Origin of the sequence: Providencia sp. (genome assembly GCF_040396775.1) — a bacterium.
Lineage (GTDB): Bacteria > Pseudomonadota > Gammaproteobacteria > Enterobacterales > Enterobacteriaceae > Providencia.
This window is the reverse complement of sequence record NZ_JBEBNT010000002.1, coordinates 346,030-403,700: the sequence shown is the minus strand read 5'-3', so window position 1 is coordinate 403,700 and position 57,671 is coordinate 346,030. Positions and strand designations below refer to the sequence as shown.

Here is a 57,671-nt window from a genome sequence, read left to right as displayed (position 1 = left end):
GCAAACCGATTTCAAACAAAAACATATATTGCTCGATAAATACCAAAAAAGTGGCATCGAGCGCAGCCGCCAACTGTTGACGCAGTGGTTAGTTCGCCATGAGAAAAAGCAGCTTATCAAACAGGCGGATTTTGTAGTGCTCAGCGATTTAATCTTATCGATGGCCATCGCAGAACCATTAAGGCAAATTTCTCTAGGGCTCTCCCCTGCGGGGTTAACACCCGTCCTCGAAGCAAGAACGGAACACGTCGTTGCCCTTTGCAAACACGTCTTGCATCCATAAAACTGGCGAATGATGTCAAGAAAACGCACTAAGTACATTCCGCGGAAGATAAATCTGCCCTATACTTTAATTAGATGATATTTACAAAATCAATCAAACAACAGTGTGTCACACACTAGGGGTTCCGTATGAAAATATCGATCATTGGTGCGACCGGTTTTGTAGGAAAAGCATTAGTTGCAGAAGCGCTGCGCCGCCATCACCAAGTGACCGCAATTTCCCGCCATAGCAACACCCTGCCACAACATGCTCATTTGATAACAGAATCTGGGGATATTACCGATGTGGCTTGGCTAACATCTCGCCTGAAAGGCCAAGATGTGGTGATCAGTGCATTTAACGGCGGCTGGCAAAATCCGAACTTGTACCAAGACACGGTCACAGGGAATAACGCTATTTTGCAAGCAGTACAAAAAGCCTCGGTAAAACGCTTTATTGTGGTCGGTGGCGCGGGTAGTCTAAAAATTGCCCCTAATATGGATTTAATTGATTCGCCAGATTTTCCAGCCGAAATTAAACCCGGCGCACAAGCCATGCGTGAGCTTAAAAACCAGCTGCAAACTATCGATACCCTTGACTGGACTTATGTGTCCCCCGCTGCCATGTTAGAACCTGGTGAACGCACAGAAACGTTCCGTTTGGGTGGCACTGAATTATTGATGAATGGCAATGTCCCTGCGAAAATTTCTGTGGAAGATTTTGCCGTTGCTATCCTTGATGAGGTCAATAATGCCCAATTTGTTCGCCAACAATTTACAGCAGCTTATTAATTACGCATAAAAAAGCCGGTAAATAATTTACCGGCAAAATAGATAACAGATTTGGTGCTTACAACTTTATTTCACTTTATTCACAACTTATTGCGCTTTGTGCTTAGCGGCATACACGTCACTATTGACCCAATTATGGTCTTTTTCCCATGTAAATAACCACTTACGTGTTGGCCCTGCCATCACATTCAAATAGTAGTTATCGTAGCCTGCCACCGTTGCCATTGGGTGATACCCTTTTGGCACCATCACCACATCTTTGTTATACACCGCCATACATTCGTCTAATTCACGGTCGTCAGTGTAAACACGCTGCATACAGAAACCTTGGGATGGGTTCAAACGGTGATAATAGGTTTCTTCTAAATAGGTTTCATTCGGTTCATTATCAGTATCATGTTTATGGCTTGGGTATGAACTGGTGCATCCTTCATCCGTAAACACTTCCACCACTAACAAACTGTCCGCAGCTTTATTGTCGGGTAAAATATTGTGGACATAACGTTTGTTATAACCATGACCACGTTGTTCTGCGCCAATATCATCAGGGCCAATTAAACGGGTTGGGTAAGTGCCTTTTCCTTTCGCACTGCACACGGCAAGCTCTAGAGCCGTTTCGGCTTTAACTTCTGCAAATTCTTGCGCCGTCACATACACCGCATACGGTTTTTTACGCTCAAATGGATCCATGCGATCGCCAATATTTTCAAACGTTTGATCAGGCGTTTTGATCGTCGCCTTACCTGCCACTAAGACTAAACACATTTCGTTTTCAGACGCAGGCAAGGAAATAGATTCACCTTGTTTCAGTTCATACACATCAAAGTGTACATATCCCCAGTTGGCAATCTGTGGCGTGATATGCTGAGTACGCTTATGTGCATCTGGAGCATGGTATTTCGACAGTAATTTTGACATAACTTTCCTCTAGCTTTTTTCAGGTTGTGACAGTTGTTCACAACCTATTGAATTAACTTTTTGCTCTTTTCAGCCATCAAATACGCGCTTGAGGCTAAAGTACCAATCCCTAGAAACGCACAAATCAATATCTAGGGATGGTAAACGAGACCAACAACGTCACAAACTAAAATATGACGAAGATTTAGATGAGGCCTGCGTCTTTTGCTAACTTGTGTAAATTGTTATAGCCCAAGGTTGCATACGTCAACGGATGCGCGATTGCCGGGTCTTGCTCCGCTTCTACCACTAACCAACCATTTTCATATTGGCTATTTTTCAATACCTTGAAAACTTCAGGGTAGTTAACACAGCCATCACCTGGTACAGTAAAGACCCCTGCTAGTACCGCATCCAAGAAACTCGTTTTACGGTTTTTCACATCGTTAAGCACATCGGCACGCACATCTTTGCAGTGCACATGGTTGATGCGTTTAGCCCAACGTTTCGCCACTTCTACGGGATCCGCCCCTGCAAATGTTAAGTGACCTGTATCAAGCAATAAACCGACTTCATCACCCGTATATTTCATGAGGTTATCCACATCTTCGGCTGATTCAATCACGGTCCCCATATGGTGATGGTAGGCAATTTTAACGCCTTGAGATAACGTATATTTCGCAAATTCAGTCAGCTTTTTACCGTATTCTTCCCATTTGTCCGCAGGGAACAGTGGTCGCATATGCACAGGCTTACTTTGATCCCCATGAATACAATGGGTCACCTCTGCAAACACCATCACTTTAGCGCCAAGGTCACGCAATAACGCTAAGTGGCCTTGCACAGCTTCAATTTCTTCTTCCACGCTGCGGGTTAATAGCTCACCTGAATACCAGCCAGAGACTAATTGTAAGTCGTGTTGTTTCAAGATTGGCCCTAAAATGTCAGCTTTACGGGGGAATTTATTCCCCAATTCAAAGCCTGCAAACCCTGCCTGACGGCCTTCGGTCAAACAAGTTTCCAGTGACGTTTCCGCCCCCAGAGTGGGTAAATCATCATTGGTCCATGTCAAAGGGTTAATACCAAGTTGGATTGCCATGATGAAGCTCCTGTGTAGGTAAGAGGGATATTATTTACGCTGACGCCATAGGGCAATCAGGTTTAAATAGTTTGCTTTTATTTTCTGCACCAGCTCGTCATCATTCAGCTCACCTTTCATCCATTCTAAAGAAGGTTTACCGAACAACGTACGACCCACTGCGAATCCTTTAACGATTGATTTGCCTGCGGCAGCATTAAAGCCTGCTTGTAGCTCGTCTTGCGGCGCATCTAAACCTAATAACACCACGCCACGGCAATACGGGTCGCGCTCTTGAATTAAGGCATCCACTGCATCCCAATTTTCGGCTTGCAAAGGTGGCAGCTTCCACCAATCGGGTTTAATGCCTAAGTTATAGAAGCGTTTGATGGCACGTAAATACAGCTCGTCAGTGCGTTCCATATCCGCAGGTAAAATCACTTCAAGCAATAATTCATGGCCTGATTGGCAACATGCGCTGTACACTTCTTGCACGGTTTTTTCTTGCTCTAGGCGCAGCGGGTGGTTGTCTTCTGGGTGGAAGAACACCAAACATTTCACGATATGCTCTTTCGGCCAGCTAATCAGTTGTGAACCAATGTTGCCGTGTTCTAAGCAAAGTGGTCTTGATGCGGGTAACTCGATTGGGCGACCAATCCACCAGCCACGCCCTGTTACGTCGTTGAGCACATCTTGCCCAAAAGTACTGTCACACAGCAACCCCGCTTTGCCTTGTAAATTCGCTTCTTGCGACACTTCAAGACTGGCGCGGAAAATCAGTTTTTTCAGATGCGGGATGCAGGAAATGTCTACGCCAGCAGTACGCGCCATATCTACAAATTGAATGCGGTGGTCAAATGCCATCACACAAAGTTCGTTCCATTGTGTGCTGCGTGCCGTCACACGGTGTAAGTGGTTTAATACTGGGTCAAGGTCTGGGCGCGGTACTGCCGCTGCACGCTCAAGGTAGTTATCCAACTCAACCTTCGTTGGCATTGCAGGCGCACAGCCGTGGCGTGAAACCACCAGCGCACCGCACGCATTGGCATAGGCACAGGCTTTTTCCCAACCATCGCCATTTAAATAGCCCCGCAACAGGCCAGACATAAACGCATCACCCGCGCCTAATACGTTAAGGACGTCAACTCTAACACCATGTACTGTAATGCCTTCGTCTAACGTCTCTGGGATCGCACCACTAAATACTGAACAGCCTAATGAGCCGCGTTTACACACTAATTCAGCATCCGTTAATTTGCGGATATTTTTCAGTGCTTGGATGGTGTCCGTTGTTCCCCCTGCAATGTGAAACTCTTCTTCGGTTCCCACAATCAGGTCAAACATCGCTAATACTTCTTGCAGTTGCTGCGTTACACTGTCTGAGGCAATAAAGCGCGTTTCGCCATCACCCAAAGAGGTTAACCCCCACAATACTGGCCGATAATCGATATCAATCGCGGTTTTCACATTATTACGTTTCGCATATTCCAGTGCTTTTAATACCGCAGCACGGGTTTTCGGGTTCGATAAATGCGTACCCGTGATCGCTAAGCAACGGGAAGAGGCAATATAGTCTTCCGTAAAATCATCGGGTGTAATGGCCATGTCGGCGCAATTATCACGGTAGAAAATCAGCGGAAAAGTATCTTGGTCTTTGATCCCTAAGATCACTAATGCGGTTAATCTGTCTTTGTCCGTGATCAGATGACTGGTATCGCACCCTACGCGTTGTAATTCCTCGCGTAAAAAGCGCCCCATATGCTCATCCCCCACACGAGCTAACATCGATGATTTCAAACCTTGTATTGCTGTACCGAATGCAACGTTACCTGATGAGCCGCCTAAATATTTGGCAAACGTGCTCATATCTTCTAAACGAGAACCTATCTGTTGTCCGTACAGGTCAACGGCAATACGGCCCATACAGATAACATCTAACTTCTTCTGCTTATCCATTAATCACCCCTTAACTACAACAGAATTAATTGATTTCTTTAACTTTGACCCAGCGCTGCTCTTCATAAGAGCGGGCGATGGCATCTAAAATACGCGACACTTTCCAACCTTCTTCAAAGTCTGGCCACATGCCTTTGCCTGTCGCAACACCATCAATTAAATCGCGTACTTCGACTGTTTTTTGATCGTTAAACCCAATGCCGTGACCTGCCCCACCGCAAAATGGCGCGTAATCTGGGTGTTCAGGCCCAACTAAAATTGTTTTGAACCCTTGGCGGTTTGATGGCTCATCATGGCGGTACAGTTTTAATTCTGCCATTCGCTCTTGGGTAAATGACAACGTGCCTTTGGTGCCCGTCACCACATAGGTCAGTCCCATTTTGCGGCCAGATGCGATGCGGGAAGTCTCGATAACTCCCATAGCGCCGCCTGCAAAACGCACCATGGCATGAGCTTGGTCTTCATTTTCTACCGCAACCATTACAGAAGAACCTGCCTTTTCAGGACGTTCTTTGATGACAATTTCCATATCGCCACACACCGTTTCAATATCGCCCACTAAATATTGCGCCATATTGATAATGTGAGCGCTAAGATCCCCGAGTGCACCCAGCCCTGCCTTTTCTTTAAAGCAGTGCCAATGAATAGGCGCCGTTGGATCTGCCATATAATCTTCATTATGCGTGCCGTAGAAATGGATCACATCGCCAATTTCGCCATTTTCGATGATCTCTTTCGCTAATTGCGCCGTTGGGTTTTTCATGTAGTTAAACCCAACCAAGGTTTTTACTCCGGCTTTTTCAGCCGCGGCAACCATCTCTTTTGCATCGTGGGAATTGAGGGCTAGTGGCTTTTCGCAATAAACATGTTTGCCATGTTTAATCGCTTCCATCGCCATCTCTTTGTGTAAAAAGTTAGGAGAACAAATATCCACAACATCAATATTTGGATCCGCTACAAGTTTGCGCCAATCATCCGTTGAACGATTAAAGCCCATTTCTTGTGCACGGGTTTGCGCAAGCTCTGGTGTCACTTCTGCAATCATTTCACGAACTAGCTTTCCTTTTAGTGGAAAAACCGTTGATGCTTGTGCATAAGCAATCGCATGAGCGCGCCCAATGTAGCCTGTTCCAATCATACCAATACGGATTTCTTTCATTTGTTCTCTCCCTCGCACATTCTGTATGGCGCAATGGCTATCCCAATGCTTTATTGAATACTTTTGATTTGATAATACTGTTATACGGAATATTTATTTCATTTTCAACAAAGTTAGAAACATTAATTTCATTATGTGATCTGGCATGGATTTTTCTGTAATTAGCTAATTTATAAAGAGTTAAGCTAAAGATAGATCATATAAAGCGAACTAATCAGATATAAAAAATGAAATAAAATTGAAATTAGTGAAATAAAATGGAATAAATGGGGGATTAGCCAAGAATGATGGAAAGCATACAATTGTATGCTTTCCAATTAAAACATTAACGATGAAGGATACTCAAAAATTCCTCTTTGCTTGAGGTAAGTGACAGCGCATTCGCAATAAATTCATCACTAAAAATCAACGCAATTTCTCTGAGCACATCAATATGCTCCCTTGATTTTGCGATAACGCCAATAGCGATGAACATCACATTTGTTCGGTCCCAAATTACCCCATCGGGAAATTGAAAAATCTCCACACCACTGTGCAAAATAATGTCATTCGCTGATTTGGGTAGGTGCGGTAAGGTAATTCCATTACCTAAAAAGGTCGAAATTTGCTGCTCTCGCTCAGTTAAAAAGTGGACGCAATCCCTATCGACATAGCCTTTTCGTTTAAATTCAGCGCCAACCATTTGCAATACTTCGGCTTTATTTCTCGCTTGGCAACCTAAATGCAGGCTTTGTGTGGTCAGTTGTTCAATCATATTCCACCCTCTTGTAAATTTATTAGGTGCATTCACAGTGTGAATGCACTGTAATTACATTGATGACAATTCTTCTTCCAGCTGTTCCAGAGATTTGTTTGATGTTTCAGGCAGTAATTTCACCACAAACACAATAGCGAGGTAGTTTATTACCGCGAAAATCAAGAATACTGGGCCTAATCCAAGTTCTGCCTGTAACACTGGGAACAAGTAACTAACAATCGCGTTCATGATCCACATAAAGAAAACGGAGATCCCCATAGATAACCCACGAATTTTCAGTGGGAATAGCTCGGCTAATACAACCCAGGTTAGGAAGCCCATTGTCCCTTGCATTACCCCGACAAACACCGCGCCTAATAACCAAATTAAGGTCGCTTTCACATCCCCCGTTAAGAAGTAATCCGTTGCGGCGATTAATAAGTGCAATGAGGCCATTAAGGCAAAACCACCCACAATCAAAGTTTTACGTTTGAAACGGTCAACTAAGAAAAGTACCCCGATAACCATACCACCGACAGAGAATACCCCGTTAAGTACGTTGAAAACTAACGATGTTTGCTCAGAAAAACCCGCTGTTTTTAGGATTTCGGTCCCGTAGTACATAATCACGTTCACACCCGTAGTTTGCTGCAATGCTGCCCACACCATACCAATGAGAACTAGCTTTAAAATCCACGGTGTATTGAGGATAAGCGCTAAATTTCGCTTGTTAGCATCCGGGTTTTTCTTCGCTTCTGCCGCTTCAACGTCTAACAGCGTCACGATGTCTTCGTACTCTTGTATTGCGCGTTTTTCAGGGCGAATTTGCTTTAAAATCTTCAGCGCTTCTTCGCGGCGATTTTTGCTCATTAACCAACGTGGGCTTTCAGGGGCTTTCCACATACCAAATAATAAGCACAATGCGGGAACAGCTTGAACGAGCAACATATAGCGCCAAACGTCGGGTAAATGCCCCCAAATAGAGCCGATAATGGCATTAATCGCAAATGCGGCTAGTTGCCCAATAACAATGGCAACCTCATTGAGCCCAGTGAGTTTTCCCCGCATCTCTGTCGGGGCAACTTCAGAGATAAAAGTCGGTGCCGTGACAGAAGCACCACCAACAGCGAAGCCAAGGATAAACCTTGCCACTAATAAGACTTCGATATTCGGCGCAGCCGCTGATAAAAATGCTCCGAATAAGAATAAAAAGGAGAGGTAAAGTAGGTAAGTTCGTCGACCTACATAGTCAGCGACACGTCCACCACAAACACTACCGAGGGCTGCGCCCACTAACAAAACGCTCATCACTAACCCTTCTGTGGTCGGTGTGAGCCCCATGTTTTCTTTTAGTGATGAAAATGCGCCATTGATAACACCAGTGTCATACCCGAAAAGTAATCCACCAAAAGTGGCAACCAGTGTAATTTGGTGCAACCTTTTTCGCTGTTGTTCGTTGAGATTCATTATTAATGACATATTATTACCTTATTATTTGTATCATTATGTCAGTCAAAAAATGCCTTTTCAGTATTTAAGTAAATGCCTTATGTAAGGAATTAAATAATGAAAATATTTTTTAACTCGCTGAATTGAATCACTATTGAATTAACTTTTAATATGCTTTTAAATTAACCCACGAGAGGAAAATAAAACTAAAACCAATAAATACAACAAGTTAATTAAATAGAGCAAAAATAAGATTGTAAAAGGCCTTCAATCTATATCGGAATATAAAAAGTCTGTAGAGTTTTTTATTAAATACAAAACTTATTTTCTATATTTAATTGATGTATGGATATCATTAAATACTTTTAGGTTTTGTCTGCGGACGAAATTATTTTTCGCCCGCAAATTTGTAATCGAATTTAAAACACGTTCAAAGAAACAAACTACAACTTAACTTCTTTACCTGATTTTAATGACTCAAGTGCTTTGTCCGCTAAATACAGCGCTAACTCACCATCGCTTCCTGTCGTTTCTGATTGTGCACGACCCGCTAAAATGTCCACAAAATGCTCCCATTCTGCTTTATAAGCTTCATGGTAACGTTGCAAGAAGAAATACTCTGGTTTTGCAGATAATGCCCCTGCTTCACTTAACAATGAAACGCTGTTTTCTTTAATGTTCCCTGCGGTTAACAAGCCTTTTTCACCATGTAATTCAATGCGCTGGTCATAACCGTAGCCAGAACGGCGACTATTGGAGATGGTCGCCATCGCACCCGATGGGAATTTCAAAATAATAAATGCGGTATCGATATCGCCCGCTTGACCAATGGCAGGGTCAACCACATTACTGCCTTGTGCGAAGACTGAGCATGGCTCCTCGCCTATCATAAAGCGCGCCATATCAAAGTCATGGATAGTCATGTCTCTGAACATACCGCCTGATACTTTGACATATTCTGCTGGTGGAGGTGACGGGTCACGAGATGTAATAATTAAAGATTCCGCTTTACCAATCGCGCCTTGTTGGAATAAATTTTTCAGGTGGCGAAATTGTGGGTCGTAACGGCGGTTAAAACCAATAAATAAAGGAACATTATGTTCTTTAACGCTTTTAATGCACTGTCTAACACGTTCAAGGTCAAGGTGAACGGGCTTTTCGCAGAAAATGACTTTTTTATGTTTAGCAGCAAGTTCGATTAAATCAGCGTGGGTATCTGTCGCAGAAGCAATCAAAACACCGTGAACATTCGGGTCTTGCATCGCTTCTTCTGTCGTTTGCACTTTTGCTTGGTATTTTTCAGCCAAGGCAACCGCGTTGGGTTGATAAGGGTCGATAACAGAATAAAGTGCGGTTTCTTTATGGCCGGCAATATTAACAGCATGAACCTGTCCGATACGTCCTGCGCCGAATAGTGCTATATTGAACATTCAAATGCTCCTTGATACTTTAAATCCACTATTTGGATAGTATGAAATATACCAAACAAAACGTTCATTTCAATTTATAATTTTTTGGAAATTATGTTTTTGGGCTCTAGGTAACAAATGTTACATTAAAGTGGATTTTTAGTGTTATTTAGATCACAAAATAATAATGCAACCTATCAGTATTTGACAATAAAGTCTGCGTCCCATATCCCTTTTTTAATTCATCATTCCTTTTATCAACTCACCAAAGTGATACTTCGGAACATACATTTCGATTTTTTATTTTTTAAACTATTAAAACCATAAAAAAACCCAGCAAAAGCTGGGCATAAATAGATAAAGCTAACGCAAATGTTAACCACGTAGAATATAAAATGAAACGCAATCCTTGCTAAATTTCCAGTAACGACCCTACCTGACGATGTAGACACGATGGGCATAGCGCCCAAGAGCCCTCCTCAGCGGTTAACTACCGCCGATGACCATTCAATGAGCAACTAAACATTCATTAATAAAGGCGAACGTTGTTCTCAACCATCTGTTTAATACTTTCTGCCGCGGCAACAATTTCTGGTTTCTCAGAGACTTGAGCCGTACCCGTACGCCACCAAGCCTCATAGCCATTTGTCATTGTTTTTGGCAATACCTTAATATCAATCAATACACATCCTGAATGCTCCTTGGCGCTCTCTAGGGCATCTAAAAGCTGCGCTTCATCGTGTACTCGATAACTTTTACACCCATAACTTTCCGCATTTTTCGCAAAGTCCACTTTCACTAATGGCCCATCCATTAAGCCCGTTTGTGGGTTTCGATGGCGGTTTTCTGTGCCAAAACTGCCCATACCTTGGCTCATCTGCAAGTTATTGATGCAACCAAACCCAGCATTATCAAACAATAAAACGGTGATTTTAATGTTCTCTTGGATAGCCGTTTGTAACTCGCTATGTAGCATCAGGTAAGAGCCATCGCCAACCATCGCATACACGGGTTGATTAGGCGCCGCTATTTTGGCACCCACTGCCGCGGCAATTTCATACCCCATGCAAGAATAGCCGTATTCTAAATGGTAGGTATCGCGCTGTTTTGGTAGCCAAATGCGCTGTAAGTCACCGGGTAATGAACCCGCTGCCCCCACAATGATGGCGTTATCTTCCATATGCTGCTGCATCAGCCCCAGTACACGAGTTTGCGTCAACTCAGTTCCTAGAGCTTTACGGTACTCCTCGAGCTTGCCATCAAGGTGCCCTGCAATTTCAGGAACAAAATCTAATGGCTGATACTGAATACTAAACAAACGGTCGAGTTCCTCTTTCCACTGCGCTTTCGCTTGTTTAATTTTATCACCCCACTGTCCTTGGTAACTGGTACTTTTCAGCTTGGCATCAAGTGCTTGCAACCCTTCTTTTGCATCTGCTACCACTTTTAATGCATCCAATTTGCTTGCATCAAACTCGGCGACATTGATGTTTAAGAATTTAACCTGAGGGTGACTAAACAACGATTTAGAGGCTGTCGTGAAATCAGTAAAACGGGTGCCGACACCAATAATAAGGTCAGCCTCTTTCGCCAGTAAATTTGCGGCTAATCCCCCAGTCGTGCCAATCCCTCCCACATTCAGTGGGTGGCTTGCAACAATAGCACTTTTCCCTGCTTGGGTTTCCCCAAACGGAATGTGATAATCTTCGGCAAACTGCACAAATGCATCATGTGCTTCGGAGTAACGCACTCCGCCGCCACAGACTAACAGTGGTTTTTTCTTACTTTGAATCAGGGCAACCGCCTCTTCGATACTCACCGTTGTTGCAGGGCGACGTTCGATGCGGTGAACGCGTTTTTCAAAGAAATAATCAGGGTAATCCCACGCTTCACCTTGCACATCTTGCGGCAAACAAATGGTTACAGCCCCTGTATCCGCAGGGTCAGTTAATACCCGCATGGCATTAACCATTGCCGCCATCAATTGTTCTGGACGCGAAATTCTATCCCAATAACGGGAAACAGGGCGGAAGCAATCATTGGTACTGATGGTACCATCACCGTATTGTTCGACTTGTTGTAAAACAGGGTCAGGTTGGCGCGTCGCAAACGTGTCACCTGGTAGCAATAATAATGGGATACGGTTTGCCGTGGCGGTCGCCGCAGCGGTGATCATATTCGCCGCACCGGGGCCCACTGAAGAGGTAACAGCAAAAATTTGCTTACGTTTCTTTTGCTTAGCAAAACCGGTCGCAATGTGCGCCATGCCTTGCTCATTACACCCTTGATAAACACGCAGGTGACCAGGCGCTTCTTCAAGCGCCTGCCCTAAACCGACAACGTTACCATGGCCAAAAATCGTAAATACTCCCTGAATAAACGGATACTGCTCACCATCGACATCAACATATTGTTTGTTAAGAAACTTTATCAATGCTTGAGCTGTGGTCATTTTCTGCTTATTCATCTGGGTCTCCATTTATTCCATGGTTGGCATTGTGAAACTACTTTCATGATGTTCTAAGCGCACACTGGCAGGCCAACGGCTTGTCACCGTTTTCATACGAGTATAGAAGCGAACACCATCATTTCCGTGCACATTTAATGGTCCAAAAATAGAACGTTTCCATCCACCAAAGCTATGGAATGCCATCGGAACAGGAATTGGAATATTGATACCCACCATTCCTGCTTGAACATTCTCTTGGAATTCACGTGCTGTCTCACCATCACGGGTAAATATCGCGGTTCCATTACCATATTCGTGCTGGTTAATCAGTTTCAAACCGGTTTCAAAATCGGGAACACGGACAACAGCAAGCACCGGTCCAAAAATCTCTTCTTTATAAATGTCCATTTCAGGCGTGACATTATCAAACAATGTTGGTCCTACAAAATAACCATTTTCAAAACCTGTCACTTTAAAATCACGACCATCAACTAGCAGGGTCGCACCTTGTTTTTCACCGCTGGTAATATAGTCACAAATTTTAGCTTTATGCTGCGCAGAGATAACCGGTCCCATGTCATTTTCTTTACCTTCAGTGATACCTGGACCAACTGTCATTTTAGCGATTTGCCCTTTCAGGTTCGCAATCAACGCATCTGCGGTTTCATCACCGACTGCTAACACCACAGATAGAGCCATACAGCGCTCACCCGCGGCGCCAAAACCTGCGCCCATAATGGCATTTGCAGCCTGCCCCATGTCAGCATCTGGCATTAAAATACAATGGTTTTTCGCACCGCCTAACGCTTGGCAACGCTTGCCATGGGCAGATGCTGTTGTGTAAATATATTCTGCAATCGGGGTTGAGCCGACAAAACTAACCGCTTGGACTTCAGGCGCGGTTAATAAGACATCAACAGACTCTTTATCCCCTTGTACAACGTTAAAAACGCCATCAGGTAAGCCCGCTTCTTTAAGCAGTTTTGCCAATGCCAATGCTAAAGATGGGTCTTTTTCAGACGGTTTTAAAACAAAGGTATTTCCCGTTGCAATCGCCACAGGGAACATCCACATGGGTACCATTGCTGGGAAGTTAAACGGCGTAATCCCTGCACACACCCCTAAAGGTTGCATTAATGAGTGGCTATCTACGCCCGTTGCCACATTGGCTGAGTGCTCACCTTTTTGCAGATGTGGAATACCACAAGCAAATTCAACAACTTCCAAGCCACGAGTCAGTTCACCCACAGCATCAGAGAAAACTTTACCGTGTTCTTTTGAAATCAAACGTGCTAAATCATCCATATTGTCTTCGAGCAATGCTTTGAATTTAAACAGGATGCGTGAACGTTTTAACGGTGATAATTTTGCCCATTTTGGGAATGCTTTGTGCGCAACTTCTATGGCTTTTTTTGTTTCATCAGCGTTGCTAAGCCCCACTTGTGCAATTTGCGCCCCTGTTGCAGGGTTAAATACTGGCGCAAATCGCCCACTTTGACTGGATACGATTTCACCACCAATGAAATTATGAATCTGTTCCATGCTGCCTCTCTTTAGCTGATAGAGTTACCTTGTGTTATTTAATGTATATGAAATATTCATTTCATTTTCAATCAAATTTGAAATAACATTCAATATATGTGATCCAGCCAAAGTTTTTATGAAATTTTTTATTCACTTTAGAGACGCTCGTTTCAAAAACCGCTTTAATCATTAATTCCCTCAAGAACAATCAAACTTATGAGGTTAAATGCAGCTGCCCTCGTGTATTCAATAAAAAAAATACATGAGATAACCCATTCAATTTGTTGAGTGAAATATCCATCAATAACAATAAACGATGAGAAAAGACAGGACCGTATGAACTGATTGTTTCAAAAAGATTCGACTAACGGCACAAAACAACTACAATTAGAGCCAAATCATGGAGGTTATATGTCAAGTGCAGCAAATTTAAATGAGTTTCAAGAGCAAGTTCGAGCTCGGTACGATGAGTTAAGTAAACGTCTACAACAAGTCGCAAGATATGTACTCGATAATACTAACAGTGTCGCCTTTGATACAGTTGCGGTTATCGCTAAAGAGGCCAATGTGCCTCCATCTACCTTGATCCGCTTCGCCAATGCATTCGATTTCAGTGGCTTCAATGAAATGAAACAACTGTTTCGCATGAATTTGGTTGAAGAAACTGCAAGCTATACAGATAGAGCAAGGCTCTTTCGTGAAATGGACAGCGAGCAGGAATTAAGTGATGACCCAGCGCAAATTTTAAAAGAGTTTGCGCATTCAAACGCACAAGCGCTGCAGCAAATGGCCGCGAGAACTCCCGCTGAAGATATGGAAAAAGCGGTTTCATTGTTAGCGGGTGCACAAAACGTTTACATTATTGGATTACGCCGTTCCTTTAGCGTTGCCACTTATCTCAGTTATGCACTCAGTCATTTAGAGTGCCGTCCAGTGCTAATTGATGGGCTTGGTGGAATGTTTAAAGAACAAATCAGCCGAATTAGCGAAAACGACGTCGTTATATCGATCAGTTTCACACCTTACGCCTCAGAAACTGTGATGGTAAGCGAAAAAGCAGCCCAAGCTGGAGCAAAGCAAATTGTTATCACTGATAGTCAAATCAGCCCGTTAGCTAGCTTTAGTGATGTCTGCTTCGTGATTAAAGAAGCCCAAGTTGATGCGTTTCGCTCTCAGTCAGCCACATTATGTTTAGCACAGTCACTCACTGTCGCCTTAGCCTACCGCCAAGGCAGCAAGCTTATTTAGTCAATAATGGCTCTTAATTCACACCTCCATGGATTAAGAGCTTTCTTTTACCCACCATATACCAACCTTGCTTACCCCTCCGCTCTTTTTATTCAACTCGACAACTCAAATGTGATTTTTCGACATTATTTTCTGTAAATTGTGAGTTACATCAGAAAATACAAATTCCAATTAAACATTCAAATGAAATTATTATTTCACCCTGTTATGTTGAGATTATGTAAATTTCTGATATAGACCGCGAATAGGGATAAAACATGGTAAACACACACTTTTTGTATTTACTGGGCCATCTTCGTTTACTTGAAGAACAACATTCAGTCATGTCCTTAGACCGTACTGGCGTTGGTTTAATCGGAACATACAACCAAAATTTGCCGTATATTCAAGCAGTCAAATTAAGTTCACACCACTGTGAGCTCAAAGCAGTTTGCGATATTGAACCGCCATTACCATCAATGACCTATTACATGTGTCAAAAGCGCAGAATCGAAGAGCTGATGAATAATGATGATGTTGGTTCCATTATTATGACATCCGTGTGCAGTGATGAGTTGCTAAAATTTACGATAGAACGTGCCATCGATGCAGGAAAAGACCTTTTACTCAATAATATCCCCAACTATGAAGAGCCTGAGCTAAGTGAATTATTTAAACGAGCAAAGTACAATGGCGTTTGTATCAATTACAAACCAGTACTTTCTTTTGCAGAGACATTTACTCAACTCAAAACATCTTTAGCAGTCAAAAATAAATCTGAGACTGGGTTATTACGGCTTTCTTCTCATCGAATGATCGAGCCCGAAAATAGACTTCCTTTCAATATATTACGCAGTGCATTAACACAAAAAGTTGAATTACTTTTATCGTTATTACCTGACTTCGCCCTAACCGAAGCATCAGTTCAGTACTCACACCCGTTCGTAAAAATGGAAAATGGTGATGTTCTCATCATTAACCTTCGCCATAAAGGCGGGTTACTTATTTCATTTGAGCTATTTTTTAATACCGGAAATATTACCGATAAAATTTCGCTTAAACAGTGTAATCACAGCTATGAAGTTGAAAGCAAATTTACCATTAATCAAGAAAATCAAAACATTAACGAGGAAAATTCCATCGTTAAACAACTTGACCAATTTATTCTAAAACTGCGCAACGAAGAAAAATCATTTCAAACAAATCACTGGCAACAAGTGAACAAACTTACTGATGAAATAATAAACCAGTTAACTAATAATGGTTTTATTTAGTGTGCATTCATTTTTGAAAGCCGGATGAAGTAAAAATCAATTTACTTTAGTGTTTCATAAGTTATTGAATTTATATAATGTATATTATAAGAATACATTGTAGAACAACTCGTCTCATGACCTATATTACAAATAAATCTAGTTAATTACCTTTATACTAACGGTTTAAAAGGTAATTAACTAATGTAGTGTGCTGCGCGCACCGCTGTTCGTGTTAACAACACCATATAAAAAAGTCGTTGGCTCTAAATTAAATAAATAAGCAAATTGAAATAATGAATCAACGTCAATACAACTATCACCTGTCTCAAAACGATTCATTTCATCTTCAGACACACCAATTAATGTTGCAGTTTGCTTAATTGTCATATTATGACTCTCGCGTTGCATTCGAATTTTTATGCCCAACATCTTAGCGATATTATCTTTACTCATAACTCCCCCAAATAGATATAAAACCAGAACAATTAATGGAAGCGTAAATTATCACTCCCTTTAAATGCATAAATTGACTTATGATAATAAAATTCCTGTTAAACACATCAAAAAATGATTATCAAATAGTATAAAAAGAGAAATAAAATAATTAACCACCTGAATATAAACAACTTATTAAGTTACATTGTTACATTAAAACATCGACAAAGATCGCAAATAAAATGAATAAAAAACTCATAAAAATTCTCTTTAAGAATAATCCAATAAAGACAACTTATTAATAATCGAATTTTATTACGATAAGATTTTAGCTTATTTTAACTATATTATAAAACATATAAGTGCTATTTATTGTTATTATTCTCGTGATGGTGTGACGATTTGTTGTCAATTGTATCAACTAATTTCCACAAGCCATAACCATTGAAATTACAAAGTTTTTGTCTTGGATTTCAAATTATTATCATAAAAAAATAGCACAGGTTCTATAAATAAACGTCTAAATCTTTTAACTAAATAAGAAACTGACCATTTTATTCAAAAGAGTAATAAATTCACTTTGTTATTAAATGAAATTACATAACAACGACTAGTCTAGCATCAATTAAAGACACTCTTTATTGGATGATATTTAGAAATCTCTCATTGAATCCAAAACCCTATCTATAATAGATAATAATTCTGGCCTGACATCTGATTGAGTCAAAATAACACAGGCTAAGTGTATACCACTAATTTTATCTTAAGGCCTGAACAGTAAAACTTACTTAACTTCACATCTTTTTAATTAAATTGTCAGTAAGCATGTTATCCTATTTAGAGCACTTATGATTACTTACCTAACATTACCCTCTACTATTGATAGTTTTGCATTCTGTTGGTCTTAAGTAAAAGCGAATTGAAGGGATTATCATGCTACAAGAAAGCGTTATCAGAGAAATTATTCTTTGGATTGAACAAAATTTGGAGTCTCGCCTATCCCTTGATACGGTGGCTGATAGGTCAGGATACACAAAATGGCACTTTCAACGCCTGTTTAAAAATCAAACAGGATTAGCGCTGGGTTCATATATTCGTGCAAGACGCTTATCCTGTTCAGCGGTAGCACTACGTTTAACTAATGACAGCATCATGGATATCTCTCTTCGTTATCGCTTTGATTCTCAACAAACATTTTGTCGAGCCTTTAAAAAGCAATTTAATCTTACCCCATCAGAATATCGCAAACGTGAAGGTTGGAAAGTGGATGGCTTTTGCCTCCCTCTTAGGGATAGCAAAGAATTACAAGTACAGGTTAAATTAACCCAATTACCTGCAACTAATTTATTGGGTATTCAACACCGCTACACCCAAGATATCAATGAATGGAACCTTAAAACAGAAGAACTTAGACGCCATTACTGGCAATTATTTCTTGATAAAAACCAATATGTTACCAAACATTTATATGCAGTTCATGGCGTTGATTTAAATTCCACTGAGGAAGGTCGTTTCTTATATACCACAGCTTTAGATGAAAAAGATGTCGATATCGTGCCTGCGCAAGCAAAAAATTTACAAGTTCCCGCAGGGAACTATTTAGAAATTAAATTTAGTGGCAGCCTTCAAGGCACTGATTACAACGATATTATTTATACTGCTTATGGCAAGGTATTGGCTGAAATGGATATTGTTAGAGGGGATGGCTCAGATGTTGAGCTCTATGTGCTGAAGTCTAAACCCACTTACGACGACTTTATCAATAATCCATATAGCTACATTCAAGAACTCAATTACTATATACCCGTTATAATTTAAAATGTTCTTAATAACCCGCTAATAAAAGCGGGTTATTTTTAGACACTAATTAAAACGTCACGTTCAGTTTAGCCCAGAACGTCCTGCCAGGCTCATTCACAGGTACGTTAGATGAATAACCAAACCCGCTGTTACCTGCTAAATTCAAATGCTCACTGTACGTTTTATCAAATAGATTATCGACCCCAGCACTTAATTTCACATTTTCATTCACTTTATATGCGGTATTGAGTGAGAAAATGGTAAACCCCGCACTTTTACTAAAGTCTTTCCCCACCACATTGCCGTCGTTGATGGCGACACGACTTTGGCGACTGACAACACGCACTAACCCTGTTGTTGTCCAATCCCCTTTTTCCCATGACAAGCCAAAACGGCTTTCAAGTGGTGGCATTTGTGGGAGTGCTTTACCGTCCGTTCTATTTTCCCCCCATGCATAGGCAAGGCTAGCATCGGCTTTCCACTCATCGCTAAGTTTTTGCGCCACCCCTAACTCTCCGCCCATGATCATGGCATTGACGTTTTCAACTTGGCTCATCCGCGGATTGCTGGCGCTATAGCGAAAAAGAATGAAATCATCAACGCGACCTACGTAAGCAGAAACCCACGCATTAGTATTTTCATGGCTGTACTTTGCCCCAATATCCAATTGGGTGGTTTTTTCTGTTTTTAGGCTGTTAAAAACATTGCTTGTACCATCTGGCCCCATTTTTGGTGAAAATAGCTCCCAGTAGTCAGGGAATCGTTCGGTATAGCCGACACCTGCATACAACATTACAGGGGTATTTTCGAGGGAATGCTCATAACGAGCGAAACCCGCTGGCATGACGGTATTACGACCTGAAGAGCCTATTTCCTTGTTATTCTCAACGATTACGCGATCCAAACGTGCTCCGCTAACGACTTTTCCTTGTGCTGAGGCTTGCCATGTTAATTCACTAAACACACCGTAATCTTGGAACTGTGCATCTTTCACCCAGCCCGCCGTATTCTTACTACGGTGCTTGTTGGTTTGCATATCTGCACCCGCTCGCAGCTCATAATCCGTCCATAACCATGTTCCCATCACACGACCGCCCATAGTTTCACGATCAACGCGCATTTTCATTGGCATGTTCATCATACTGTGGCCGCCATGCCCCATCCCCATATGGCCTCCCATTCCGCCACCTGATGGTGAGCGTAAAGAATAGTTATCCATAATATGGTCGGCGTAGTTGTAATAGGCATTAGCTTCTATTTTGTCGAGAACATCGCCGATATTGCTCTTTTCAAAGCGCAGTCCATAACTTTCACGTTTAAATTGGGAACCATCCATACCACGTCCCGCATAGCGGGCTTCGCCATCGCCTTTTCCAGCGGTAAGTTCTAATAACGTGTATTCATCTGGCGTCCAGCCCAGTGCAATATCCGCGTTCCATTTGTCCCATTTCGACGGAACTTTATCGCCATTACCATCTTTATAATCATTAGAGCGTGATTTATTTCCTATAACGCGTAAGTAGCCTGTTTCGTTACCCAAGCTAACATCCGCGTTCGCATCCCAACGGTGATTGGAGGCTGTTAACGCGCTTGCATTCCCCTTAATACCACCTTGCGTGAATAACGGTTTTTCACGTTCAAAACGGATTGTTCCTGCTGAGTTACCCGGCCCCCAAAGTACCGTTTGTGGGCCTTTAATCATATTGAGAACGTCAAAGTTTTCAGGGGATATATAGGATGTAGGTGCATCCATACGTGATGGGCAAGCACCTAGCATTTCACTGTCATTGGTTAAAATACGTAAACGTGAACCGAACATGCCCCGAAATACAGGATCACCATTGGTTCCACCATTACGAATTTGGGAAAAACCAGGAATTGTTTTTAAGTAATCAGAACCATCACTGGCAGGAACGGGTTGCCTTGGCGTTTTTGGTGATGTGGTAATCGTTAATGGAGAATCAACGGGGGCAGTGACTATCATGACTGAACTTTCAGAAATTGGGCTTTGGTTGATATCATTATTCCCCATAACTGAGGTGGAACAAATCGCGCTGATAACTAATGTTGCCGCAGGAGCAAATTTAAATTGCAGTGTGTTCATTTTTAACCTGTTTTTTATATCAATAGAAATACCACCACCTTTGTCTTAATCACAAAATCAACGCATCTCAAAAGGGAGGCTTCTTGGAAAATAACTAAACTCAAGACGCACGCAATCGACTTTACTAAATAAGGCAAAAATAGAATTATGTTATGAATGTATTAATGATAAAAAATCAGATAAATGGTGGAGCACGGGCTAAACGCAAAGTCCAAGGCCTAAATAACCAAAGCTGGACACAACGTTCGAAAGGCAGGAAAAGTGTTAGGGTTGCAAGCTGTCGAATAACAGCGGCAATAAATAAGATAAGAAATGGAAAGTGAACCAATAATTGACAGTAACCGCAGGCAATATCTTCCATCGGCGACTGCCCAATCCCCGTCATTAACATGTGATTCATTGCACCACTATGTTCACAACTTTCAGGCATCAGCATCCCTTGATGCGAATGCATCGAATGCTCTGCCATTGCAGTGTTTTCTGTAACGTTATTCGTCGCTAAACAATCATTCATTTGTTCCATCGATTTAGAGATCAATGGTGCAATGAACAACATAGCAACCGCTAATAACGCCAGATAGGCAGCAAGTTGTCTGATTAAGAGGCGCAGGTGCAACGTCTTTCCGTCATCTGGGTACGAATTTATAGCGCGCAATTGTATCTTATTTAGATTCTCATTGTTATTGATATTTGTGCGAAATGTTAATTCAATATGTGTTTTATTGGTGTTTTTTAATGATATATGTTCAATATTATTCAAGAATAAAATCAATCAGTTGTCTGATTAATAGACTAACCCCACATCACTGAAACGCCTTACCAAACTAAAAGACAAAAAATGCGGCACTCATAATGAGATGCCGCAAATGTTTTCTTTTCAAATAGAACTAAATTATTTATGCCAATAAACTTGCAGGGTTATCAATACAAAGACGGCTGAGCATTGATTTATCAACGCCTTTTTTCGCGAGTAAAGATAAGAAAACATTAGGAACAAACCCCCAACCATTCCCCCCATTTTTAGCCCACATTTGCTTAAGGAATACATCATGGCTTAACACGATTTGCTGGCCATAACCCATCTCAATCAGCTTACACACTGCATCCGCAGTTTCGGTCACTGTGGGGGCAACCCCTTCTTTTGGAAATGAAATATCAAGGCCTATCATGTCGAACTCAAGCCATACGCCTCTGTCTAGCATCCGGCGTTGGTAATCAAAATCTTTCCCTGATGGGTCTGAGTGCGCCAATGAAATTTTAGCTGGGTTAACACCCATTTCCTTAATTAAGATATCAAGGACTTCATCGCCACGGCGCTGCCAACCCGGCATGTGAATATTCATTGAAACATGGTCATTTGCCAACTGTGCAACGGAGGCCGCACGTAGACTGTTTTTTTCGCCTTCAGTAAAGAATGGAGAAACACCAATTTCACCAATCATACCCGCACAGATATCGGTTCCATCAATACCAATATTCAGCTCATCATCAATCATTTTAGCCATGGCATCGATATCATTAACGAGGCGATCACCTTCAAACTTTTCGATATATAACCCCGAAGATGCGACAACATTAATACCCGTTTTAATCGCCACCTCACGTAATTGATGGACATCACGGCCAATCGCTTTTGAGCCTGTAGCATCAACTAATGTTCTGCCACCTAATTCTTTGAAGTTATTCACTTCATAGATGACATCTTCAATGGGCTTTTTATCCATGTTATCACAGCAGCAATACGGGTCATGTTTAAGCCCCCATTGAATGTCTGCGCTCACTTTTTTATCAACCAGAACATGCGAAAAGTCATAGAATGGCTCATCGACAACCGTTGATAAATCGTTAAACAGATGCTCATGTGGCAATGTCAATCCCATCTCTTCTTTTTTAACAGGACCCGTCACTGTTTGGATATACCCTTTCATCTTTATACTCCTGCGGCTTTTGTCGCTTTTGCTTCTCTAAACTCAGGAATGGTGGTGATAATCGCCCCCACTAAGGCAAATACGGTACCGATGATAGTGACTAAATAGACGGTATTACCGAGGGATGGTAACAGAAGGTCAATTAATACGGAGCCAAGTAACTGCCCTGCCGTTGAAGCCACACCTAGCATCAACAAACCTAAACCGCGAACTAAAATAGCCATTAATGCAATCGACATCAGGCCTAATGGGCCACCTAAATACATCCACCAAACGCCAGGTAGCTCAAGGGTTAGGTGGCCTAAAGCCATACGAATTACTAGTGCAATTGTTAAAACAGTAAAGCCAACAATAAAGTTCCACGTGATAGAAACCATCATTGAGCCTGTCGCTTCGGCAACTTTGGAGTTACCCGCTGGCTGCCAACCTGCTAATAGACCCGCTAAGAACGGCAGGATAGCTAAATAAATTGCTGAGCTGGAATGCCACTGTGGTGACACCACAAATAAAGTCGCAACAACAGCAAACACGGCGCCTAATACACGAAACGTGGTAAACGGTTTTTTCTCGTCGATACCAATACCAAAACGGTCGCATAATAGCCCAGAAAGTAATAATGCTGAGATCAATGCTGTTTGGAAGGTTGCAATGCCTAATGCGCTGGCTGATGCCCCTTCAGAAAACACCACCATTGCGCCACATAAGCCTGCAAACCAGTTCCACAGTGGGATTTTTTTGTTCTTAATTAAGCTAGGAATTGCTGCAAATTGTTGACGGGTTTGTTTTTTAGCAATAATGATAAAAAACATCACAACCAAGCCGCTGGCAAAAGAAATAACCGCGCTCGCATTACCATCTTTTAAAACATCACCGAGCTGCCCATTCACTGCGGATTGCATTGGCGATAACATACCGGCTAGCACCGTCGCTATCATTAAAAACGGAGTAGAATAACTTTTAGCACTCATAAAATATTCCTTTTGGATTTTGACTATGAGTCATTATTTTTGTAATCGGCTTACAAAGTGCTGAATAGAATCCAGCACTTATTTTCTTTATTTTTTGATTTTTTGCTTTTAAATAATTAATTAACGTGCGACTTGTTTTAGGATATTTACCCACATGTCTGAATAATGTTCCCAAGCCATAAACTCACGGCTTCCCCAGTGCGGCGAACAGTCACTCATAAAACAACCTGTTTTTCCGTTTTCATATTGGCCAAAGACTAATAATGGGTCTTCACCAATATTTAAAACAACGTTTGTATTTTCTTTTGGCTTAACTTTGTTATAGCCTAAGAACATCGGCCAATTACCAAAACCTTTAATTGATTCATGTTGCGTATTTTCTGGTGTTGCAAAAATACCTTCTGGTGTTTCTACACGGTCATCACCATCTAGCATTTCAACCGGTAATACTTCTGCTAATAACGTATTTTTATAATTCGCTTTCGCTTCAATGCCCATAAAGGATAAATAACCACCGATCATTAATAAGCCGCCGCCTTGGCTAACATATTGCTTAATTAGACCTAATGCATTTGGTAATACTTTCATATTATAGAAAGTATCATTTTGCAGTAAGAATGTATTAGCACCAATATCGCTTATTACAACAACATCATATTTTTCTAATTCTTCGACAGTTTGTGGAAATGCCATTTGTACTGTATGAGCTGGCATATAATCAATTTCCACACCTTTATTTTTTAAACACTCTAATAAAAATGTAGCGCCTTCTTCATATTTGCTTGATGTGAAGCTGTCATAACCTTTTGTGTGGATCATATGGATATGCCATGATTCACCAATAAATAAAATTTTCATTTTTTTCCTCGTTTCAGAATATTAATTTATTCAGGGGATTGAGTCACAACCTGTGAGTAGGTTGTTTGATTAATACGATGCATAACATTAATATCTTCAGGCATTTCTGAAGCGTTGCTTGTTTCAACAGCAAGGGATGAAAACGCGGATGCATAACGTAAGGCATAAGAAAATTGTTTTCCTTTCGCTAATGAAGCTGCAAGAGCACCATTAAATGCATCACCTGCACCCGCCGTATTTTTAACAACGGCAGTGTAAGCCGGAGAATAAATGAACTTATTACCATCAAATGCAATAGAGCCTTTATTTCCGAGTGTAATGACAACCTTTTTCACGCCTTTGTTATAGATAATTTCAGCTGCCTTTTTAGCAGTTTCGATGTCCACAACATTGATGTCAGAGAGCAAGCTTGCTTCTGTTTCATTCGGTGTCAAAATATCGACTTTTCCAATTAACTCATTCACGATGTTATTGTAAGGGGCAGGGTTTAAGATAATCGGAATGTTATACTCATTACCAATTTCAATTATTTCTCTTAATGCTTCAACATTTGTTTCTAATTGAAGAAGAATAATATTTGAATTTACAATTTTATCTTTCTGAATTTTAACTTCATCCGCAGTGATATCCATATTTGAACCTGGATATATCGAAATAATATTTTCCCCACTGTTTTCAGAGACAAATATTGATGCAGTTCCTGTTTGATATTTTTCTGTTTGGTATATTGTTGATGTTTTTATTTTTGATGAAGAAATAAAATTTATTGCATATTCACTAAATTGGTCAGTCCCTATCTTAGTAATAAAATGCACAGGTGAATCAGAGTAACTTGCTGCTAATGCTTGGTTGCAACCTTTTCCACCTGGTGAAAAAATAAATTTATTCGACAATAATGATTCACCCGCTTCAGGAAGACGAGGTAAATAACTAATCATATCAACGTTAAATGAACCTAATACACATACTTTACCTAACACGGCATCATCCTTATCTGTTCTTTCATTAAAACTTTCATTGCACTCAAGAAATTGAATAATTTCCTTTTTAGCAACTTTGTCTAGGGTTTCAAATTCGATATATGCGCCACCATGGCAACGGCTAATAATTCCTTTTTTTGCTAAAGAATTTAAATCTGCCCTAATGGTTTCTTTCGTGACATTAAGTTCTTTCGATAAAACAGAAACTTTTGCTGAGCCTGTATTTTTTAAAATACTAATTATTTTCTTATGTCGTTCTGCTTTCATGCCATTTTACCTCATGGCATTTACTCTAATTTATACCTTGTTGCGTTAATGTGACTATACTCATACCTTCCTATTCAAAAGCAAAAAAAAGCAAAAAGCATAAAAATAAAAACAAAAAAAACCAAAAAAGAACAACCAAAGCTAAATGAACTATTATTATCAATATAATATTAGAACTGATTAATTAATTTAATTGATTTTTAACTGACTAGAGTAAATATAAGAAAATATAAACTCTCATTTCTTTAGTTATTTAATTTTAAAATAAACAGTTTATTTGCTATTTTAAAACTAAATTATCAAATCATCATGCACCATCAATTGGGTTTTATCACAACAAATACTCTTATCCATCGTTGTAACCTATAAATAACGAAGGAATGTCTATTTGTGATGATATTCACAATTCAATAAATTCACAAAAACCAAAAGCAGGAACTGACTAAAGTTGAGGAACACTACAGAGGTAAGTTAAGTGGAATTGTGATGTTCTACGCCGTTTAGGCAGAAAGTTATTCGCTAACAGCACTAGCGTGACTTGAAACTATAAAACAAAAACGGGGACTTACGCCCCCGTTTAAATCATATTGACCAAACTGATGTTACTTATCGGCAGGCATGCCTTTCTTTTCATGCACCATCATCAGTGCTTGCTCTACACTACGCTCGATAATCACTCGGCGCTGGTCATTTTCAGGCAGCAGTTTTAACATCATTTGCCATGCTGAAATCGCCTCTGCGTAACGCTCTTGCTCAAAAGCATTGAAAGCAAAAATACTTAACGCTTTTACATTCGTGCGGTCTTCTGCAATCAGCTTTTTCAGTAGCTCTGCACCTTGGCGGTTATCTTCAGGATCAGAAGAACGCGTTAAAACTTCCGCATAACCAATCACCACATTTTCATCTTTCGGTGAAAGGCGATACGCACGGCCATAAGCATCAGTTGCCATGGTGGCATTACCCAGCACCATACCAATGCGCCCTAACATTACCCATGCTTCTACATTTTGCGGGTCTTCTTGTAAGCGCGTACGCAAGCCTAATGCTAAATGCTCCATTTCTGCATTATTTAGCGGCGGCTCAGACGGGTCTAAGGCTCTATCCAGCAAAGCTGGTGCTTGTTGATAAGCATTATTCCAATCCGCAACCTTTTCATAGCTACCCACTTGGTAATACGCCCCTGCCGCAACGCCCAGCGCAATCAATGCACCCGGCAAATACACCCAATAACTCGCCCGTGAAGCTTCAGGGATTTCGTCTTCTTCCCCGTTTTCCACCTGCTTGATACGCACGCGTTTTTTCGAACGAGCAAAAATAATCCAACCACCAATGATAATCGCAGCAAATGGCAGCCCCCATAACATCATGGTTAATGGCGTTAATGGTGGGTTATAAGTGACAAAGTAACCATAACGCGCCACCATATAATCGACGATTTCATCACGGTTTTTACCTTCTTTCATCAACTCATACACCTTTTGGCGTAAATCCAGTGCAATCATCGAGTTAGAATCGGCAATACTGTTATTTTGGCATTTAGGGCAACGCAACTCTTCCGTTAATTTACGAAATTGCTGCTCTTGCTGTTCGTTATCAAACGTAAATACTTCCGTAGAGGCATACGTGATTGTTGCACTGAGAGCCAACATCAATAAACCGAGTAAATACCTCATTGGTTCGCCTCCTGATTATAGCGCTCCCAAAGGGGCTTAAATTCTTTTTCCCAGACACGTTCATCCATGGCACCTGCATGGCGGTAACGGATAATACCATTACCATCAATAAGGAAGGTCTCTGGCGCACCATAAACCCCGAGATCAAGCGCTAACATGCCTTCACCATCAAATAAACTTAATGCGTAAGGGTTACCCAGCTGACGCAACCACACAACCGCTTTATCGCGTTTGTCTTTGTAATTTAAGCCAACCACACGCACACCTTGTGCAGATAACGTGTTAAGGTACTGGTGCTCTGCACGGCAAGTGACGCACCATGTTGCCCAAACATTCAATAAGATAGGCTGGCCTTGCGTTAACACCTCCGACTCATAATGCTTTCCGGGGTTTTCTAACGATTCTAAGCGAAAAACTGGCACTGGCTTGCCAATCAATGCCGATTCCAATAAACGTGGGTCATCGCCCTCTGCATTACGCATCAACTGCCACAGCAATACCGCAGCTATCCCTGCGAAGATGATAAAAGGGATTAAAAAGACTTTGCGGTTCATGCTGTTTCCCCTTGTAATTTACGACGACGATAACGTGGGTCAAACAGGCAGAACAGCGCACCGATTGCCATTAACACACCACCAGACCAAATCCAGCGAACAAAAGGCTTATAATACAAACGCATGGTCCACGTGTTTTTATCGACTTCCTCACCGAGGGCAGCGTATAAATCGCGGGTAATACCACCATCAATTGCCGCTTCAGTCATAACGGCACGGCTCACGCTGTAAAAACGTTTTTCAGGCATTAAGATGCTAACCACTTTGTCATTTTTAGTGACGGAAATACTGCCGATAACCCCTTGGTAGTTCGGACCATCGGCTTCACGCACACCATTAAACGTGAAGTTGTAACCGTGAATAGCAATGTTATCCCCGGGTTTCATTTTCACATCGCGCTCAATACTGTAGTTTTGGCTAAAGGCAATCCCCACAATGGTGACCGCTAAGCCCAAGTGAGCACATACCATGCCCCAGTAACTTGGGGTAAGTTTGATTTTTTTGCTGATGCGTACTTTCATTTCAGCGAACGCTAAAATGGCAATCCATATCGCCATCATCAAACCGACTACGGTTAATGCTTCAACGCGGTCTTCCATCAGCATAGGTAATGCAAATGACAGAATCAGCGTCATCACCGTTGCAATAATCAGCATTTTTTTAATCGCCGCAGGACGGTCACGCCCCCAACGAACCAATGGCCCAATCCCTAATAACAAGGCAAATGGCACCATCAATGCAATGAACATGGTGTTAAAGAATGGCTCACCGATAGAAATGGTGCCTAACCCGATTTGTTTATGCACTAACGGTAGTAATGTGCCAAGCAGCACGACTAACATCGCCGCGGTTAAAATCACGTTATTACCCAATAACATTGACTCACGTGACCACAGCGCATTGTTAACCCGTGAACGGACTTTATGGCCTCGTAGCGCAAACACCAGCAGCGAGCCACCGATCACTAGCACCATAAATGCTAAGATAAACAACCCGCGGGATGGGTCAGAAGCGAATGCATGAACAGAAACCAACACGCCCGATCGCACCAAGAATGTGCCGAGTAAACATAATGAGAAGGCAAATATCGACAAGAGCAATGACCATGCTTTAAACGTCGCCCGTTGTTCTGTCACTGATAAGGAGTGGATTAACGCCGTTCCCACCAGCCATGGCATAAAGGAGGCGTTTTCTACTGGGTCCCAGAACCACCAACCACCCCAGCCAAGCTCATAATATGCCCATGCAGAGCCTAACATGATCCCGAGCGTTAAAAAGAACCACGCGGCCATCGTCCAAGGACGAGCAAAACGGGTAAAGGAGCTGTCTAATCGCCCACTGAGCAAGGCCGCGATCGCAAAGGCAAATGCCACTGAGAAGCCCACGTACCCCATATACAGTAAAGGCGGGTGGAAAATCAGGCCAGGGTCTTGTAACAATGGATTCAAGTCGCGCCCTTCAATTGGGAACGACGGCAATGTGCGTGAAAATGGGTTTGAGGTAAAAATGATAAACAACAAGAAACCGACGCTCACCATCCCCATTACGGCAAGTACACGAGCAACGATATCCAGCGGCATGCGATAGCTAAACAGCGCGACCGCGAATGTCCAGCCACTCATCAACAAGACCCATAACAACAGGGACCCCTCGTGAGCACCCCACGTTGCGGCAACGCGGTACCAAATCGGCAGTTGAGTATTTGAGTTGTTCGCCACATAAGTGACGGAGAAATCATTCACGACAAACGCATTGACGAGAACAAGAAACGCCCCCGTCACACAAAGAAACAGTAACCACGCCAACGGGCGCGATGAGGCCATCAAGCGCGTATCGTTGCGTGCCACTCCCCATAATGGGTAGATGGACAGCAAAACGGCAAGGCCTAGCGCTAGGCACAGTAAAATGCTACCAATTTCTGGGATCATGACGCATTTTCCTTATAGGCTGCGGCAGGTCTCCGGTGGTTTTCTTGCATCGCTTTTTCCACTTCTGGTGGCGTGTAGTTTTCATCATGTTTTGCCAACACTTCTTTCGCTAAAACATGGTTATTTTCTTGTAATTCGCCTTGCACGACGACACCTTGCCCTTCTTTAAATAAGTCTGGCAAGATACCTTCATAACTAACATCAATTTCGGCTTCTGCATCATAAACTGTGAAGGTGATTTTTAATGATTTTGGATCAGCATCGCGCACAACACTGCCCGGCATTACCATGCCACCCACGCGTAAACGCTGCCCAACCTCAGGCATCTGCTGAGTTTCACGTTTACCATAAATGATTTCACCGGGTGTATAAAAGAGGTCAATACTTGAGCGCAGTGCGTAGAGGATCAGTGCTAGCGTTAAGCCAACACCAATAATGATGGAACAAATTAACCAAAGTCGGTTACGACGACGAATATTCACATCCCCTCCCTACGCGCTCTTGCGGCTTTTTGTCTTTGTTCGCGAGCTTGCTGTTGAATAATGGCATTAATGATCATTTTTCGTTGGATAACGGTATGTATACAGAGTAGCAAAATAGGAATTAAGGTCAGCGCTACCGCCAACCAGACATAAAACCCATAGCCTCCCATCGCAAAGAAATCGCTCCAAGATGCAAATGCGCTGATCATTGAGGGCGCCCTCCTTTTTTCACAATATCGAGCACCCAAGGGCGGTTACGTTCGAGGACCAATAACTGATTACGTAAGCGAATGAGTGTTAAAGAGATAAATAAGAATAAATACCCAAGAATAGCTAACCGTAGCGGTGTGCGCATCGCTGGGTTGATACTTTCCTGCATCCGTGTTGACGGCTGATGCAGCGTTTGCCACCATTCAACAGAGTAATGAATGATAGGTAAGTTAATCACGCCAATTAATACTAAAATGGCAGCGGCTTTGCCTGCGGTACGGCGATCATCAAAAGCATGCCATAACGCAATAACGCCCACATACAGAAAAAATAGAATTAATTCAGAGGTTAAGCGCGCATCCCACACCCACCAAGCACCCCACATCGGCTTACCCCAAGTCGCGCCAGTGACTAATGCAATGAAAGTAAAAACCGCACCAACTGGTGCCATCGCCGCAATCGCCAGTTCAGACACTTTCATCTGCCACACCAGACCAATAAAGGCCGTGATAGCCATCGTGGCATAAATCCCCATTGACCACATCGCAGCAGGAACATGGATGTACATGATACGGTAGCTCTCGCTTTGTACTTTATCGGTTGGTGCAAAACCAAAACCCCAGACCCACCCTACCGCTAAACAAATCACACTTAATATAATAAACCACGGTACTAGACGCCCACATAACCGGTAAAGGTTAACGGGGATGGCAAGTTGATGAAGCTTTTTCCACATAGTTTAATTACCCTGATTTATTATATTGTTAGTAAATGCTGAGTGACAGCATCATACAATACACATTAAAAAAGCAAAGATATTGATTTAACACAAATATAACTTAGGCTGATTATACTCTTACGCATAATCAGCCTATTTCGTGATCATCACTTATAATTCATTGAGATAACTCATCATAAAACGATGACTCCAGATTAAAAGCCTGGCTCAACTTCACGCATATCAGGCAGCTTATGTGCAATCCCTTTATGGCAGTCTATACAGGTTTTACCATCCGTAATGGCTTGGTCATGCATTTTGGCAGCCACCCCTTTTTGGGCAGTGAAATCCATATACTCAAAGTTGTGGCAGTTACGGCACTCCTGCGAGTCATTATTTTTCATGCGCCGCCACTCACTTTGTGCCATCGCTAAACGGTGATCTTCAAATTTTTGCGGTGTATCGATAATGCCAAAAATTTTCCCGTATAACTCTTTACTGGCTTGAATTTTACGCACCATTTTCGGGCCAAATTCGTGAGGAACGTGGCAATCAGGGCAAGTTGCGCGAACACCACTACGGTTAGTATAGTGAATCGTATCCATATATTCTTCATAGACATTTTCACGCATTTCGTGACAGCTAATACAAAACTCTTCTGTATTTGCCATCTCCATACCCGTGTTGAATCCACCCCAGAAAATCACGCCACTGACAAAGCCAATTAGCAATAATGTACCTAATGCTAAACGGCTTGGTCTACGCCACCACTGCCATATACGTCCAATAAGTCCAAACAAGCCTTTTTTCTTCGGCTTGTCGCCCGTTGTTGGTTTTTCGTTATTATTCGCCATAATTCCCCCTTATTTCCCAAAGCCTTTGGATGGGGTAAATGTGTTATCAATGATAGCCGGCGTATCGGATTGCGGTACATGGCACTGTAAACAGAAATAACGGTTTGGTGCGACTTCACCCAACACTTTCCCCGTTGCATCCATAAAGTGTGTTGGGCTAACACGCGGCGCACCTGTCGTACGGTAGTTTTCAACGCCGTGGCACTGTAAACAACGGTTTGTGTTGGTGGTAATTTGGTAACCATCCACACTATGTGGGATCATCGGCGGCTGGTTCACATAGTTTAGTGCCATTCTTTCTTGTTCTTTAGGAATATGAATACTTCCCTCTGTCGTACCAGACACTTCAGGTGACTGACTCAAATCGACACCGTTAGCAGCCCAAACTAGACCACTGACAACAAAGAGCATACCTGCGATTGCGCGGCTTAGCGTCTTTTTCAGGACTGAATTTTTCATGATTTAGCTCCCGAGCTCCATCGTAGTGTTATTTTAAAAACATCCTCAGAACAGACGTCGATACAACGACCACAAGTGATGCAGTCTTTATCAGAAATCAGTGCTGGGGCCTGTTTATCTAGGACCGGCGCACGCAACACTTGCGGCTCCGGACAAACGTGGAAACAATCCATACAGCGGCTACAGTCTTTTTTATTGACCGCTGTGACGACCAGTGCGCCCTTGCAACCCGCGACACCATACAGTGCGCCTAATGGGCAAAGGTGGCCGCACCATCCATGTTCCACTACCAATAAATCGAATAAAAACAGCGCAACTAAAACCAATGCGCCACTTCCAAAACCGAAAATTAAGCTGCGCCCCATTAATGAAACTGGGTTTAGCCATTCCCACAGTAAAGTGCCTGTCACCGCTGACCCCACTAAAATCACCACCAGCAACACATAACGAATGTAGCGTGGAATCGTGGCGGATTGGTTCAAGTCAAACTTACGACGCAGCCATGCCGCGGCGTCAGTTATCGGATTAACAGGGCAAACCCAACTGCAAAAAATGCGTTTACCTAATAGCGCATATACACCGAACACGATGGCGGCACCGATCAGCGCAGAGATCCCCGGTAAGTAACCACTTGCTAAGCTCTCTAACGTAATCAGTGGGTCGGTCAATGGCACTGTGTCTAACAATAAGCTGCTGCTATAGTTTCCGTGTAAGATCCACACACCAAACCATGGACCACTCAAAAACATCGCAAGCACCAATAATTGGCTGACACGCCTTAATACCAACCATTTGTGGCTCTGCCACCACCCTTTTTTTGCCTGGGCTTCACGTCCGGCGTCGCGTTTACGATTTGCCATTGTTTCCCTCCAGCCAACCAAAACGGTAATGATGGCCTAATTCACCTTTCGCCAAGTCTCTTGGCAACACTTTGATAGCCGCTTCTTCCAACACACAAGCTTGCTCGCATTTACCGCAACCCGTGCAGTAATTGCTGTTTACGGTTGGTAAGAAACGCGCGTGTTTACCTGTTCGATGGTTTTGCTCAAGTTCCAATGTGATAGCTTCGTCAATAAGCGGACAAACGCGGTAACACACATCGCAACGCAACCCTTGGAAATTCAGACAGTTTTCTTGGTCAAGTAACACAGCCAAGCCCATACGCGCATCATTGATAGACTCAATGTCTTTATCCAGCGCACCACTTGGGCACACTTTCGCGCAGGGAATGTCTTCACACATTTCACATGGATTTTCACGGGCGATAAAATACGGTGTTCCCGCTGCCAGACCTGATGCCAATGTGGCTAATTTCAACATGTCATAAGGGCAGGCTTGAACGCATTGGCCACAACGCACACAGGCACTGGCAAATGCCGTTTCATTCAGCGCACCCGGCGGGCGAAGTCTCACACCGCTCGCTCGGGAGGTTTGTTGCTGAAGCCCCAGTACCACACCAACAGCCACTAACCCACCTGCTGCGCGACCTACATCACGCAAAAAGCGACGGCGACTGTTCTGGGACTTAACCTTGTTAGGATTAGTTTTCTGGGGCATGAGCAATTACACCTTTTCCAGTTTAACGGCACATTTTTTGTAGTCCGTTTCTTTCGAAAGTGGGTCAGTCGCATCCAGTGTTAAGTTATTCACTAATTGCGCTGCATCGAAGAACGCCATGTACACCAAGCCTTTTGGTGGTCTATTACGGCCGCGAGTTTCAACGATAGTTGTCACATCACCACGGCGAGAAACCACTTTGACTTTATCACCACGACGCAATCCACGGTCTTTCGCATCGAGTGGGTGCATAAACACTAACGATTCAGGGAAAGCTCGGTGTAATTCAGGCACACGGCGGGTCATACTGCCGGTATGCCAATGTTCAAGAACGCGCCCTGTTGATAACCACAGGTCATATTCTTTATCTGGTGATTCCGCGGCTGGCTCAAATGGCAGAGCAAAAATCACCGCTTTGCCGTCTGGTTTACCGTAGAATTGGTAACCTTCACCCGCTTTAACGTAAGGGTCATTCCCTTCGCTATAACGCCATTGGGTTTCTTTGCCATCCACTACAGGCCAACGGATACCGCGAGCTTTGTGGTAAGCATCAAAGTCCGCTAGGTCATGGCCATGTCCACGACCAAAACCTGCGTACTCTTCAAATAAGCCTTTTTGTAAGTAGAAGCCTAACTCACGTGACTCATCGTTTAGCTGGTCATCTGCTAATTCGCTGATAGGGAATTTACTCACAGCTTCATTTGCAAATAAGACGTCGTACAACGTTTTACCGCGCAGTTCTGGTTTTTTCGCCAGTAACTCTTCTGGCCACACTTCGTCAGTTTTAAAGCGTTTAGAGAATAATACCATCTGCATTAAGTCAGATTTAGCTTCACCCGGCGCTTGAACTTGTTGACGCCAGAATTGGGTACGACGCTCTGCGTTACCATAAGCCCCTTCTTTCTCTACCCACATTGCGGTAGGTAAGATTAAGTCAGCAGCCAATGCACTGACCGTTGGGTATGGGTCAGATACCACGATAAAGTTACGCGGATCGCGCCACCCTGGCATACGCTCTTCGTTGATATTTGGGCCCGCTTGCATGTTGTTATTACACATAACCCAGTAAAAATTCAGCTTCCCGTCTTTTAAGGCACGGTCTTGTGCAACGGCATGTAAACCCACTTTTTCTGGGATGGTGCCCGCAGGTAATCCCCAAACGCCTTCCACTTTTTCACGGTGTTTTTCGTTAGTCACTACCATGTCTGCTGGTAAACGGTGTGAGAAAGTTCCCACTTCACGCGCGGTACCGCAGGCTGATGGCTGCCCCGTTAAGGAGAACGGACCACAGCCCGGCTGAGAGATTTTACCGGTCAATAAGTGTAGGTTGTACGCAAGGTTATTTGCCCAAACACCACGCGTGTGCTGGTTAAAGCCCATCGTCCAGTAAGAAACTACTTTGGTTTTCGGGTTCGCATACAGCTCGGCTAATTCAACTAACTGGTCTTTTGGTACACCCGTCATTTCTGCGGTTTTGTCTAAGGTATATTCCGCAACGAAGGCTTTATATTCATCCCATGTCATTGGTTCAGAGGCATCAGAACCTGCGTTTTTCGCGCTTTTTTCTAATGGGTGAGTTGGACGTAAACCATAACCGATGTCTGTTGCACCACGGCGTAAGTTAACGTGTTTGTCAAGGAAGTCCTGATTAACTGCATTATTTTCAATAATATAGTTCGCAATATAGTTCAGGATCACCAAGTCAGACTGTGGTGTAAATACAATGCCGTTATCCGCAAGTTCAAAGCTACGGTGTTTAAACGTAGACAGCACCGCAACACGTACGTCTGGGTTAGATAAACGACGGTTAGTAATGCGCGACCATAAAATCGGGTGCATTTCGGCCATGTTTGAGCCCCACAGAACGAAAGCATCTGCGTGCTCAATATCATCATAACAACCCATCGGTTCATCCATACCAAAAGTACGCATAAAACCAACTACCGCTGACGCCATACAGTGGCGCGCATTCGGGTCTAAGTTGTTAGAACGAAAACCACCTTTAAACAGTTTAGACGAGGCATAGCCTTCCCAAACTGTCCATTGGCCTGAACCGAACATGCCGATCCCTTCTGGGCCTTTTTCCTTTAATGTAGTTTTAACTTTTTCTTCCATGACATCAAATGCTTGTTCCCACGTAATCGGTGTGAATTCGCCATTTTTGTCATACTCACCGTCTTTCATGCGCAACATTGGCTGCGTTAAACGGTCTTTTCCGTACATGATTTTTGGTAAGAAATAGCCTTTGATGCAGTTTAGGCCACGGTTTACAGGGGCTTCAGGGTCACCTTGGCTCGCAACAATACGGCCATTTTGTGTGCCAACAAGGACACCACAACCTGTACCGCAGAAACGGCAAGGGGCTTTGTCCCACTTAATACTTTCTTGTTGACCAACGACCGCTTTCGCAATACTGGGTGTGCCAATACCTGCCGCCGCAGCAGCGGCCGCTATCGCATTGGCTTTCATAAAGCTACGACGACTGAGTTTCATAATCTTCCTCACCTTGCTCATCCTGCTGGTGGTACACCAGCGAAACATCTAGCACGCCTTCTAAATCGCGTACTAAATCAATAGTATCTAACAACGTTTTACTGCCTTGCCCTTCAACAACGACAATCAGTTTTCCATTTTCAGGGGCGCTAATCGCCACTTCACAGTTCGGAAACTGATTTATTTTTTCGGTCACAGCAGACATTCGTTCGCTTTTTATTTGTACAATCAAACTGCACACTTGGTATTTACTGTGCATGTTCATGCTCCACGGTAATGGCTGATACAGGGCAACCTGCAACACAGGCACCACAGCCTGTACAGCCTTGTGTTTCTATTTTTGGCTGGTAAATACCTGCCAGTGACGGGCGAAAAGAGATAACTTCAGGTTCACAACTGTCTTGGCAACGGCGGCATTCAATAGATTTAAACGCAAGGCAGTTCTGACCGATAGAAACGGTGATATCCCAAGGTTGGGCTTGTTGTGGCAGGAAAATAGGTTCAGGACAGGCGGTCGCACACGCGTAGCAAAAGGTGCATTCGCCACGTTTAAAATCGACAACAGGGTATCCGCCTGCGCCAGCTTGCAAAATGGTTGTTTCACAACTTTCCACACAAGCATTGCAGCGGGTACACTTTTCAATAAAGTGCGCTTCACTACCACTCCATGGCGGTCGAACCACTGGAGCGGCATTACGCCACGCACCAGTTAATACTCCCCGACGGGTGAGATCAACCATGTTTATTTCCTTTACATTGCCAACAAAATCGTAAAAAGTACTGATAAACCGCAGTTTTTATATGTGTATTATTTATGAGAAATATTAACGATAGAGGTTAGAAAAATACATACTACCTAGTGGGTAAAAGGAGTAATAACACCACTGACAACTGAAAATCACCGCATCCGAATTTTTGATAACATTTGAACATCAAAATGACTAAAAACAGGGAATATCGACAGTTTTTTAATTATTTATTAACAATCATTCAATATAGATATTTAATTTAGACGCGAGTTTTAATGTTCTAAGTTTAAATTAACACCAAAAAATACCACTAAAGTGGTAGATATTATGTCATTTTAGAAAAAAATAATTGCAAGTTTTTTGATATTACGCACGATTTATTTCTTATTTTACTTTGAAAAATAAAAAAAGGATTACACCAAATAATATTATCCTTAAAAATCAATTAACTAAATAAAACAAATCACGTTGGTAAAAATAAGAATCATTACTAAATGATTACCCTAAATGATCAGTTTAAAACTAGTCAATAATAACTATAGCAGTTTCTTTAATACTCCGTATTTATTAATTATCTGCATTCTATTTCTTTAATCCAAATTATCTTTTGATCAAAAACAATATTTTTTGTGTGGTTTTTTGTTACACATATACGTTGGCAATGTCTTGATAGCATCCATCTGCTTGCTATCAAACCTATATAACAAAAAAATACCCAAAATCGTTCGGGCAGGATTACCCCCTAAAATAATCGCTCGAAACATGAAGGGATGGTTGGCTCACATTACTCGAGGCCCTTTTTATGGCAAACATAAGAAATAATGTACTGTGCATACTGAGTCTAGTTGCAGGAATATTTCTCTTTACCTCTGTTCATGCACAAACCCCTACTCCGACTAAGGATGGCACCTCCACAATAAATACACGAAATGAAACTTTCGAAGCCGCTCACCCAGACCAATACCACTCTTGGCGAGCAACCTCTGAACAAGCTAACCGCGAAGATGCCCTCGCAGAAGACCCGCGTTTAGTGATTCTTTGGGCAGGATACCCATTCTCCCGTGACTATAACAAACCACGGGGTCATGCGTATGCCATCATTGATGTGCGCGAAACATTGCGTACAGGCGCACCAAAAGATGCACAAGATGGCCCTCTACCGATGGCTTGCTGGAGCTGTAAAAGCCCCGATGTTGCAAGGCTTATCCAAGAACATGGTGAGGATGGCTATTTTGAAGGTAAATGGGCAAAAGGTGGCCCAGAAGTCGTTAATGTTCTCGGTTGCGGTGACTGCCACAAAACTGACTCCCCAGATTTTGCGAAAGGAAAACCTGAGCTAACCCTAACACGCCCTTATGCTGAACGCGCAATGGAAACCATTGGCAAACCATTTGACCAAGCCAGCCGTTTCGATCAGCAATCCATGGTCTGTGGTCAATGCCACGTAGAGTACTATTTCTCTGGCGACAAAAAAGCCGTTAAATTCCCGTGGGATAACGGAACCAAAGTCGAAGAGATGGAAGTGTACTACGACAACATTGGTTTCTCTGATTGGACAAACTCACTATCTAAAGCGCCGCTGTTAAAAGCACAACACCCTGAATATGAAACATGGAGCGCGGGTATTCACGGCAAAAATAATGTGACCTGTATTGATTGCCACATGCCGAAACTGCAAAACGAAAAAGGCGAACTGTATACCAGCCATAAAATTGGTAACCCGTTCGATAATTTCGAGCAAACCTGTAGCAACTGCCACACTCAAAGCAAACAACAGCTGCAAGATGTTGTCGCAGAGCGTAAACATGCTATCCAAGAAATGAAAATCAAAGTGGAAGATCAGTTAGTTCGTGCTCACTTTGAGGCGAAAGCCGCTTGGGATGCAGGTGCAACTGAAGATGAAATGAAGCCAATCCTAACCGACATTCGTCATGCACAATGGCGCTGGGACTTAGCGATTGCGTCTCATGGTATCCACATGCATGCCCCCGATGAAGGTTTGCGCATGTTAGGTGGCGCAATGGATAAAGCCGCGGATGCACGGACTAAACTTGCTCGCCTGCTCGGTTCGAAAGGGATCACTCACGAAATTGCTATCCCAGATATTTCCACCAAAGAAAAAGCACAAAAAGCCATTGGTTTAGACATGCAAAAAATCAATGCTGAGAAACAAGAGTTCTTAAAAACTGTTGTGCCACAGTGGGATGAACAAGCTCGTAAAAATGACCTATTAGCCAAATAACCGCATTTGCCCCGATGATAAGGGGCAATACAACCAATGGAGTAATTATGAGCGTACTACGTTCGTTATTCACTGCTGGGGTGCTGGCAACAGGCTTATTATGGGCAGCTGCCGCCTCCGCTACACCTCAAATTGCTGAGGAAAATGCTGATGGCCGTTGGGTTGTCACACAGCAGCGCAGCGCTGATGGTGCATGCTTGGATTGTCACAAACCCGACAAAGAAGGCATGCACGGCACGCACTCAGAAGTGGTTAACCCAAACAATAACTTACCCGTGACTTGTACCAACTGCCACGGTAACCCAGGGCCTGATCACCGCGAAGGCGTAAAAGATGTTATGCGCTTCAATAACCCGATGTACAACGTGGAACAACAAAATAGTGTCTGTTTATCTTGCCACTTACCAGAGCAACTGCAAAAAGCATTCTGGCCACATGATGTCCACGTGACAAAAGTGGCCTGTGCCAGTTGCCATGATCTCCATCCAAAACAAGATACGATGAAGGTTCTGACTGATAAAGGCAAAGTGAAAATTTGTGTTGATTGCCACTCTGAGCAGCGCGACAACCCTGCTTTCAACCCAGCAGCGGTGAAATTGCGTAAGGAGCAGCCATGAGTTGTTCTCGTCGTCAATTCATTATTTATTCAGGAGCACTGGCGGCGGTAGGAGGGATAGCTGGCCACACTCTAGCTAACACCATGAAAATAGACGGCGTTCGCTACGGCATGATCCACGATGAAAATTTGTGTATCGGCTGTACGGCATGCATGGATGCGTGCCGCGAGGTTAACCAAGTCCCAGAGGGCGTTTCACGGTTAACCATTATTCGCAGTGAACCCATCGGCCAGTTTCCAGACGTCAAATACCGGTTCTTTCGCCATTCATGCCAACACTGCGAAAGTGCACCTTGTGTCGATGTCTGCCCAACAGGCGCTTCTTTTATCGATAAAACCACGGGGATTGTGGATGTAAACCCTGATTTGTGTGTGGGCTGCCAATACTGTATCGCTGCATGCCCTTACCGTGTGCGGTTTATTCACCCTGTCAATAAAACAGCGGATAAATGCGATTTTTGTCGAAAAACCAATCTGAAAAATGGCAAGCAACCTGCTTGTGTTGAATCTTGCCCAACCAAAGCACTCACATTTGGTAATTTGGACGATCCGAAGAGTGATATTTCTTTGATGTTAAAAGAAAAACCCACTTATCGATTCAAAATTGCACTTGGTACTCACCCCAAAATGTACCGAGTTCCATTCAAATATGGGGAGGTTAGCCAATGACAACCGCTTCTGCTTTCCATTTTGAATCACTGGTTTGGGACTGGCCTATCGCGGTTTACCTATTTTTAATCGGTATTTCTGCGGGCTTGGTTGTATTAGCCGTGTTATTGCGCCAGTACTACCCTAACGCCGCTGGCAGTGACAGCACCTTAATGCGCACGACCCTGATTTTAGCGCCAACCACCATTGTGCTGGGCTTATTGATTTTGATTCTCCATTTAACACGTCCATGGACGTTTTGGAAATTGATGTTTCATTACAGCCCAACCTCCGTCATGTCTATGGGGGTAATGCTATTCCAAGTGTATATGGCGGTCTTAGTGGTTTGGCTGGCTAAAATCTATGAAACCGAACTGATTGGCTTGCAACAAAAATGGCTGCCGAAACTTAGCATCATCCCTCGTGTTTTAGCGATGCTCACCCGAGTAATGCGCTTTCTCGATATCATCATGCTGGTTTTAGCGGTATTGCTGGGCGCTTATACCGGGTTCTTGCTATCAGCCCTAAAATCTTATCCGTTCTTAAACAATCCATTATTACCCGCTTTATTCCTATTCTCTGGAATATCGTCAGGAATTGCCGTGTCATTAATTGCATTAGCGTTACGCTATCGCAAAAATATTCATAACGCTGAATCGGCCTTTTTGCACCGCGTAGAAGGGTTTGTGATTTGGTTAGAGATATTCCTATTGGCGGCATTTTTTGTCGGCTTAGCCTTAGGTGATGACGGTAAAATTCGTTCATTAGTTGCTGCATTAGGCGGTGGATTCTGGACGTGGTGGTTCTGGATTGGCGTTGTTGGCTTCGGCTTTATTATCCCATTAGGCTTAAAAAAATGGGTGGATAAAAGCCACGGAGCAGCAAGAATTTTGCTGGTCAGTGCTGCAAGTTTACTCGGCGTATTTTGCCTGCGTTTCTTTGTGTTATATGCAGGGCAATTAACGGTTGCATAATTTATTTAAACGTAAAGGTGATAATTGGAACTAATACTCCCAGAAGTGGGTTTCATCTGCCTAGTGCTGGCGCTGGGTCTAGCCAGTTTCCAAGCACTATTTGGGTTTATTGGTCACTTCAGACACGTTCCGAGGCAAATGCCTCAGAACGTGCTTTGGACATCTTTGCAGTTTATCCTATTACTCAGTGCATATATTTGTTTAACCGTCAGTTTTATTAGCAGTGATTTTTCGGTGGTCTATGTTGCTCAACATAGCCACCGACTCTCTCCGTTATCCATTAAAATTGCCGCCGTTTGGGGTGGCCATGAAGGGTCGTTATTCCTCTGGTTACTGTTTATCTCCGCTTGGAGTACCTTATTTGCGTGGCGCTACCGCCAGCAAAAGCACCCATTATTCTCATTAACGCTCACCCTACTCGCCATTGTTAATGCGGCTTTATTGCTGTTTATCGTGTTGTACTCCGACCCTTTCGCGCGTATTTTCCCTCCTGCAATTGAAGGGCGTGATCTCAACCCAATGCTGCAACATTGGGGCTTAATTCTGCACCCCCCACTTCTTTATTTAGGTTATAGCGGGTTAATCTTAGTTTGTGCTTTAGTCATTGGCTCACTCCTATCTAATGCCTTTAATACAACAACCGCTTGGGTATGCTGGCGCTTCCTCGTACCAAGTTGGTGTATACTCACTCTCGGTATCATCCTTGGTTCATGGTGGGCTTATAGTGAATTGGGTTGGGGTGGATGGTGGTTTTGGGATCCTGTCGAAAATGCATCTTTACTTCCGTGGCTCAGTGCTACCGCACTCCTTCATAGCTTAGCCGCATCCCGTAAAAATGGCCTTTATCGCCATTGGTCCATGTTACTGGCAATTGCTACATTTATTCTTTCATTATTAGGAACGCTGATTGTTCGTTCCGGTATTTTAATGTCTGTACATGCTTTCGCATTAGATAATGTAAGAGCCGTCCCGCTCTTTATCTTATTCAGTTTTTTAAGCCTGACCAGCTTACTTATCTATGGATGGAAAGCCAAAATTGCTGACAGTGCAAACCAAGAAAAAACACAGCGTGAGGTTTATTTATTACTCACATTAATCCTATTTGTTGCTGTGTTATTTATTGTACTTACGGGCACCTTGTACCCGATGATTTACACACTATTTAGCTGGGGTAAAATTTCGGTTGGCGCACCTTATTTCAACCAGACTTTATTACCATTTGGCATTCTGATGTTACTGGTAATCACACTAAGTGCATTTAATCCGAATCAGAAAAAACATCATATTCTTTATATTGCACTTTTCTGTTTACTCCTTGGCCTAATGTTAGCACCACAAGGCGTTATTATCGCTATGGCGTGTAGTTTATTAACGGCTGTCTTATTGGTTTTATGGTTAAAACCCATTCAAACGATTCGCCAGCAACTACCTTCTTTATTAGCACATACTGGCGTGGTTATTTTTGCTGCGGGTATTGCCTTATCAGTCGGTAGCCGTCAAGAAACTAGCGTCAATCTAGCCGTTGGGCAAACCATCACATTGGCAGGCTATCAATTTAAATTTGCCGATTTACAACTCGCAGCACAGCCTAATTACACCACTGAAAAAGCCATCATCCATATTACTCAGGAAAACCAATTTCAACATAATTTAATGACCGAACGCCGTTTTTACCTGGCTCGTCAGCAATTAATGATAGAACCCGGTATTAACTGGGGATGGCTACGTAACTGGTATGTCGTGCTCGGTGAAAAGACCAGTGACCAACATTATGCAATGCGCTTTTATGTGCAAGATGGTATTCAATGGATATGGGGCGGTGGCATATTCATGTGCCTAGGGCTGTTATTTGGCTGGATTCGAGGGCGAAAAAAACATGATTAATCTCTTACGCGCCCTATTTTTATTATTGATTTCAATGGTCGCAAATGCGCAAATTGTCGATACTTGGCAATTTAATTCTGCAGAGGAACAAGAATATTCTTTGCAGATTGCCTCACAACTGCGCTGCCCTCAATGCCAAAATCAAAATCTATTAGAGTCTAACGCCCCTACCGCTGTCAGTATGCGCCATCAAGTGTATAAAATGGTGTTTGAAGGAAAAAACCAAACCCAAATAGTGCAGTACATGACGGACCGCTACGGCGATTTTGTCCTGTACAATCCACCCATTAATTTCACCACCGCCATTCTTTGGATATTGCCTTTTTTTGCATTTTGTCTGATTTCTTACTACCTAATGCGCGCCCTACGCACACAAAGAAGGCTGGAATCAACACAATCATCAGCAAATCAATCAGAGCAATTACTGGCGATGCCTGAAATAAATCCAAGTTTTACTACATGGAGTCGCAAGCTCAATACTCTACTCATCGTATTGCTCGTCGGGATCACTGCAAGCTATTTTTTATTACCCCGTTTTCAATTAACTTATAATGAATACCAACGTATTTCTGATCCTATAAACGCCTTTACACCATTAGAACAAGAGCAAAGTGACCTATTACGCCTACAAAATGATATTCGTCAATCCCCTGAAAACGGTGAACTTTGGGCCATTCTTGGGGAGTATTATTTATACCAAAATAGCTTTGATAATTCGTTAATTGCTTACCAGAGAGCCTTAAAATATACAGGTGAAAATGCACAACTATATTCGGCTATTGCTACTGTTTTATACTATCAAGCTGGCCAGCACCTGACAGATGATACTTTAGCCGTTATCAATAAAGCACTTAGCCTTGATAATAATGAAGTGACTGCGCTGATGTTACTCGCATCTGATGCATTCATGAATGCAAACTACGATAAAGCCATTCGAATTTGGCAAACTCTACTCGATAGCAATAGCCCACGGATTAATCGGGCACAACTTATTGAAGCTATTCAAATGGCAAATATTATGAATAAAAAATAATAATATTCTTATTCTAAACCCTAATAATACTAACGTTAGGTATTAATGCATGTTAATCTATCACTAAGTGATATTCTCCCTAAAAAGAATGACAATCTATTTAATTATGTAATTTTTCGTTTCTTATTGATTGTCATTATTTCATCCCTCTATTACTTAAAAAAAATTTATGCTAGATTTAATAAAATCAGCATTTCTTAATATTTACACGTAAAAAACAGTAGGTAATTTAGCCATATAGATTACATATACGGTTTGTATATTTTTCCTGTTTGCGTGTTCATTAGAAAAATTAAAATAACTACATACAGAAATAAACACTATGAAAAATAAAATATTTTCATTTTTAGTTGTGGGACTTATTGCAGGCGTATCCTTTATTGGTGGTGTTGCAAGTAACTACACCCCTGATTTAGATATTGTCTCTAAATCACAAAAAGCAGTGGAGGATTTTTTAGCTTTCCCGAAAACTGCGGAATACAAAAACGTTAAATATCATGAGATAAGAGAAACCTTAGACCATGGTATGCTTGGTTATGTTTGCGGTGAAGTCCTTATTTTCACCACTCAAAACTCTTACAGTTTTAAGCGATTTATTGTCAAAACATACCTACATCAGGACGGACGTAATGTAGTTTCTATTCCACTTATTGACAGTGATGAAAAAGAATTTCCAAATGATGACTTTAATATCCTTTGGAATAAATATTGCAACAGTTAACAAAGCGTAAATATTTAATTCTATTCATTTTAAATTTAACTTAAATACAGTGTGAAATAGATATATATCAAATATAGAGCTTACCCTTAATATAAATAGCTGCATATCATTTATAGATATTCACCTGTGTTTGAACAACAAGAAGGATAACCATTGATTCCAGCTTCTTGAATCGGTGGGCACTTAACTGAACCATAAGAGCAAAACACACAACAATCCCCTTTTAATGGTTTTAATAAAACGCCACAATGTTTACATTCATAAAACCATTGGCATGCATCCGTTGGCATTTCTTCCGTTTCAGACTTCCCACATTCAGGGCAGGTAATTGTCGACATTAATTCTATTTGTTGGTTGCTCATTCCCACTCCGTAACATTCCAGTCTCATTATTGTTTATCTTATGAGGATAGTGTGAATTTACCCTGATTTCCTTGAGCTAAATGCAGAACAGGATAAAAATTACTATTCTGATAGTAATTCGAAGCTGCTTGATATAAAGTCTTTCCCCTTTTTTCTTTGGTCACTTAATTTTTGGAGGCGAGATGTTTATTGGCTTTGATTATGGAACATCCAACTGCGCTGTCGCGATAATGGAAAATGGCGTCCCTAAACTATTACCTTTAGAGGGTAAACAGGCTTACATTCCATCGACGCTTTGCGCACCAACGAGGGAATCCGTCTCTGAACATTTATTTCGTCATTGCAAAATTTCACCATCCAATGATATTGGGCAACAAATTTTAAGAAGGTCGATGGCGTTTAACCAAGAAGAAGGCATTGATTTAGTCCCTGAAGACATTCTATTTGGCCAAGCTGCGTTGGATTTATATTTACGAGATCCTCGCGATGTCTATTACGTCAAATCGCCAAAGTCATTTTTAGGTGCTTCTGGTTTACATGAAACACAAATAAGCTTTTTTGAAGACCTGGTTTGCGCCATGATGCGCAATATAAAAGACACTGCTGAAATTAGCACACAAAATCCGATTTTAGATACCGTTATTGGACGCCCTATTAACTTCCATGGCCGTGGGGGTGAAACGGCCAACCAGCAAGCAGAAGCTATTTTATATCGCGCAGCAAAACGGGCTGGCTTCCATAATATTGCCTTTCAATTTGAACCCGTTGCAGCGGGTTTAGAATATGAGTCAACGCTAAATAATGACCAGATAATCCTAGTCGTTGATATTGGTGGCGGAACAACAGATTGTTCATTAATTCAGATGGGGCCAAGCTACCGCGGCTCTGAAGATAGAACCCAATCATTGTTAGCCCATAGTGGCCAGCGTGTAGGCGGAAATGATCTCGATATATATCTTGCTTTAAAGCAACTTATGCAGCTTTTTGGCATGGAGAGCCAATCACTTTCTGGGCTAAAAATGCCGTTTTTGCAATTTTGGAATCCCATAGCCATTAATAATGTGGAAGCACAAAAAGAATTTTATTCAAGACCGAATTTATTGGCACTTACACGTTTAAAACAAGATGCCAAAGAACCTGAAAAAATTGCACGATTGCTAGAAGTTTATAACCAAACATTAGGTTATAGCCTTGTTCGTAAAGCGGAAGAAGCCAAAATTGCCTTATCAGATAGCACTGAGTATTTAGCTCAAATAGCCTTAATAAATGAAGTGTTAGAAGTGAATATTCAGCAAGAGCAGATGGTTGAATCTATTGAATCACCAAAAAGTAAAATGATTGAACTGGTAAAAGAGGCTGTAATTCAAGGTGGCGTACAACCGGATGCCGTTTTTGTTACGGGAGGGAGTGCTCGTTCACCGATATTACACCAAGCTATTACTCAGGAACTGCCGAATATTCCGATTGTAAAAGGTGATGATTTTGGCTCCGTCACAGCAGGGTTAGCACGTTGGGCAGAAACCTGTTTTAAATAAAAATTGCGATAAATTGCGCAAAATTAATGCCGCACTCGGCGGCATTAATTAGAAACTATTTTTTTACTTTATGAACAATATCAAAGTACTTATCTTTGCTATCTTGTTCAGGGTAAATTCGGTAAGTATATTCTTCCGGTGTCACTGTCACGTTTTCAACAACACGGGTAAATAATACTTCACCTTTATCATTTTTCGCCGTTAATGAACGAGTTTTTCCGTTTTCATCAAATGACCAATCCCCTTTCATTTTCGGTTTGCCATCGAAAGTCGTCATATTAAATGTACCATCAGGGTAATACTCAGCTAAGCCAAAGAAATTAGCCACTTGCTTATCATCAGCGCTGACAGCTTTTTTATCTTGGTCCAACGCTTCCGTGGTTGTCCAAACTTTGCCGACCATAATTTCTTCATAAGCATTTAATTTATGCTCCGCGCTCTGAGCTTGACTCGCAGCTTGAGTTGTAGCGGCATGAATACCAAATGACATAGTAGATACAACAGCAAATAATGTAGGTACTAATAATTTTTTCATTTTCTTCCTCACAATTAACGCTAACAACAGAACTCATTTTATTTAGGTTAGCGACATGAGTCTTATTATCAAAATAGTATTACGTTTATTTACATGAAAACATTTTGTTACACGAAACATTCGAATTTTTAATCTAAAAATTATAGTTTCCATATGAGTTATTAATAATAAATAACGCCTATTTTAAACTTCACCAGCCAATAATTTATTAATTAACCAGTAACCCGCTTTACCTGGAGGACTATTTTTAGACCAAACTAAGTCAACATCAATCTTTCGTGGCCATAAATCATAATTAAGACTGACTAATACATCATGACCAAATTGTTTAACTAACCATGTGGGTAAAATAGCCCAACCAATGCCTTGCTCTGCCATTTCCAATAGCAATAAATAATTTGGTGCTAGCCAATTTTTCTCGCTGTTAATAATTATTTGGCTGCTGCTACTCAAGCGTAATTGGCGAGTCATGGTTAAATGTTGATAAGTCACCTGTTTTTCTAGCGCTAAAGGGTGTGTTTTTAATACATATAATCCGAGCTCACCTTGAATAGGCAGGCGTGAAAAAGAAATATCGGCAGGGTATTCAGTCCTCGACTCCATCATTCCAACATGGGCCTGCTGGTTTTGGATCATCTCAATAACTGCATTATTTTCCGCAATTAGAAATTCAAACTCAATATGGGGGAATTGCCTGTTTAACGTTGTTAAAATATGTTCAGAATGAGGTGGCTGATAAATATCCGAAAAAGCACAGCTTAATTGTGGCTCAATATCGGGCGATAACTCCACTCTTAATGCTTGCAAACGCTCATCGGCTGATAATATATCTTCGACCAAGCTCAACACTTTTTTTCCTGCCAGTGTTAACGTAGATTCACGCCCTTGACGGTCAAATAATGCAAAGCCCATATCATCCTCAAAACCACTAATTGTACTGCTAATCGTCGACTGGCTTTTATTGAGTTTTCTTGCTGCCGCAGAAAATGATTTTAATGATGCTGCTTCTACAAAGGTACGCAATGTTTCAATGGAATAATTCATAAGGTATCGGTTTTATCGATGGCTGCCATTTTGTATATATAGTAAAAATCACCAATAATTGCACCTGTTTTTTACCAATACATTATTTTGCTATAAGTTTGAGGTTGTTATGAGCAAGCATACAAAAACATTAACTGAACGAATTTTTCACGCAGTTTCATTCGAAGTCATTGCGATTGCAATAACTGCACCGGTCAGTGCATGGATTTTAGGACGCTCAATTTTCCAAATGGGAACAGTGGCCATCGTACTTTCCACACTTGCTATGTTATTAAACCTATTTTATAACATGCTATTTGACCGTTTTTGGCCTTTATCAAAAGGCCCAAGACCTGCAAAAGTGCGTATTGCCCATGCTGTTGGCTTTGAATTAAGTTTTGTTATCTTAGGTGTTCCAATGCTAGCTCTGTTATTAAACATGACGTTATGGGATGCCTTTATTTTAGAGGTTGGCTTTTTTGCCTTTTTCTTATTTTATACTTATGCGTTTAATCTGGTATACGATGTTTTACGCGTCCGCTGGTTTGAACGCAAAGACATGCAAGCTAAGGCCATTAAGCCAATAACAGAGCGCACCTAATTCCCTCTGAAACACCGAATATCAACATATTCGGTGTGTGAAGTTGTTGACAAAGCAGGATAAAAACGTGGTTTTTCCTGCTTTGTGTTATCAGCCGAAAATCAATAAATTGATTTTTCTCGTCTATTTTCAAAACCTTTCCAACCTGCAACCAAACCTAATCGGTTTGCCAGCAGTCTGAAACACCGAATATCAACATATTCGGTGTTTCCATTATTCTTCCTTCTATTTCACCAAACTATTCGCTCTATTATTGCAAAAAACTTCTTCTAATTAATTAATAGATGCGTTTTTTGCATTCAACATTTGCAGAAATGTCAATTTTCCCTTTACCTTTCATCACTTATATTTAGCGCATTAAAGAGACAAACACTTGAAGTCACAAGCCATATTGACTGGCTAAACTGTTTAAAGGTATTTAAATGAAAAAAATATTTATTTCATCTGCATTTTTTTTAATCTGTAATATGAGCGCACAAGCCGATATTCGCGCACATGAAAATGCAATTATTTCGCTAAAATTCACTGAAAATAATACGTCTTATGCAAACGAAGCCGCAATCGCAGCCCATGCAAAAGCCGCTAATTTACCTAAAAGTGAAATCAATGGAGTGGCTAAGCCTTTTTCGCAAATGAATGTTCATGAAAAAGCCATAACCACATTAAGTTTCACAGAAAATAATATGTCACCATCCATTTTGCGCCTGATGGCATCGCATATCCAAGCAGGCCAACTCCCTGCTGATAGTATTTCGGGTATTAGCAAGCCTATTTCCAAAATGGATAGCCATGAAAAAGCGGCGGTGGCATTAAGTTTTACCCACAACAACCAGTCCCCTTCGACTCTCTATGCAATGGAACAACATTTAATTCGGAGCCAAACAAAACAAGAAAATTAGTTATTATTGCCCTATCTCGATTTATCACACACTGTTCATATTCAAGGCTTAGAAGCTCTTCTAAGCCTTTATATTAAGTAATCTATCTTTTATCCACTGCACACAACTGATAACAACTAGCATTTGCAATTGATAATTATTTACATATAATCCGATTTATCATTTTTATTTATGATTATGAAAAAAACAATAAAAACTGAAAAGATCCCGAGGCTCTATGATAAATCGAAAAATCTTGATGCTTGCTTTATCAATTGCACTGCATGCTTTGGTTGTTGGCTCTCTAATTTATGCCACAACAACGTCTTTAACGCCAAAAAATCAAGCACAGTGGGAATCTCCAACTATTTCAATTGCACTCACTCAAGCTGAGCAAGAAAATGCCCCTGAAGAAGCAATACCAACGAATTCAGCACCGGAAGAAATAAAAATAAATTCAGAGGCTTTCGTCGAAAAAGCCGCGATTGTTGTGCCTAAAAAGCAGAAAAAAATTGAAAAAAAGACTGAGGAACCCATAAAACCTAAAGAAACTAGAACTGTAAAAAATGCTGAAAATCCTAAAAAGCCTTTAGAGAAAAAAACAATCCCCCAAACCAGTCTTGCACAACAACAAAAAGATGGCAGTCGTGTATCTTCCCAATCATTAGGAAGTAAAAGCCCAATAACACAACAAGTTTCAGGCTCCGAAGATAATCAATTAATCAATGCTTATCGTGAAAAACTACGCCAAGAAGTCGAACGTAATAAACAATATCCACGCCGAGCTAAAAAAATGAAAAATCGTGGAATAGCTAAGGTTCAGTTTCAACTTAACCATAACGGCGAAATTAGCTTAATTCGTTTAGCGAGTAGCTCTGGAAATGAGTTATTGGATAATGCAGCTCTATTAGCGGTACAAAAAAGTCACTCGGTCGGTAAACCACCTGTAGGTTTTGCACAATCCATTACACTCAATATTGAATTTAATTAATTTTTCAGCCTAACGATAAAATCAATTAACTCATGAGTCGAGGGATCTTCCATGTCTTACATATGACCGTTGGTATGGTCGTAGTGGGTTAAATATCTTTCATGAGTGGGATATTTTCCCCCTCTTCTCGTCGACAAGTATCTGATGATTCGTTACGATGATAAAAATAATGAAGAAATCAATATATTGGTATGAATATAAACAGCCCCAGCCCTTCAATTAAATTTTAAACTCAAATAGTTAACCCATTTTAATAATATTAAAAGACGAAGCGAATCAGTATGGAACAAAAACAATTAGATGATTTTTCACTGTGCATCCAAACTTTAGGTGCACTATTTTCCTATGACCCAGCGGATTCTCGTGTTAGCAAGCTGATTGCGTTATTTAGCACAAGTGAATGGCTGGCTGAATGGCCTCTCACTATGCATTATAATTGCCAAAAAATTGATCAGTTATTTCAAGGCCAAGCGAATCAATCTGAATCACTAAAAGAGGCCTATGAGCGGTTGTTTATTGGCCCTAAAGCGCTCCCTGCTCCGCCTTGGGGTTCTGTCTATCTCGACAAAGAAAATGTTCTATTTGGTATTTCTACTCTTGAATTAAGAGCTTGGTTGCGTAACAACCAAGTTAATATTGAATTAAGTGCCAGTGAACCAGAAGACCATGTTGGGTTATTATTTTTATTAACTGCGTGGGTTATTCAAAATAAACCCGAATTATTGAGTGACTTATTGGAAATTCATTTCTTACCTTGGGTATATCGCTACTTGGAAAAAGTGCAATTAGAAGGCGGCAGTGCTTTTTATGAAGCCACAGCCTTATTGGCAACAGAAACCTTAAAATATTTGCAGAAAGAAGTTCAATTAACGCCAGTAAATAAAGCACTCTATCTATAATATTATTTCTTCAATAGAAAGCGCCCTATAACATATTAGGGCGTTTTTTTTATTATGGATGTTGTTTCGGAATTCGGTAAGTATCTATTAAAAATGCAATGATTTGGCTTAAATCAGAGATATGAGACGTATCTTTATAAACCCCTGTTTGATAAGAAGAGGTGATACCTTCCGGTAATATTAAAGCAGGTAGAGATTGGTTCGCTTCACCACAAAGGCTCACTAACTCTTCTCGCGGTTTCTCGAAAGGAATATAACTTACCTCAATAAAATTGGCTAAGTTCGGGTTTTTGGCCAGTATTCCTTCTAACATTGTACAATCTGGGCAAAAAAAAGTTTCGCCTTGATAATTTTTGTCCGAAAAACCCATATCTAAAAGATACAATTTACATTTCATTGTCTTACCTATTTTAGTGAGGAGTAAAAATTAAGCCTTCTGGCTATAGCGTCGATAAAGCGTTATCTAAATCCGCCAATAAATCACTAATATCTTCACAACCAACCGAAAAACGTAGCAACCCATCTGTTACACCTTGTGCAATTCGTTCCTCTTCAGGGATACAAGCATGGGACATAATTTTAGGATAAGAAATAATTGACTCAATCCCCCCTAAGCTCACGGCAACCAAAGGAATACGAATCGCATCTAAAAATAATTTCACATTTTTTTCATTACCTAAATCAAAGGAAACAACCATTCCCCCATTTTTAGATTGTTGCATATGAATATGGTGATTTGGGTGTGAAACCAAGCCCGGATAAAACACAGTTTTAACTTTAGAATGCTGGTTAAGATATTCTGCAAGCTTTTGTGCATTTTCACTGGAACGTTCAACCCGCATAGCCATTGATTTTAAGCCACGCATAGTTAGCCAACTGTCGAATGGTGCAGCAATACTGCCAATAGCCACCGCGGATTTGTGTAACCATTTTGCATATTCGACGTTGTTTGTCGCAACGGTTCCTAAAATAACGTCACTGTGCCCATTAATAAATTTGGTGGCACTGTTAATAGAAAAATCAATACCTAATGAAATCACATCTGACAACAACGGCGTCATAAATGTGTTATCACATACGGTGATTAAATTATTCTCTTTTGCCAAGCCAATAACTGTATTTAAATCTGTGACTTGCAGTGTCGGGTTAGATGGCGTTTCTATGTAGAATGCCTTGGTATTTTCTTGTATTGCTTCTGCATAGTTTTTAGGGTCTGTCGCATCAACAAATGTCACTGAAATACCATAGCGAGGTAAAAATTCAGTCATTAACTGAAAAGTGCCGCCATAAATATTTTTGCAGGCAACGATATGATCTCCCTGACTAAACCCCAATAAAACCGCACTAATCGCCGCCATTCCTGATGAGAAAACCTCAGCAAATTGTGCATTTTCAATGGAGCAAATTGCTTCGCTTAGTGCATCACGAGTTGGGTTTGAAAAACGCGAATAAATATACGCATAACTTTCTTCAATATTACTTTGCGAATACGTTGACGATTGATACAACGGAATAGATGAACTTCCCGTGTATTTATCCGTCATTGGGTAACCGTGTATAACTTTAGTATTAATCTTCATAGGTACATCACATTTTTAATATAGGTTTAAATACTTGCTACATTGATTTCAGAATAAGCAAATAAAGCAGGTGAACCGCCAGTATGAATAAACAAAAGCGGCTGATTACCCTCAATGGTTTCTTTTAAAATATTATCGATTAATCCAGCCATGGCTTTCCCCGTATAAACAGGGTCGAGTAAAATACCTTCCTTTTGCGCTAATAACTCAATGGCTTGCTGCCCTTTGTTATTTGGAGCCCCATAAGCAGGTGAAAAGTATTGATCCCATAACAGTACATTCGGAAAATCAGCAAGGTTTAATAACTCACCAATTTCATGTTGTAGCTTTTCAATTTTAGGCTGCTGTTGTTCAACCGTGCGTGAAACGGTCACACCAATAACAGGCGTTTGCGGTAACACGACCTGTAACCCCATCGCCAATCCTGCATGAGTCCCCGCACTGCCTGAAGCAACAATCACCGCGGCAAAATCAATCTCTTGTGGTTTTTGCTGTGCAATTTCCAAAGCACAACTCACATACCCCAGTGAACCTAGTGCATTCGACCCACCAACAGGCACTACATAGGCATTTTCTAACCCCAATGATTCAATTAATGCTTTCATCTGCATATTAGGGTCAGTTAATTCTTCACAAAAGTAGCAGCGGGTATTAAACAAATCCGTCAGAAGCTTATTGCCGTTATTTAAAAATAGGGAATTGCCGCTTTGCAGCGGGTTTTCCAATAATGCGACACATTCTAAACCGTACATTGCGGCAACGGCTGCCGTTTGGCGAACATGGTTAGATTGTATAGCCCCCGCAGTGACTAATACTTTGGCTTTTTTCTGTAGTGCATCAGCAATAATAAACTCTAACTTACGCAGTTTGTTGCCCCCCATGGCAAGGGGGGTCATATCATCGCGTTTAATATAAATTTCACGGCCAAGATATTCAGATATATTATTCAGTTTCATCAATGGCGTTGCTGTATGTAATAAATCAATTTTCGCTATTGCTGAAAGCCTTTCTTGTAGATTCATTTGAATATTATCCCGATTAATATGTGAAACCTAAATAGAGGTAAACCATCAGTGCAAATGCAGCGGTAACCGTGGCATAAGGCATTTGTGTTCGAATGTGTTCAATATGGTCGCAATCCGTTGCCATAGAGGCCACAATCGCATCACTGGAAATTGGAGAGGTCATATCACCATAAATAGACCCAGCGATAGCTGCACCAATCATGTATTCCACGGGCATTCCCACTGAAATACCTAATTGCACGCCGATTGGGATCATAATGGCAAATGTTCCCCATGATGTGCCTGTCGCTAATGACATCACGGCACTAATCAAGAAGATGAAACCAATTGAGAATGCTGGGGAAATAACACCTGAAGTCACTTCTGCAATATAAGCCCCCGTATTTAAATCTGAAGACACCGTCCCCATTAAGAAAGCTAAGATCATGACTGAGCTGATTTTTACCATGCTCGCATAGCCGATATATAATTCTTTAAAGAAACTCTCAATATTTAATACACGGCGCGCTAAGAACCAGACAAAGGAAACTAGCGTTCCAAACATTACGCCCCAGTAAACAGATGTTGAGCCGCTACCTTTACTAAAGTCACCATTACCCGTGATATATAAAGCCACTGGCACCATCAATACTGTAGATAAGATTGGGATAAAGAAATTTAAAGATGTATGGCAGTTAGGGTGCTCAATAATATCGTCATCATCTTGCTCTGTATTTTCTGCAGATAATATATTTAACGATTCTTCATGAGCACGTAATTCAGCTTTTTTCATTGGCCCCCAAGAAAAATTGGAGAAGATATAAAATAATACGGAAGCTAAAGAGAACCATGCCATAATATTAAACACCATCGAACTGGCTAAAATCTCAAAGGGTTCACCTGTAATAAAACCTTTTGAAATTTGAACACCAATCACCCCCATCATCGCTGCCCCCCAACCGTTTATCATCGCTGACGAGCACACTGACACACAGGATGTTTGCACGATATAGGACATTTTTTCTGGTGAAACACCATAGTTTTTCGCGAGTGTTTTTGTTGATGCTCCCGCGATTAACTGGTTGATTGAACTTTCAATAAAAATTAATGACGTAATAATCATTGCCATTAATTGGACAGCTTTTCTATTTTTAATTAACTTGGTTTTATTAGTCAATAATCTGACAAGTGACCTAACGCCACCTGTAACCACGACAAGCCGCATAATACCGCCTATCATAACCATAAATAGAATTGTTTTTGTATTTCCCGGTGAGGCAAAAGTATTAATAATCCCGTCAAGCGTACCGTTAACCCCTAATAAAATATTATGATCATTAATAACAGTAAACCCAACTAATATTCCCAATAATAAAGATAAAATAACTTGGCGTGTAAAAATAGCTAAAAGTATCGTGACCAGTGGAGTGACAATGGTCCAGATTCCATAATCATTCATGGGATGCTCTCTTATTATAGTTTATTGTGATTTTAATTAAGATAATGCTTTTTCTAAATCATTTAATAAATCGTTAATATCTTCAATGCCTACCGATAAACGCAATGTTGTATCGTAAACATGAATACTTTCTCTTTCTTCTTTCGTCATTGAGCCGTGAGACATAGTTGCTGAGTGGTTTACCATACTTTCCACACCACCAAGAGATTCCGCTAACACAAAATAAGTCACTTTGGATAAAAAACTTTTGGTGTCCTCGATATCCCCTTTTAGTTTTATCGTCACAACGGCTCCACCAGTTCGCATCTGTGTTTTACATAGCTGATGTTGTGGGTATGAAGGTAAACCTGGGTAATAAACGTGTTCAATTTTCGGGTGTGAGGCTAAGTATTCTGCGACTTTCTGAGCATTGCTACATTGTGCCGACATGCGCAATGCCAATGTTTTTAAGCCACGTAATGCGAGATATGAATCAAACGGGGAGGCAATTGCGCCGAGTGTGGTTTTTAGAAAATCAAGGCGATTTGCAATCTCTTCACGCTGGGTAATAACGGCTCCGCCAATTAAATCTGAGTGGCCACCGATATATTTGCTTGCGGATAACATCACTAAATCAGCACCTAATTCTAATGGCTTTTGGTTCCATGCTGTTGCAAATGTATTATCCACACACGTTAATATATTATGCGTTTTCGCTAATGCACAAACCGCTGTAATATCCACTAACTCTAATAAAGGATTGGTTGGGCTTTCAATCCAAACTAAGCGAGTGTTACCTTTTATTTTCGCTTTAACTTCATCAAGGTTATTTAAATCAACATAATCGATTTCGTGGCCACAATTCTCAGTTGCAACACGCTCAAATAAGCGGAAAGTACCGCCATAAACGCCTTTCATGGCAATAATATGGGAGTCTTTTGGTAATAAGTTTAAAACTAAACTTGAAGCCGCAACCCCAGAAGCAGTTGCCGTTGCGTAGACTCCGCCTTCAATTTCAGCCAATAACGTTTCATAAGCATAACGTGTAGGGTTACTGCAACGGGAATAACAATATTCACCATGATCCGTTAAGCTCTGTTGAACAAAGGTACTTGCGGTTGTGATTGCAGGAAAAATAGCATGATTGACGGTATCTTGCTGTTTCCCACCATGAATTAAAACTGTAGCAATATTCTTAGTCATAATTAAAAACCCAATCATAGAAAGATAACGAAATGTTTATTTATATTTGTTGCTAAAAGGAATATGCCATAGGGAAATAGAAAATTTTTTCTAAAAATAGATGACTTTATACAAATTTAGAGAAAATTTTTCTAAACAAGAATTAATAACCTTAAAATACAATGGGTTGATTAATTAAAGTAAAATGAGCGAGCCGTCACAATATCATTATTTAGTTTATCAACATCCTCTAAATCTATAGAAACCTATCGTTAACTTATTAAAATAAAAGAATAATTGTAGATTAAAAGTTAA

At 41.4% G+C, this 57,671-nt stretch carries 54 protein-coding genes (1 of these 54 running past the window's edge); 17 read left to right on the top strand and 37 right to left on the bottom strand.

Annotation, left to right across the window (positions count from 1 at the left end; genetic code table 11):
- Nucleotides 1-283, top strand: partial view of a TetR/AcrR family transcriptional regulator gene (locus ABWP91_RS04325; RefSeq protein ID WP_353242194.1) — the final stretch only. Its footprint begins 359 nt before the window's first position; 283 of the gene's 642 nt are visible here — the last part of the coding sequence; its start codon lies beyond the left edge, outside the window; the stop codon is at nt 281-283.
- A 128-nt stretch (nt 284-411) separates the two neighbouring features.
- On the top strand, nt 412-1,053 hold the full coding sequence (locus tag ABWP91_RS04320; RefSeq protein WP_353242193.1) for an NAD(P)-dependent oxidoreductase: 642 nt from the start codon (nt 412-414) through the stop codon (nt 1,051-1,053).
- Nucleotides 1,054-1,140: 87 nt separating this feature from the next.
- Here the strand turns inward: ABWP91_RS04320 and iolB are convergent, their stop codons facing one another.
- The 9 genes from iolB to ABWP91_RS04275 form a co-directional block, all read right to left on the bottom strand.
- Entirely contained in the window at nt 1,141-1,971 is an 831-nt protein-coding gene (iolB, locus tag ABWP91_RS04315) for a 5-deoxy-glucuronate isomerase (RefSeq protein ID WP_353242192.1), read from the bottom strand.
- Between the two features lie 184 nt (nt 1,972-2,155).
- The gene (iolE, locus tag ABWP91_RS04310; protein ID WP_353242191.1) at nt 2,156-3,049 is read right to left on the bottom strand and encodes a myo-inosose-2 dehydratase; all 894 of its coding nucleotides are present in this window, start codon (nt 3,047-3,049) and stop codon (nt 2,156-2,158) included.
- Nucleotides 3,050-3,079: 30 nt separating this feature from the next.
- The gene (locus tag ABWP91_RS04305; protein ID WP_353242190.1) at nt 3,080-4,984 is read right to left on the bottom strand and encodes a bifunctional 5-dehydro-2-deoxygluconokinase/5-dehydro-2-deoxyphosphogluconate aldolase; all 1,905 of its coding nucleotides are present in this window, start codon (nt 4,982-4,984) and stop codon (nt 3,080-3,082) included.
- 25 nt (nt 4,985-5,009) lie between these two features.
- Nucleotides 5,010-6,143, bottom strand: coding sequence for a Gfo/Idh/MocA family protein (locus ABWP91_RS04300; RefSeq protein ID WP_353242189.1), 1,134 nt, complete (start codon nt 6,141-6,143; stop codon nt 5,010-5,012).
- 325 nt (nt 6,144-6,468) lie between these two features.
- Nucleotides 6,469-6,897 carry a PTS mannitol transporter subunit IIA gene (locus ABWP91_RS04295; RefSeq protein WP_206082750.1) on the bottom strand — a complete coding sequence of 143 codons (429 nt, stop codon included), beginning with the start codon at nt 6,895-6,897 and terminating at the stop codon, nt 6,469-6,471.
- A 54-nt stretch (nt 6,898-6,951) separates the two neighbouring features.
- On the bottom strand, nt 6,952-8,358 hold the full coding sequence (locus ABWP91_RS04290; RefSeq protein WP_219246419.1) for a sugar porter family MFS transporter: 1,407 nt from the start codon (nt 8,356-8,358) through the stop codon (nt 6,952-6,954).
- A 413-nt stretch (nt 8,359-8,771) separates the two neighbouring features.
- Entirely contained in the window at nt 8,772-9,758 is a 987-nt protein-coding gene (iolG, locus tag ABWP91_RS04285; protein ID WP_353242188.1) for an inositol 2-dehydrogenase, read from the bottom strand.
- A gap of 508 nt (nt 9,759-10,266) precedes the next feature.
- Entirely contained in the window at nt 10,267-12,204 is a 1,938-nt protein-coding gene (iolD, locus tag ABWP91_RS04280) for a 3D-(3,5/4)-trihydroxycyclohexane-1,2-dione acylhydrolase (decyclizing) (protein ID WP_353242187.1), read from the bottom strand.
- A gap of 12 nt (nt 12,205-12,216) precedes the next feature.
- Nucleotides 12,217-13,728: a CoA-acylating methylmalonate-semialdehyde dehydrogenase gene (locus ABWP91_RS04275; RefSeq protein WP_353242186.1), complete on the bottom strand. Its 1,512-nt coding sequence runs from the start codon at nt 13,726-13,728 to the stop codon at nt 12,217-12,219.
- 393 nt (nt 13,729-14,121) lie between these two features.
- Here ABWP91_RS04275 and ABWP91_RS04270 point away from each other — a divergent pair, with 393 nt between their 5' ends.
- Together ABWP91_RS04270 and ABWP91_RS04265 are read left to right on the top strand one after the other, a co-directional pair.
- A complete protein-coding gene (locus ABWP91_RS04270) occupies nt 14,122-14,958 on the top strand; it encodes a MurR/RpiR family transcriptional regulator (protein ID WP_353242185.1) in 837 nt (278 codons plus the stop codon).
- Nucleotides 14,959-15,215: 257 nt separating this feature from the next.
- Entirely contained in the window at nt 15,216-16,211 is a 996-nt protein-coding gene (locus ABWP91_RS04265; protein WP_353242184.1) for a hypothetical protein, read from the top strand.
- Nucleotides 16,212-16,391: 180 nt separating this feature from the next.
- On the opposite strand, the gene ABWP91_RS04260 is transcribed toward ABWP91_RS04265, so the two are convergent.
- The gene (locus tag ABWP91_RS04260) at nt 16,392-16,646 is read right to left on the bottom strand and encodes a helix-turn-helix domain-containing protein (RefSeq protein WP_219246409.1); all 255 of its coding nucleotides are present in this window, start codon (nt 16,644-16,646) and stop codon (nt 16,392-16,394) included.
- Between the two features lie 915 nt (nt 16,647-17,561).
- Between ABWP91_RS04260 and ABWP91_RS04255 the strand changes: the two genes are divergently transcribed.
- A complete protein-coding gene (locus ABWP91_RS04255; RefSeq protein WP_353242183.1) occupies nt 17,562-18,446 on the top strand; it encodes a helix-turn-helix domain-containing protein in 885 nt (294 codons plus the stop codon).
- 49 nt (nt 18,447-18,495) lie between these two features.
- On the opposite strand, the gene ABWP91_RS04250 is transcribed toward ABWP91_RS04255, so the two are convergent.
- The 19 genes from ABWP91_RS04250 to napF all read right to left on the bottom strand — a co-directional run bounded on the left by ABWP91_RS04250 (nt 18,496) and on the right by napF (nt 37,201).
- Nucleotides 18,496-20,532 (bottom strand): TonB-dependent copper receptor, encoded by a 2,037-nt coding sequence (locus ABWP91_RS04250; RefSeq protein WP_353242182.1) that lies wholly within the window; start codon nt 20,530-20,532, stop codon nt 18,496-18,498.
- Nucleotides 20,533-20,707: 175 nt separating this feature from the next.
- On the bottom strand, nt 20,708-21,148 hold the full coding sequence (locus ABWP91_RS04245) for a DUF2946 domain-containing protein (RefSeq protein WP_353242181.1): 441 nt from the start codon (nt 21,146-21,148) through the stop codon (nt 20,708-20,710).
- Between the two features lie 280 nt (nt 21,149-21,428).
- On the bottom strand, nt 21,429-22,460 hold the full coding sequence (locus ABWP91_RS04240) for a phosphotriesterase family protein (protein ID WP_353242180.1): 1,032 nt from the start codon (nt 22,458-22,460) through the stop codon (nt 21,429-21,431).
- A gap of 2 nt (nt 22,461-22,462) precedes the next feature.
- Nucleotides 22,463-23,428 (bottom strand): DMT family transporter, encoded by a 966-nt coding sequence (locus tag ABWP91_RS04235; protein ID WP_353242179.1) that lies wholly within the window; start codon nt 23,426-23,428, stop codon nt 22,463-22,465.
- Nucleotides 23,429-23,548: 120 nt separating this feature from the next.
- Nucleotides 23,549-24,286, bottom strand: a complete 738-nt coding sequence (locus tag ABWP91_RS04230) for a glutamine amidotransferase (protein ID WP_353242178.1) — start codon at nt 24,284-24,286, stop codon at nt 23,549-23,551.
- A 26-nt stretch (nt 24,287-24,312) separates the two neighbouring features.
- Nucleotides 24,313-25,533 (bottom strand): PfkB family carbohydrate kinase, encoded by a 1,221-nt coding sequence (locus ABWP91_RS04225; protein ID WP_353242177.1) that lies wholly within the window; start codon nt 25,531-25,533, stop codon nt 24,313-24,315.
- A 602-nt stretch (nt 25,534-26,135) separates the two neighbouring features.
- Nucleotides 26,136-27,206, bottom strand: a complete 1,071-nt coding sequence (locus ABWP91_RS04220; RefSeq protein ID WP_353242176.1) for a cytochrome c-type biogenesis protein CcmH — start codon at nt 27,204-27,206, stop codon at nt 26,136-26,138.
- Nucleotides 27,203-27,760 (bottom strand): DsbE family thiol:disulfide interchange protein, encoded by a 558-nt coding sequence (locus ABWP91_RS04215; RefSeq protein WP_219246344.1) that lies wholly within the window; start codon nt 27,758-27,760, stop codon nt 27,203-27,205. The genes ABWP91_RS04220 and ABWP91_RS04215 overlap by 4 nt, the downstream gene beginning before the upstream one ends.
- The gene (locus ABWP91_RS04210; protein ID WP_353242175.1) at nt 27,757-29,688 is read right to left on the bottom strand and encodes a heme lyase CcmF/NrfE family subunit; all 1,932 of its coding nucleotides are present in this window, start codon (nt 29,686-29,688) and stop codon (nt 27,757-27,759) included. Before ABWP91_RS04210 ends, ABWP91_RS04215 begins: the two co-directional genes overlap by 4 nt.
- Entirely contained in the window at nt 29,685-30,170 is a 486-nt protein-coding gene (gene ccmE, locus ABWP91_RS04205; protein WP_219246341.1) for a cytochrome c maturation protein CcmE, read from the bottom strand. Before ccmE ends, ABWP91_RS04210 begins: the two co-directional genes overlap by 4 nt.
- Nucleotides 30,167-30,379: a heme exporter protein CcmD gene (ccmD, locus tag ABWP91_RS04200; protein ID WP_353242174.1), complete on the bottom strand. Its 213-nt coding sequence runs from the start codon at nt 30,377-30,379 to the stop codon at nt 30,167-30,169. Before ccmD ends, ccmE begins: the two co-directional genes overlap by 4 nt.
- On the bottom strand, nt 30,376-31,116 hold the full coding sequence (locus ABWP91_RS04195; protein ID WP_353242173.1) for a heme ABC transporter permease: 741 nt from the start codon (nt 31,114-31,116) through the stop codon (nt 30,376-30,378). Before ABWP91_RS04195 ends, ccmD begins: the two co-directional genes overlap by 4 nt.
- A gap of 197 nt (nt 31,117-31,313) precedes the next feature.
- Nucleotides 31,314-31,952, bottom strand: a complete 639-nt coding sequence (gene napC, locus ABWP91_RS04190) for a cytochrome c-type protein NapC (protein WP_353242172.1) — start codon at nt 31,950-31,952, stop codon at nt 31,314-31,316.
- Between the two features lie 9 nt (nt 31,953-31,961).
- A complete protein-coding gene (napB, locus tag ABWP91_RS04185) occupies nt 31,962-32,411 on the bottom strand; it encodes a nitrate reductase cytochrome c-type subunit (RefSeq protein WP_353242171.1) in 450 nt (149 codons plus the stop codon).
- A complete protein-coding gene (napH, locus tag ABWP91_RS04180; RefSeq protein WP_273803968.1) occupies nt 32,408-33,271 on the bottom strand; it encodes a quinol dehydrogenase ferredoxin subunit NapH in 864 nt (287 codons plus the stop codon). Before napH ends, napB begins: the two co-directional genes overlap by 4 nt.
- A complete protein-coding gene (napG, locus tag ABWP91_RS04175) occupies nt 33,258-33,968 on the bottom strand; it encodes a ferredoxin-type protein NapG (RefSeq protein ID WP_219246330.1) in 711 nt (236 codons plus the stop codon). The genes napH and napG overlap by 14 nt, the downstream gene beginning before the upstream one ends.
- A gap of 6 nt (nt 33,969-33,974) precedes the next feature.
- Nucleotides 33,975-36,461: a nitrate reductase catalytic subunit NapA gene (gene napA / locus ABWP91_RS04170; RefSeq protein ID WP_353242170.1), complete on the bottom strand. Its 2,487-nt coding sequence runs from the start codon at nt 36,459-36,461 to the stop codon at nt 33,975-33,977.
- The gene (napD, locus tag ABWP91_RS04165) at nt 36,442-36,720 is read right to left on the bottom strand and encodes a chaperone NapD (RefSeq protein ID WP_273803969.1); all 279 of its coding nucleotides are present in this window, start codon (nt 36,718-36,720) and stop codon (nt 36,442-36,444) included. Before napD ends, napA begins: the two co-directional genes overlap by 20 nt.
- On the bottom strand, nt 36,710-37,201 hold the full coding sequence (gene napF, locus ABWP91_RS04160) for a ferredoxin-type protein NapF (RefSeq protein ID WP_353242169.1): 492 nt from the start codon (nt 37,199-37,201) through the stop codon (nt 36,710-36,712). Before napF ends, napD begins: the two co-directional genes overlap by 11 nt.
- Nucleotides 37,202-38,012: 811 nt before the next feature.
- On the opposite strand from napF, the gene nrfA reads away from it, so the two are divergent.
- From nrfA to ABWP91_RS04125, 7 genes are all read left to right on the top strand, one after another.
- Nucleotides 38,013-39,452, top strand: coding sequence for an ammonia-forming nitrite reductase cytochrome c552 subunit (gene nrfA / locus ABWP91_RS04155; protein ID WP_353242168.1), 1,440 nt, complete (start codon nt 38,013-38,015; stop codon nt 39,450-39,452).
- A 47-nt stretch (nt 39,453-39,499) separates the two neighbouring features.
- A complete protein-coding gene (gene nrfB, locus ABWP91_RS04150; protein WP_353242167.1) occupies nt 39,500-40,069 on the top strand; it encodes a cytochrome c nitrite reductase pentaheme subunit in 570 nt (189 codons plus the stop codon).
- Nucleotides 40,066-40,737, top strand: a complete 672-nt coding sequence (gene nrfC / locus ABWP91_RS04145) for a cytochrome c nitrite reductase Fe-S protein (protein ID WP_219246318.1) — start codon at nt 40,066-40,068, stop codon at nt 40,735-40,737. Before nrfB ends, nrfC begins: the two co-directional genes overlap by 4 nt.
- Nucleotides 40,734-41,690 carry a cytochrome c nitrite reductase subunit NrfD gene (gene nrfD, locus ABWP91_RS04140; protein ID WP_353242166.1) on the top strand — a complete coding sequence of 319 codons (957 nt, stop codon included), beginning with the start codon at nt 40,734-40,736 and terminating at the stop codon, nt 41,688-41,690. Before nrfC ends, nrfD begins: the two co-directional genes overlap by 4 nt.
- A gap of 24 nt (nt 41,691-41,714) precedes the next feature.
- Nucleotides 41,715-43,574 carry a heme lyase CcmF/NrfE family subunit gene (locus ABWP91_RS04135; protein ID WP_353242165.1) on the top strand — a complete coding sequence of 620 codons (1,860 nt, stop codon included), beginning with the start codon at nt 41,715-41,717 and terminating at the stop codon, nt 43,572-43,574.
- Nucleotides 43,567-44,607: a heme lyase NrfEFG subunit NrfF gene (gene nrfF / locus ABWP91_RS04130; RefSeq protein ID WP_353242164.1), complete on the top strand. Its 1,041-nt coding sequence runs from the start codon at nt 43,567-43,569 to the stop codon at nt 44,605-44,607. The genes ABWP91_RS04135 and nrfF overlap by 8 nt, the downstream gene beginning before the upstream one ends.
- A 322-nt stretch (nt 44,608-44,929) precedes the next feature.
- Complete coding sequence (locus ABWP91_RS04125; protein ID WP_353242163.1) at nt 44,930-45,328, top strand: hypothetical protein; 399 nt, start codon at nt 44,930-44,932, stop codon at nt 45,326-45,328.
- 110 nt (nt 45,329-45,438) lie between these two features.
- On the opposite strand, the gene ABWP91_RS04120 is transcribed toward ABWP91_RS04125, so the two are convergent.
- Nucleotides 45,439-45,690, bottom strand: a complete 252-nt coding sequence (locus tag ABWP91_RS04120) for a GDCCVxC domain-containing (seleno)protein (protein ID WP_353242162.1) — start codon at nt 45,688-45,690, stop codon at nt 45,439-45,441.
- A 182-nt stretch (nt 45,691-45,872) separates the two neighbouring features.
- Between ABWP91_RS04120 and yegD the strand changes: the two genes are divergently transcribed.
- Nucleotides 45,873-47,225 (top strand): molecular chaperone, encoded by a 1,353-nt coding sequence (yegD, locus tag ABWP91_RS04115; RefSeq protein ID WP_353242161.1) that lies wholly within the window; start codon nt 45,873-45,875, stop codon nt 47,223-47,225.
- Between the two features lie 55 nt (nt 47,226-47,280).
- Here yegD and ABWP91_RS04110 read toward each other — a convergent pair whose 3' ends face one another.
- Together ABWP91_RS04110 and ABWP91_RS04105 are read right to left on the bottom strand one after the other, a co-directional pair.
- Nucleotides 47,281-47,760, bottom strand: coding sequence for a DUF4822 domain-containing protein (locus ABWP91_RS04110; protein WP_353242160.1), 480 nt, complete (start codon nt 47,758-47,760; stop codon nt 47,281-47,283).
- A gap of 183 nt (nt 47,761-47,943) precedes the next feature.
- Nucleotides 47,944-48,804 carry a LysR family transcriptional regulator gene (locus tag ABWP91_RS04105; RefSeq protein ID WP_353242159.1) on the bottom strand — a complete coding sequence of 287 codons (861 nt, stop codon included), beginning with the start codon at nt 48,802-48,804 and terminating at the stop codon, nt 47,944-47,946.
- 109 nt (nt 48,805-48,913) lie between these two features.
- Here ABWP91_RS04105 and ABWP91_RS04100 point away from each other — a divergent pair, with 109 nt between their 5' ends.
- The 4 genes from ABWP91_RS04100 (at nt 48,914) to dmsD (ending at nt 52,152) form a co-directional block, all read left to right on the top strand.
- A complete protein-coding gene (locus ABWP91_RS04100; RefSeq protein WP_353242158.1) occupies nt 48,914-49,384 on the top strand; it encodes a multidrug/biocide efflux PACE transporter in 471 nt (156 codons plus the stop codon).
- 422 nt (nt 49,385-49,806) lie between these two features.
- Nucleotides 49,807-50,283, top strand: a complete 477-nt coding sequence (locus tag ABWP91_RS04095; protein WP_353242157.1) for a PcoE/SilE family metal-binding protein — start codon at nt 49,807-49,809, stop codon at nt 50,281-50,283.
- Nucleotides 50,284-50,500: 217 nt separating this feature from the next.
- Entirely contained in the window at nt 50,501-51,253 is a 753-nt protein-coding gene (locus ABWP91_RS04090; protein WP_353242156.1) for an energy transducer TonB, read from the top strand.
- A gap of 281 nt (nt 51,254-51,534) precedes the next feature.
- Entirely contained in the window at nt 51,535-52,152 is a 618-nt protein-coding gene (gene dmsD, locus ABWP91_RS04085) for a Tat proofreading chaperone DmsD (protein WP_353242155.1), read from the top strand.
- Between the two features lie 52 nt (nt 52,153-52,204).
- Here dmsD and ABWP91_RS04080 read toward each other — a convergent pair whose 3' ends face one another.
- From ABWP91_RS04080 to ABWP91_RS04060, 5 genes are read right to left on the bottom strand one after another with little or no spacing between them, the layout of a single operon-like run.
- Nucleotides 52,205-52,549 carry a DUF3088 family protein gene (locus ABWP91_RS04080; RefSeq protein ID WP_353242154.1) on the bottom strand — a complete coding sequence of 115 codons (345 nt, stop codon included), beginning with the start codon at nt 52,547-52,549 and terminating at the stop codon, nt 52,205-52,207.
- A gap of 43 nt (nt 52,550-52,592) precedes the next feature.
- Nucleotides 52,593-53,732 (bottom strand): trans-sulfuration enzyme family protein, encoded by a 1,140-nt coding sequence (locus ABWP91_RS04075; protein ID WP_353242153.1) that lies wholly within the window; start codon nt 53,730-53,732, stop codon nt 52,593-52,595.
- A 26-nt stretch (nt 53,733-53,758) separates the two neighbouring features.
- Entirely contained in the window at nt 53,759-54,754 is a 996-nt protein-coding gene (locus ABWP91_RS04070; protein ID WP_353242152.1) for a D-cysteine desulfhydrase, read from the bottom strand.
- Between the two features lie 16 nt (nt 54,755-54,770).
- A complete protein-coding gene (locus ABWP91_RS04065; protein WP_353242151.1) occupies nt 54,771-56,195 on the bottom strand; it encodes a Na+/H+ antiporter NhaC family protein in 1,425 nt (474 codons plus the stop codon).
- Between the two features lie 36 nt (nt 56,196-56,231).
- Nucleotides 56,232-57,377, bottom strand: coding sequence for a trans-sulfuration enzyme family protein (locus ABWP91_RS04060; RefSeq protein WP_353242150.1), 1,146 nt, complete (start codon nt 57,375-57,377; stop codon nt 56,232-56,234).
- Between the last annotated feature and the right edge of the window lie 294 nt (nt 57,378-57,671).

Coding starts and splice junctions, on each gene's coding strand:
- nrfA (WP_353242168.1), top strand. CDS start 38,013: ATGGCAAACATAAGAAATAATGTACTGTGCATACTGAGTCTAGTTGCA.
- ABWP91_RS04060 (WP_353242150.1), bottom strand. CDS start 57,377: ATGACTAAGAATATTGCTACAGTTTTAATTCATGGTGGGAAACAGCAA.
- ABWP91_RS04260 (WP_219246409.1), bottom strand. CDS start 16,646: ATGAGTAAAGATAATATCGCTAAGATGTTGGGCATAAAAATTCGAATG.
- ABWP91_RS04240 (WP_353242180.1), bottom strand. CDS start 22,460: ATGAAAGGGTATATCCAAACAGTGACGGGTCCTGTTAAAAAAGAAGAG.
- ABWP91_RS04210 (WP_353242175.1), bottom strand. CDS start 29,688: ATGATCCCAGAAATTGGTAGCATTTTACTGTGCCTAGCGCTAGGCCTT.
- ABWP91_RS04225 (WP_353242177.1), bottom strand. CDS start 25,533: ATGAAAGCAGAACGACATAAGAAAATAATTAGTATTTTAAAAAATACA.
- ABWP91_RS04070 (WP_353242152.1), bottom strand. CDS start 54,754: ATGAATCTACAAGAAAGGCTTTCAGCAATAGCGAAAATTGATTTATTA.
- napF (WP_353242169.1), bottom strand. CDS start 37,201: ATGGTTGATCTCACCCGTCGGGGAGTATTAACTGGTGCGTGGCGTAAT.
- ABWP91_RS04320 (WP_353242193.1), top strand. CDS start 412: ATGAAAATATCGATCATTGGTGCGACCGGTTTTGTAGGAAAAGCATTA.
- ABWP91_RS04065 (WP_353242151.1), bottom strand. CDS start 56,195: ATGAATGATTATGGAATCTGGACCATTGTCACTCCACTGGTCACGATA.
- ABWP91_RS04235 (WP_353242179.1), bottom strand. CDS start 23,428: ATGAGTGCTAAAAGTTATTCTACTCCGTTTTTAATGATAGCGACGGTG.
- nrfC (WP_219246318.1), top strand. CDS start 40,066: ATGAGTTGTTCTCGTCGTCAATTCATTATTTATTCAGGAGCACTGGCG.
- ABWP91_RS04270 (WP_353242185.1), top strand. CDS start 14,122: ATGTCAAGTGCAGCAAATTTAAATGAGTTTCAAGAGCAAGTTCGAGCT.
- ccmD (WP_353242174.1), bottom strand. CDS start 30,379: ATGATCAGCGCATTTGCATCTTGGAGCGATTTCTTTGCGATGGGAGGC.
- ABWP91_RS04230 (WP_353242178.1), bottom strand. CDS start 24,286: ATGAAAATTTTATTTATTGGTGAATCATGGCATATCCATATGATCCAC.
- ABWP91_RS04295 (WP_206082750.1), bottom strand. CDS start 6,897: ATGATTGAACAACTGACCACACAAAGCCTGCATTTAGGTTGCCAAGCG.
- ABWP91_RS04305 (WP_353242190.1), bottom strand. CDS start 4,984: ATGGATAAGCAGAAGAAGTTAGATGTTATCTGTATGGGCCGTATTGCC.
- ABWP91_RS04120 (WP_353242162.1), bottom strand. CDS start 45,690: ATGAGCAACCAACAAATAGAATTAATGTCGACAATTACCTGCCCTGAA.
- ABWP91_RS04100 (WP_353242158.1), top strand. CDS start 48,914: ATGAGCAAGCATACAAAAACATTAACTGAACGAATTTTTCACGCAGTT.
- ABWP91_RS04195 (WP_353242173.1), bottom strand. CDS start 31,116: ATGTGGAAAAAGCTTCATCAACTTGCCATCCCCGTTAACCTTTACCGG.
- iolG (WP_353242188.1), bottom strand. CDS start 9,758: ATGTTCAATATAGCACTATTCGGCGCAGGACGTATCGGACAGGTTCAT.
- iolE (WP_353242191.1), bottom strand. CDS start 3,049: ATGGCAATCCAACTTGGTATTAACCCTTTGACATGGACCAATGATGAT.
- ABWP91_RS04105 (WP_353242159.1), bottom strand. CDS start 48,804: ATGAATTATTCCATTGAAACATTGCGTACCTTTGTAGAAGCAGCATCA.
- nrfD (WP_353242166.1), top strand. CDS start 40,734: ATGACAACCGCTTCTGCTTTCCATTTTGAATCACTGGTTTGGGACTGG.
- napB (WP_353242171.1), bottom strand. CDS start 32,411: ATGAAAAATTCAGTCCTGAAAAAGACGCTAAGCCGCGCAATCGCAGGT.
- ABWP91_RS04300 (WP_353242189.1), bottom strand. CDS start 6,143: ATGAAAGAAATCCGTATTGGTATGATTGGAACAGGCTACATTGGGCGC.
- yegD (WP_353242161.1), top strand. CDS start 45,873: ATGTTTATTGGCTTTGATTATGGAACATCCAACTGCGCTGTCGCGATA.
- ABWP91_RS04265 (WP_353242184.1), top strand. CDS start 15,216: ATGGTAAACACACACTTTTTGTATTTACTGGGCCATCTTCGTTTACTT.
- iolD (WP_353242187.1), bottom strand. CDS start 12,204: ATGAATAAGCAGAAAATGACCACAGCTCAAGCATTGATAAAGTTTCTT.
- ABWP91_RS04220 (WP_353242176.1), bottom strand. CDS start 27,206: ATGAGGTATTTACTCGGTTTATTGATGTTGGCTCTCAGTGCAACAATC.
- napG (WP_219246330.1), bottom strand. CDS start 33,968: ATGCCCCAGAAAACTAATCCTAACAAGGTTAAGTCCCAGAACAGTCGC.
- ABWP91_RS04090 (WP_353242156.1), top strand. CDS start 50,501: ATGATAAATCGAAAAATCTTGATGCTTGCTTTATCAATTGCACTGCAT.
- ABWP91_RS04215 (WP_219246344.1), bottom strand. CDS start 27,760: ATGAACCGCAAAGTCTTTTTAATCCCTTTTATCATCTTCGCAGGGATA.
- ABWP91_RS04075 (WP_353242153.1), bottom strand. CDS start 53,732: ATGAAGATTAATACTAAAGTTATACACGGTTACCCAATGACGGATAAA.
- iolB (WP_353242192.1), bottom strand. CDS start 1,971: ATGTCAAAATTACTGTCGAAATACCATGCTCCAGATGCACATAAGCGT.
- ABWP91_RS04290 (WP_219246419.1), bottom strand. CDS start 8,358: ATGTCATTAATAATGAATCTCAACGAACAACAGCGAAAAAGGTTGCAC.
- napD (WP_273803969.1), bottom strand. CDS start 36,720: ATGCACAGTAAATACCAAGTGTGCAGTTTGATTGTACAAATAAAAAGC.
- ABWP91_RS04080 (WP_353242154.1), bottom strand. CDS start 52,549: ATGAAATGTAAATTGTATCTTTTAGATATGGGTTTTTCGGACAAAAAT.
- ABWP91_RS04250 (WP_353242182.1), bottom strand. CDS start 20,532: ATGAACACACTGCAATTTAAATTTGCTCCTGCGGCAACATTAGTTATC.
- napC (WP_353242172.1), bottom strand. CDS start 31,952: ATGGCGAATAATAACGAAAAACCAACAACGGGCGACAAGCCGAAGAAA.
- ABWP91_RS04275 (WP_353242186.1), bottom strand. CDS start 13,728: ATGGAACAGATTCATAATTTCATTGGTGGTGAAATCGTATCCAGTCAA.
- ABWP91_RS04255 (WP_353242183.1), top strand. CDS start 17,562: ATGCTACAAGAAAGCGTTATCAGAGAAATTATTCTTTGGATTGAACAA.
- napH (WP_273803968.1), bottom strand. CDS start 33,271: ATGGCAAATCGTAAACGCGACGCCGGACGTGAAGCCCAGGCAAAAAAA.
- ABWP91_RS04125 (WP_353242163.1), top strand. CDS start 44,930: ATGAAAAATAAAATATTTTCATTTTTAGTTGTGGGACTTATTGCAGGC.
- dmsD (WP_353242155.1), top strand. CDS start 51,535: ATGGAACAAAAACAATTAGATGATTTTTCACTGTGCATCCAAACTTTA.
- napA (WP_353242170.1), bottom strand. CDS start 36,461: ATGAAACTCAGTCGTCGTAGCTTTATGAAAGCCAATGCGATAGCGGCC.
- ABWP91_RS04095 (WP_353242157.1), top strand. CDS start 49,807: ATGAAAAAAATATTTATTTCATCTGCATTTTTTTTAATCTGTAATATG.
- ABWP91_RS04110 (WP_353242160.1), bottom strand. CDS start 47,760: ATGAAAAAATTATTAGTACCTACATTATTTGCTGTTGTATCTACTATG.
- nrfF (WP_353242164.1), top strand. CDS start 43,567: ATGATTAATCTCTTACGCGCCCTATTTTTATTATTGATTTCAATGGTC.
- nrfB (WP_353242167.1), top strand. CDS start 39,500: ATGAGCGTACTACGTTCGTTATTCACTGCTGGGGTGCTGGCAACAGGC.